This window comes from Azohydromonas lata (genome assembly GCF_034427735.1).
Taxonomy (GTDB): Bacteria; Pseudomonadota; Gammaproteobacteria; order Burkholderiales; family Burkholderiaceae_C; genus Azohydromonas; species Azohydromonas lata.
The window spans coordinates 53,767-95,662 of record NZ_JAXOJX010000026.1; the positions used below are offsets into that span (position 1 = coordinate 53,767).

The window sequence follows — 41,896 nt, forward strand, 5'->3', positions numbered from 1 at the left end:
GTGGCCAAGGAGTTCATTGCCGCCCAGGACGAGGCCGACCCCGGCGTGCTGGTGCTCTCGCGCTTTGCCGGCGCCGCCGAGCAGTTGCGCGACGCGCTGCTCGTCAATCCTTACGACAGCGACGGCACGGCCGACGCCATACAGCACGCCCTGCACATGCCGCTGGAGGAGCGCCAGACGCGCCACCAGCGGCTGCTGGCCAACATCCGCGAGTACGACGTGCACTGGTGGCAGCGCCGCTTCCTGGAATCACTGCAGCAGTAGCGGCAGCACCTATCTGTGCCGGAGTGGTAGCTTGCCTGCGCAAGCCATCAGCACACTGATGCCGCTGCGGCAGCTTTTCAGCCTTCCTTGACGCCCAGCTTGTCCAGCAGGCCGTTGAGCTCGTCCAGCGAGCCGAAGGCGATGGCGATTTCGCCCTTTTCGCCACGCAGCGTCTTGCGGCGGATGCGGATTTCCACCGCGGCGGTGAGCGCATCGGCCAGCAGTTCCTCGATGCGCTGCAGATCGCGCGACTTGTCCTGCGGTGCCTGTGGACCGGGCTTGGGCTTGGCCGGCGCCGATTGGCGGGCGACGAGTTTTTCCGCCTCGCGCACCGAGAGCTTGCGGGCCACGATCTCGTTGGCGTGCAGGATTTGCTGCGCCGCATCCACCGACAGCAGCGCGCGCGCGTGGCCCATGTCCAGGTCGCCGGCCATGAGCATTTGCTGCACCTGCGGGCACAGGTTGAGCAGGCGCAGCAGGTTGCTGGCGGCGCTGCGCGAGCGGCCCACGGCGCGGGCGGCCTGCTCGTGCGTCAGGTTGAACTCGTTGATCAGGCGCTGCAGGCCTTGGGCCTCTTCCAGCGGGTTGAGATCTTCGCGCTGGATGTTTTCGATCAGCGCCATCACGGCGGCCGATTCGTCCGGCACCTCGCGCACCAGCACCGGTACCTCGTCCAGCCCGGCGAGCTTGGCCGCGCGGCTGCGCCGCTCGCCGGCGATGATCTCGTAGCGTCCCTCCTGCGCCGGGCGCACGAGGATGGGCTGCATCACGCCCTGGCTCTTGATGCTTTCGGCCAGCTCGTAAAGCGAGCCTTCGTCCATGCGCGTGCGCGGCTGATAGCGGCCGGGCAGCAGCAGTTCCAGCTTCAGGGCCGATGGAGGCGCTTCAGGCGCTTCCACACGCGGCCCAAGCAAGGCTTCGAGGCCCAGTCCCAGCCCCTTGGGTTTCTTCGTCACCATGGCGTGATTGTCGGCGATAGGCCACCCGCCATCCCCACTTGGCGCAACAGTTCGAGACCTTGTGCCCAGTCGCCCAGGCCGGAGTCGGCATTGATGTGGCCAGCCGCGCCCACCTCCACCAAGCGGGCGCCCCAGTCGTGCGCCATGCCGGCGGCACGCTCAGGCGCGCAATAGGCATCGTTGGAGCTCACGACCGCCACGGCCGCGAAGGGCAGGCGCCAGCGGACGATGGGCCGCCAGGAGTACACGTTGGGCGGCATGTCGTCGCGTTCCACGTCAGGCGGCGCCACCAGCAGCGCGCCGGCGACGCGGTCGGTGTGGCGCGAATGCGCGGCCCAGGCGGCCACCAGTTGGCAGCCCAGGCTGTGTGCGGCCAGCAGCAGCGGGCCCCGGCGGCTCAGCACGGCCTCTTCCAGTTGCGTCATCCAGTCGCCGCGGCGCGGCCACAGCCAGTCGTCCTGCTGCACGCGGGTAAAGCCGTGGCGCTGCTCCCAGCGGCTTTGCCAGTGTTCGGGGCCGGATCCCTGCCAGCCGGGCAGGATCAGCACTTGCAAGTCATCCATGGGGCTTGGCTTATCCTTTTACGTTTGCTCGAAGTGGAGAGGCGAAGATGAAACATACCGTGTTCGTGGATGGGCAAGAGGGCACCACCGGCCTGCGCATCCATGAGTACCTGGCGCAGCGCGACGACGTCGAGTTGCTGCGCATTGATCCCGACAAGCGCAAGGACCCGGCCGAGCGGGCCCGGCTGCTGGATGCGGCCGCGGTGTCCTTCCTGTGCCTGCCGGATGCCGCCTCGCGCGAAGCGGCCTCGCTGGTGCGCAATCCCAAGTCCTGCCTGATCGATGCCAGCACCGCGCACCGCACGGCGCCGGGCTGGGTCTTCGGCCTGCCGGAGCTGGCCAAGGGGCAGCGCGAGCTGATCCGCGAGTCCAAGCGCATCTCCAACCCGGGCTGCCACTCCACGGCCTTCATTTTGCTGCTGCGTCCGCTCATAGACGCCGGCATCGTCGCGCCCACGCTGCCGCTGTCGGCCACCTCGCTGACGGGCTATTCCGGCGGTGGCAAAAGCATGATCGCCGAGTACGAGGCTGGCGGTAATGCAAAACTGGCCTCGCCGCGCCCCTACGGGCTGACGCTGGCGCACAAGCACATTCCGGAGATGACGGCGCACACGGGGCTGCAGACCACGCCGGTATTCATGCCCGTGGTCGGCCCCTTCCTCAAGGGACTGTGCGTGAGCGTGCCGCTGCACCTCTCGCAACTGGCCGCCGGCACCGACGCACAGCGGCTGCATGCGGCCTATGAGGCGCATTACGAGGGTGAGCGCTTCATCAAGGTCCTGCCCCTGGGCGATGCGGCCAACCTCGATGGCGGCTTCTTCGACGTGCAGGCCAACAACGACACCAACCGAGTGGACATCGCCGTCTTCGCCAACGGGCAGCAAGCCATCGTCATGGCGCGCCTGGACAACCTGGGCAAGGGTGCCAGCGGTGCCGCGGTACAGTCCATGAACATTCATTTGGGCCTGGACGAGGGTTTGGGCCTGTAAGCGCTACACCGGCCCTTGCAGGGCCTTCAAGAGCCGCCTGCGGGCGGCTTTTTCATGGGCGCATGGGATCGACAGATTCAGCGCTTGGCGCAGCGCTTGACCAGCTCCTGCGCAAACTCCACGTAGGCCTGTGCCCCCTTGGCAGCCGGGTCGAACACCACGCCCGGCTGGCCGTAGCTGGGCGCCTCGGCCAGACGCACGTTGCGCGGAATGACACTGTCAAAGACCTTGTCACCGAAGTGCACTTTCAACTGCTCGCTGACCTGCTGCTGCAGCGTCATGCGCGGATCGAACATCACCCGCAGCAGGCCGATGATTTGCAGCCGAGGGTTCAGGCTGGCGTGAATCTGCTTGATGGTGTTGACCAGATCCGTCAGCCCTTCCAGCGCGAAATACTCGCATTGCATGGGGACGACCACGCCATGTGCCGCACACATGCCATTGAGCGTGAGCAGGCTCAGCGACGGGGGGCAATCGACCAGCACGAAGTCATAGTCTGCGTCACAGGCCGCCAACGCGCCGCGCAGCCTGTCCTGACGGCGCTCCACCCCGACCAGTTCCACCTCGGCGCCAGAGAGCTCGCGGTTGGCGCCCAACACGTCGTAGCCGGCCTTTTCCGCATGCACGCGCGCCTCGGCCACGGATACGGCTTCCAGCAGCACCTCGTACACGCTGTGCTCCAGGGTGCGCTTGTCCACGCCGGAGCCCATGGTGGCGTTGCCCTGCGGGTCCAGGTCCACCACCAGCACGCGCTGGCCTATGCGCGCCAAGCCGGCGGCGAGGTTGACGGCGGTGGTGGTCTTGCCCACGCCACCCTTCTGGTTTGCGATGCAAAAGATCTTGGCCATGGTCAGGGGTGATTGTTGTGATGGTGGAGTGGAAGCCGGTGCATTGAATCAGCGCACCAGGCGCAAGCCAAAACCCAGCAGCGCCAGGCCGGCCAGGCGCTGCAGCGTGCGTGCCAAGCGGCGATGCGCACGCACGTAGGCAGACAAGGCTTGCGCACCGGCGCAGAGCGTCAGGCACCACAAGGCCGTGATGGACGCAATCAGCAGCGCCATGAAGGCAAACGTCCAGACGCCTTGCTGGCGGCCCGGGTCTATGAACAGCGGGAAAAAGGCCATGTAGAAAACGATGGCTTTGGGGTTGGACAGCGTGATCAGCAGCCCCTGGCGCAGGTAATGGCCCGGCGTCACGCGCACGGGCAAGGCGCCATCACCGTCGCGGGCCAGCAGCATTTTCAAGCCCAGCCAGCCCAGGTAAGCCGCACCGGCGATCTGCAGGCCCTTGAACAACAGCGGATTGGCTGCCAGCAGTGCCGCCACGCCGGCTACCGCCAACCACAGCAACACCTGATCACCCAGGATCAGCCCAAGCGTCGCCGCCGCACCACCGTTGAACCCGCCCTGCCCCGTGCTGCTGAGCAGCATGAAAGTCCCTGGTCCAGGCAAGGCCAGAAACAGGACCACGGCCGCGCAGAAGGCGCCGACGTCTATGCCGAGCATGCTCTCCTCCAAAGGTTCGTGGCCCGCCCGGCCCGTCCGGAACGGAAACCGTGATTGTCCCGTCTCAGCGCCGCGGGCGCATCCAAATCAAGCAACGTTCCGCATCCAAACCTGGAACCTGCAAAGGTTCCACGTGAAACACGTCCACGTCGCCCGGCAACACCGAAATTTCGTCGTCCGGCTGCTTGCCCTTCATGGCCATCCACAGGCCATCCGGCGCCAAGCGGTTCCGGGTCAAGGCCACGAAGTCAGCCAAAGTGGCAAAGGCGCGGCTGGTGATGATGTCGTAGCGACTGGGCAATTGCTCCACCCGGGCATGCTCGGCTCGCAGGTTGCGCAGGCCCAACTCGGCGCCGGCCTGGCGGATGAACGCTGCCTTCTTGCCCACCGTATCCACGCAGCTCACCTGGAGCTGCGGGCACAAGATGGCAATGAGCACACCGGGCAAGCCCCCACCGCTGCCCACATCCAGCAATGTCAACTGCTGCGCCGGCCGTGCGGCCAGTGCCCGCTGCAGCGGCGGCAAAGCCGCGAGGCAGTCGGCCAAATGGTGCGTGAACATCTGGGCCGGGTCGCGCAGCGCGGTGAGGTTGTAGGACTTGTTCCAGCGCTGCAGCAAGGCAAGGTACTCGGCGATCCGGCGCAACTGGGCCTCATCGGCAGGCAAACCCAGTTGTTCCACCAGCGCGGCAATGCGCAGTTCTTCAGCTTGTTCCATGAGTTCAGCCCGTCTGGTCGTTCGTCACGGGCAGGGCCGTCTTGAACTCTTTCCAACTGCCCTTGCGCAGGTGCACCAGCAGCAGCGAAATGGCGGCTGGGGTGATGCCCGAGATGCGCGAAGCTTGGCCCAAGGTCGCCGGACGGTGCTTGGCCAGCTTTTGGCGCACTTCAAAGGACAAGGCCGCGATCTCGGAATAATCCAGATCCTCCGGCAAGGGCAGCTTCTCGTATTGCGCCGCGCGCTGCACTTCTTCCTGCTGCTTGTCGATGTAGCCGGCGTACTTGACGCCAATCTCCACCTGCTCGATGACGGCGTCAGCCAGTTCCTCCCCAAGTTCAGCGCGCAGTGTTTCACGTGAAACAGGCGCCTCCTCGCTGCTGCGTGCCTGCTTCACCAGCGCGTCGGCCGTTGCCACCTTGTCCCAGTCCACACCGGGTCGACGCAGCAAGTCGACAAGGGGGTACTCACGTTCAATCGCCTTGCCCAACAAGGCTTCACCCTGCTCAGCCGCCAGCCAGCGCGGGTGTACCCAGGTCTGGCGCAGGCGCTGTGTTTCACGTGAAACAGCGTCGCGCTTGCGGTTGAAAGCATCCCAACGCTCATCACCCACCAGGCCCAAACGGCGACCTTCCTCGGTGAGACGCAGATCGGCGTTGTCCTCACGCAGTTGCAGGCGGAACTCAGCGCGGCTGGTGAACATGCGGTAAGGCTCGCTCACGCCGCGCGTGATGAGGTCATCCACCAACACGCCAAGATAAGCTTGATCGCGGCCCGGCAGCCAGGGCGCTTTGTCCTGGGACTGCAGCGCAGCATTGAGTCCGGCGAACAAGCCTTGGGCCGCCGCTTCCTCATAGCCGGTAGTGCCGTTGATCTGGCCCGCGAAGAACAGGCCCTTGATGGCGCGGGTTTCGAAGCTGGTCGACAGCTCACGCGGATCGAAGTAGTCGTACTCGATGGCGTAGCCCGGGCGCAGGATATGCGCGTTCTCCAGGCCCGGCATGGAATGCACCGCAGCGAGCTGGATGTCGAAGGGCAACGAGGTCGAGATGCCGTTGGGATAAAACTCGTGCGTGGTCAGCCCTTCCGGCTCCAGAAAAATCTGGTGCGAGTCTTTGTCCGCGAAGCGGTTGATCTTGTCTTCAATGCTCGGACAGTAGCGCGGCCCGACGCCCTCGATCACGCCCGTGAACATTGGGCTGCGGTCAAAACCGCTGCGGATGATGTCGTGCGTGCGCTGGTTGGTATGCGTGATCCAGCAAGGCAATTGCTGGGGGTGCTGCGACGCATGTCCCATGAAGCTGAACACCGGCACCGGGTCCAGGTCGCCGGGCTGCTCGGTGAGCTTGGAAAAATCGATGCTGCGCCCGTCGATGCGCGGCGGCGTGCCGGTCTTCAGCCGCCCCTGCGGCAGCTTCAATTCCTTGAGCCGGGCCGACAGGCTCACCGCCGGCGGGTCGCCCGCGCGGCCGGCGCTGTAGTTCTGCAGGCCGACGTGGATCTTGCCGTCCAGGAAAGTACCGGCCGTCAGCACCACGGTGCGAGCACGGAAGCGCAGGCCGATCTGCGTGACGGCCCCCACCACGCGGTCGCCCTCCACCATCAAGTCGTCCACGGCCTGCTGGAACAGCCACAGGTTGGGCTGGTTCTCCAGGCGGCGGCGGATGGCGGCCTTGTACAGGATGCGATCGGCCTGCGCCCGCGTGGCACGCACGGCCGGACCCTTGCTCGCATTCAAGATGCGGAACTGGATGCCCGCCTCATCGGTCGCCCCGGCCATGGCGCCGCCCAGGGCGTCCACCTCCTTGACCAGATGTCCCTTGCCTATCCCGCCTATGGACGGGTTGCAGCTCATCTGGCCTAGCGTCTCGATGTTGTGGGTCAGCAGCAGCGTGCGGCAGCCCATGCGAGCCGCGGCCAGCGCCGCCTCGGTGCCTGCGTGGCCACCGCCGACGACGATGACCTCAAATTCCTGGGGATGCAGCACGGCGGACACCGTCGCTCCCGCGACGGCCTCATGAAAGTGGCAAACTCTTAATTTTAAGGTTGCGAGGCTGCCTGCCCCGCCGCGGGGGCATGTCCCATGTGCTTATCCCACGCCTTATCGAAAAAATAGTGCCCAACCATGTTCACCACGGGCTCCACCACGGTCACTGCACCCGCCACCGTCATACTGCCCGTCAGGGCGTAGCTGACCCCAAAAGCCGTGCAGACGTGCATCACACCGAAAGCCGCGGTCTTGGCCATGCCGTTCTCCATCCAGTTCACTTGGGTTACGGAGTCCATGGTGGCGATGGGCAAGGTTTTGCGCCATTCAATTGACACCATGATGTCAATAGCTTTTAACTGTCAGGCCGGTGTGGATGCGGAATTGGCCGGCGTGGCCGTATGAGCGCCTGCGGGCTTGCCGAGGGGTTTGGCTGCCGCGGACGCGGCGGTGGTACGGCGGCGTTGGCGGCGGCGCAGCAACAGGCTCAGCACGCCAGCCATGACCAGCACGGCGGCGCTGCCCAGGCCGGCGCGGCGCCGGGCCGTGGCCTGCTCGGCCTGCACGCCACGCAAGGCGCCGGCTTCGTCCACGGCGGCCAGCGCCAGCAGCGGCGTGTTACCCACGCGCTGCCATCCCAGAATACGCCGGCCGTCTTCCGCAGGCCAAGCCTGGCTGAGCACTTCGTCCGTGCGCGGCGCATGCTCGAACAGTGGTCCCACCGGGAAAGGCAGCGGCTCCACCAGCCCGTCGCTGCGCGCCACGGCCACGCCGTCGGTCCGCGCCAGCAGCAGCAGGTCGCCGCGTGACGGTTGCAGGCGCCGCAGCAACCCCGTGAGGTAGTTGGGCGACAAGGTCAGCAGCACCTGAGCCTGGCCCTGACCTGGCAGCGGGCGCACGAAGCTCACCGCGCCGGCCACGGGCTGGCGCGCCGGCGCGCCAACCGACAGCCCGGGCGCGGACGCCGGCAGGCCATCGATCACCACGCGCGCCACGCTGCCGTCCTGCGACTGCAGTTTGCCCTTGCCGTCCAGCACGCCCAACTGCAGTACGGCGCCCGGCGGATAAGGCAGGGGCGGCAACGGCTGCCGATCCCCCCATTGCGCGCCCATGGTGGACAAGACGAAATCCGCCGACTGCACCAGCGTCTCGGCCTGCAGCGCCAGCGTGTCGGCCAGGTGCGCGGCACGCGCCGCCGCGGTATGCAGCGCACGGTCGCGCGCCCGCTCCTGCGTGTGAAGCAGTTGGGTCCAGTACGCGCCGCAGGCCAGCACGGCAGCGGCGGGAATGGACCAGGGGAGCAGGCGACGGGCTCGCATCGGGAGGCGGGGAAGGTGCAGTGCGGCATGGGGGTGCCGCATGGCAGGACGAGAGAAAAGCGAATGCAGCCGCAGTGAGGATGCAGGCATGCTGCCAGCGCAGCATTGACCGAAGCTGACAAGCCGGCCCGGGCCAGGGCCAACACTGACGCGGGACAATCGGGGGTTGGCCCACATGGCGGGCCGCTTTGCCTCAACCCATGGATTGCCGTCCGGGCTGCGGTGCCTGCTGCATCGCGCCTTCCATTTCCAGCCCCATTCCCGGCATGCCGCAGGGCAAGCCGGCCGGCGTGCGCTGTGCGCAACTGCTGCCGGACCTGCGCTGCGCCATCTTTGGCGATCCGCGCCGCCCGCCCGTGTGCGCCTCGCTGAAGCCCTCGCCCGGCATGTGCGCCGGGTCGGCCGAGCAGGCCCTGCACGGCCTGCTGTGGCTGGAGCAGCAGACCGCGCCGTGAGCGCACGCCGCCCTGGAGGCGGCTGTGGCCTCAGCCCTGCAGCAGCCGCTGCAGCTCGCCGCTGGCGAGGAGCTTGTCCAGGTCCTGCGCGCCGCCCACCATCTGGCCGCGGACGAACACCATGGGGAAGGTGGGCCAGCCCGTCCACATCTTGAGCGCGTTGCGCCGGCGCCACTGGCTGAAGTAGCTGCCGTAATCCAGGTCGAAGTGCGCGATGCCGGCGCGGTCCAGCGCACGGCGTGCGCGCTTGGGGAAAGGGTTTTGCGCCATTCCGACCACCACCACGGGGTGCGCAGCCACCGCGCGCAGCACCTCCTGGACGACGTCGGCATGCAACGAGGCCACCTGAGCGCGAATGGCGGGGTGCAGGCGGTCTTCTGAAAGGATGGAACGCGGCATTGGGGCGACTCGAAGCGAAGGGCCGTAACAGCGGCTATCGTAAGCGCCCCCCTCGAACGAAGGAGATTGGATGAAGCTGTACTACAGTCCCGGCGCCTGTTCACTCAGCCCGCACATCGTCCTGCACGAAGCCGGCCTGCCCTGCGAGCTGGTGCTGGCCAGCACCAAGTCGCACAAGCTGCAGGACGGCACCGACTACTACGCCATCAACCCCAAGGGCTCCGTGCCGCTGCTGGAGCTCGACAGCGGCGAGCGCCTCACCGAAGGCCCGGCCATCGTCCAGTACCTGGCCGACCAGGTGCCCGACCGCAAGCTGGCGCCGCCTTTCGGCACCCTGGCCCGCTACCGGCTGATGGAGTGGCTCAACTTCATCACCAGCGAGCTGCACAAGAGCTTCGGCGTCTTCTTCACGCCCGGCATGCCGGACGAAGCCAAGGAGATCCACCGCACCCGGCTGCGCCAGAAGCTGCAATGGGTGGACGGCCAGCTTGCCGGCAAGGCCTATCTCATGGGCGACGACTTCACCGTGGCCGACGCCTACCTGTTCACCGTCACCAATTGGGCCGATTTCACCAAGGTGGAGATAGCAGACCTGACCAACCTGCAGGCCTTCCGCCAGCGCATGCAGGAGCGTCCCAGCGTACAGGCGGCGATGAAGCACGAGGGCTTGATCAAGTAAGCCCGCGCGGGCGGCCCGGCGAGCCCGTGCCGCCCTTGTCCGCTACGCCAGCCGCGCCGCCGCCAGCAGCTCCTGCGTGTAGGGCTGGCGCGGCGCGCTGAAGAGGGACTCCGCCTCGCCCTGCTCCACCATCTCGCCCTGGCGCATCACGACCACGCGGTGCGACATGGCACGCACCACGGCCAAGTCGTGGCTGATGAACACATAGCTCATGCCATAGCGCTGCTGTAGTTGTGCCAGCAACGACAGTACCTGCTGCTGCACCGACACGTCCAGCGCCGAGGTCGGCTCGTCCAGCACCAGCAGCTCCGGCTCCAGCACCACTGCGCGCGCAATGGCGATGCGCTGGCGCTGCCCGCCGCTGAACTCGTGCGGGTAGCGCTGCAGCACGTCGGCCACGCCGTGGCGCTCGCTCAGGCCCACCTCGTCCAGCATTTTCAGCACACGCTCCTCGCGCTGGCCGCGGCTGAGCTGCGGCTGGTGCAGGGCTAAACCTTCGTCCACGATCTGGCCCACGGTCATGCGCGGGCTCAGGGAGCCGAACGGGTCCTGGAAGACCACCTGCATGCGCCGGCGCATGGCGCGGAGTTGATCGCGGCCTGCATCGTCGATGCGCCGCTCGCCCAAGCGCACCTGCCCGCCCGCGATGGGCTGCAGCGCCAGCAGCGCCATGCCCAGCGTCGTCTTGCCGGAGCCGGACTCGCCCACGATACCCAGCGTCTCGCCGCGCCTGAGCTCCAGCGTGGCGGCCTTCACCGCCTCGAAGGGCGGCAGCTTGCGGAACCACGAGCCCTTGCGCGCAAAGTGCACGCGCACGTCCTGCGCCTGCAGCAGCGCGGGCGCGTCCGGCGGCACGGGCATCACCACGCGGCGCGGGCGGCTGCCCAGCAGTTTGCGGGTGTAGGCGTGCTGCGGGTCGGCGAAGACGGCGGCGGTGTCGCCGGACTCCACCAGGCGGCCGCGCTCCATCACGCCCACGCGGTGCGTGAAGCGGCGCACCAGGTTGAGGTCGTGCGTGATGAACAGCAGCGCCATGCCCATCTCGGCCTGCAGCTCGTCCAGCAGGGCCAGGATCTGCGCCTGGATGGTCACGTCCAGCGCCGTGGTGGGCTCGTCGGCGATGAGCAGCTTGGGCTTGCAGGCGAGCGCCATGGCGATCATGGCGCGCTGGCGCTGGCCGCCGGAGAGCTCGTGCGGAAAGGCGTCCACCCGCCGCTGCGGCTCGGGGATGCCGGTGCGCTCCAGCAGCTCTATGGCGCGAGCCCGCGCCGCGTTGGGCCGCAGCGCCTCGTGCAGCTCCAGCACCTCGGCGATCTGGTTGCCCACGCTGTAGAGCGGGTTCAGCGCCGTCATGGGCTCCTGGAAGATCATGCCGATGTCGCGCCCGCGCAAGGCCCGCATGCGCCGCTCGCTCAGGGCCACCAGGTCCTCGCCGCCGAAGCGGATCGCCCCACGGGTCTGCGCCCCGTCCACCAGCCGCAGCACCGACAGCGCGGTGATGGATTTGCCGCTCCCCGACTCCCCCACCAGCGCGAACTTTTCGCGCGGGCGGACCTGGAAGCTCACGTCGTTGACCACCGCGTGGTCGCCGAACCGCACCGTCAGGTGCTGCACGTCCAGCAGGGCTGGCGTTGCCTTCACGTCGTCCATGCTCATGACTTGCGGGTGTCGAAGGCGTCGCGCAGCGCGTCGCCGATGAAGGTCAGCAGCAGCATCGTGATCACGAGCAGTACGAAGGTCGGGACGATGATCCACCAGGCATCCAGGTTGGCCTTGCCCTGGTTGAGCAGCTCACCCAGCGAGGGCACCGTGCGCGGCACGCCCAGGCCCAGGAAGTCCAGCGAGGTCAGCGACAGGATGGCGCCGCTCATGCGGAAGGGCAAAAACGTGATCACCGGCGTGAGCGAGTTGGGCAGCACGTGGCGGAAGATGATCTGCCGGTTCGAGAGGCCCAGCGCCCGCGCCGCCTTCACGTAGTCCAGCGAGCGGTTGCGCAGGAACTCCGCGCGCACGTAGTCCGACAGCCCCATCCAGCCCCACAGCGACAGCAGGATGAGCAGCAGCAGCAGCGAGGGCTCGAAGATGGAGGCGAAGATGATCAACAGGTACAGCTCCGGCACCGCGCCCCAGACCTCTATGACGCGCTGCATGGTGAGGTCGAGCTTGCCGCCGAAGTAGCCCTGCAGCGCGCCGGCCAGCACGCCCAGCACGGTGCCCACGGCAGTGAGCGCCAGGCCGAACCAGATGCTCACCCGGAAGCCGTAAAGCAGCCGCGCCACCATGTCGCGCCCCTGGCTGTCCGTCCCCAGCAGGTTGAGCCCCCCCGGCGGCGCGGGGTCGGGCTCCTTCGAGAAGTAGTCCGTGGACGAGGCCGAGTGCGGGTTGAGCGTGCCCAGCCGCCAGTTGCCGGGCTTGTCGAACTGCGCGGCGATGAAGGGGTCCTTCCAGTCCGTGGGCGTGGCGAAGTCGCCGCCCAACGCGTCTTCCGGCGGATTGCTCACGACGGGGAAGAACCAGCGGCCCTCGTAGCGCGCCACCAGCGGGCGGTCGTTGCTCACGAACTCGGCCAGCGTGGAGAACACCAGCATGGCGATGAACACCCACAGCGACACGTAGCCCAGGCGGTTGCGCTTGAAACGGGCCCAGGCGCGCTGGTTGGGCGAGCGCCGGGCACCGGCCGCGATGGGCGCGAGCACCGCGGCATCGGCCGCCGCGCCCGCGGGCGGCTGGGCCATCAGGTCGACGGGGCGGTCGCTGCCCTGGGCGGCGGCGGGGGTGGCGGGAAGAATGGGTTGGGAGCTCATGCCGCGCGCCTCACTTGCCCACGCTGCCGAACTGCACGCGCGGATCGACCACCACGTACATCAGGTCCGAGACCAGCTTCACCACCAGGCCGATGAGCGTGAAGAGGTAGAGCGAGCCCAGCACCACCGGGTAGTCGCGCCGCACCACGGACTCATAGGCCAGCAGGCCCAGCCCATCCAGCGAGAACAGCGTTTCGATGAGCACCGAGCCCGCGAAGAAGGCGCCGATGAAAGCCGCCGGGAAGCCCGTGACCAGCGGGATGAGCGCGTTGCGGAAGATGTGCTTGTAGAGCACGCGGCGCTGCGACAGGCCCTTGGCCCGCGCCACCAGCACGTACTGCTTGCGCATCTCCTCGACGAAGGTGTTCTTGGTCAGCATGGTCATGACGGCGAAGCTGCCGATCACCAGGCAGATCAGCGGCAGCGTCAGGTGCCAGAAGTAGTCGGCGATGCGCGCCGGCCAGGCGAGTTCCTCCCAGTTGTCCGAGGTCAGCCCGCGCAGCGGGAACACCTCGAAGAAGGTGCCGCCGGCAAACAAGACGATGAGCAACACGCCCAGCACGAAGCCCGGGATCGCGTAGCCCACCAGCACCGCCATGGTGGTCAGCGCATCGAAGCGCGTGCCCTCGCGCACCGCCTTGGCCACGCCCAGCGGGATGGAGATCAGGTAGGAGATGAAGAAGGTCCACAGCCCAAGCGACACGGAGACAGGCAGCTTCTCCTTGATGAGCTGCCACACGTCCTTGTTCTGCAGAAAGCTCTTGCCCAGGTCGAAGCGCGCGAACTGGCCCAGCATCTCGAAGTAGCGCACGTGCGCGGGCTTGTCGAAGCCGTAGAGCTTCTTGAGCTCGGCGAGCTGCTTGGCGTCGCTGTCGCGCCCGGCCTTGTAGACGTCGCTGTCGCCGCCCTTTTGCGTGGCGCGCGCCTCGGCCAGGAGCTGCTCCACCGGCCCGCCGGGGACGAACTGGATGACGGCGAAGGTGATGGTGAGCGCCCCCAGCAGCGTGGGGATCATCAGCAGCAGCCGCTTGAAGATGTAGCCGAGCATTCAGGCCTGCTCCTTGTTCCTGTCCTTGATCCACCAGCACATGACCGGCCAGGCGCTGTTCTCGCCCGCCGTGTCTATGCCGAAGTACAGCGGCTGCTTGGCCGGGATGCCGAAGCGGTTCCAGTACGAGGCCCGCTCGGCCGAGACGTACACGTCCGGCACCTGCCAGTGGTTCCACATCACGATGCGGTCCATGGCCCGGCAGCAGTCGCGCAGCTCGGCCAGGGTCTGCACCTTGGACATGACGGCCAGGATGTGGTCCAGCGCCGGGCTCTTGATGCCGCGGAAGTTGCCGTTGCCCTTCTCGTCCGCCGCCTGCGAGCCGTAGCTGGTGATGTAGCCGGCGGCGTTGGGCAGGGTGAACTTGCCTTCGACGATGGTGATGACGTCGAAGTCGTAGTTCTCCAGCCGGTTGCGGTAGAGCGCGAAGTCCACGTTGCGCTCCTTGAGCGTGATGCCCAGCTTCTCGCAGTTCTTCTGCCAGTCCGAGATGCGCCCGCCCGTCTCGCCCGGGTTGAGGTATTCCAGCTCCAGCGCGCGCCCCTGCGCGTTGCGCAGCAGGCCGTCGCCGTCGAGCTTCCAGCCCGCGTCCTCCAGCAGCGCACGCGCCTTGAGCAGGTTGCGGCGCAAGTCCGCCGCGCCGCCGGCGGTGCTGGGTGGCCGGAAGGCCGGGCCGAACACTTCCGGCGGCAGCGCCTTGCGGTAGGGCTCCAGCAGCTTCAATTCGCCCGCGGAGGGCAGCCCCTCGGCCGCGAACTCCGAGTTGTTGAACACGCTGTAGGCGCGCTTGAGCAGGCCGAAGCGGTTGATGCGCTCGAAGTCGTAGGCCAGGGCGATGGCCTCGCGCACGCGCCGGTCGCTCAGCAGCTCGCGCCGGGTGTTGAACTGGTGGCTTTGCAGGCCCTGGCCGGTGGCGGTCTCGAAGTCGTTCTTGACGATGCGCCCGTCGTCCCACTTCGGCCCCTTGTGCTGGCGCGCCCAGGCGCGCGAGCTGTACTCCTTGTGGATGTCGTACTCGCCGGTCTTGAAGGCCTCGAACGCCACCGAGCCGTCCTTGTACATGCGGTAGACCACGCGGTCGAAGTTGAACCAGCCGCGCCGCGTGGGGTGCTCCTTGGCCCAATAGTCCGGGTTGCGCTTGAACTCGATGCGCCGGCCCATGTCCACGCGGTCGATGACGTAGGCGCCGGTGGTGATGGGGTACTCGCCCACGACCTGATCGAAGGGTTTCACCTTGCCGTCCGCGCCCAAGCCCCACTTGCGCGAGAACACGGGCAGGCCGCCGACGAGGAAGACGGTGTCCAGGCTGCGGTCCTTGATGCCGAAGCGCACCGTGCGCTCGTCCAGCACCGTCACGGGCCCGGCCGGGGCGTAGGTCTGCACCAGTGCGGGCGAGGCCTGCTTGCTGGTCAGGCGCTCGAAGCTGAACTTCACGTCCTCGGCCGTCACGGGGTCGCCGTTCCAGAAGCGCGCGCGCGGGTCGAGCCGGAAGGTGATGCTGGACTTGTCCGGCGCCACGATGAAGCGCTCGGCCAGCAGCCCGTACATGGTCTGCGGCTCGTCGTCCGCGCCGGTGCACAGGCTCTCGAACATGTAGATCGACACCCCCGCCGGCGCGTTGCCGCGCACCGTGAAGGGGTTGAACTTGTCGAAGCTGGTGCGCCGGTCCGGGTTGCGCAGCTTCAGCACACCGCCCTTGGGCGCGTCCGGCCGCACGTACTCGAAGCTGGTGAAGTTTTCCGGGTACTTGGGCTCGCCGAAGGTGGCCAGGGCGTGCACCCAGCGTCCGCCCTCGGCGGCGGCGCCTTCGGCGTCCGGCGGCGCGGCGCCGTTGGCGCCCTGGGCGTTGGAGGGGCTGGACGCCGGCGCGGCGGCGGCGCGGGAGGAGGCCATGGCGGCCAGCGCCGGCCAGGCCGGCCACAGGCTGGAGGACAGCAGCAGCGCCGCGGCGCGGCGCCGGTCACGCCGCGGCGGCGCGGCAGGTTTATCGGGCATCGTTGTCAACGGTCGGACCCGTGGGTCCGGGGGGTTGGATGAGGCGCGCTGATCATGCGCGAAATGGCGCGCCGGCGGCAATGCGCGGACCTGGACCCCTGAAGTGGCCGGGCATGCCGGCTGCAATGGGAACGCCCGCCCGACCGCGCACTCGAAACGTCTTTTGCGCGGGCGCCGCGCCGCCCTGGCTCACTTCAAAAATCCGCCGGAGAACCCCCGTGATGGAACTGCTCACCGACCCTCAAACCTGGATCGCCTTCTTCACGCTCACCGCGCTGGAGCTGGTGCTGGGCATAGACAACATCATCTTCATCTCCATCCTGGTCGATAAGCTGCCCGCCGAGCGGCGCGAGTTCGCCCGGCGCCTGGGCCTGTTCATGGCCATGTTCATGCGCATCGGCCTGCTGCTGCTGCTGTCGTGGATCGTTGGGCTGGTGGAGCCGCTGTTCACGGTGCTCAACCAGGAGATCTCGGGGCGCGACCTCATCCTCATCCTGGGCGGCCTGTTCCTGATCTGGAAGAGCACCGGCGAGATCCACCAGTCCTTTGCCGGCGAGGAGGAGCACGCCTCCAAGGCCGTGGCCGCCAGCTTCGGCGGCGTGATCCTGCAGATCATGGTGATCGACTTGGTGTTCTCGCTGGACTCCATCATCACCGCGGTGGGCATGGTGGACGAGGTGGCGGTGATGATTGCCGCCGTCGTCGCCTCGGTGGGGATGATGATGGTCTTCGCCGGGCCGATCGGCCGCTTCGTGTCGGAGCACCCGACCATCAAGATGCTGGCGCTGTCCTTCCTGGTGGCCGTGGGCGTGGTGCTGCTGGCCGACGGCTTCGGCCACCACGTGCCCAAGGGCTACATCTACTTCGCGATGTTCTTCTCGCTGGTGGTGGAGATGCTCAACATCCGGCTGCGCAAGCGCACCGACCGGCCCGCGGCGCTGCAGCAGGCGCCCCACGCGCACGGCCCGGCCCACCCGCCGCGCTGAGCCCTGCCCTGTGCTGCCAAGGCCGCCTGCGGGCGGCCTTTTCGTTTCATGGAACCCGGCATGCACACGCGTGCAATGCCAAGGCCTTGCGCGGCACCTACAGTGACCCGCATGGACACCAACACCGCCACCCCCGACCTCGTCCGCCACCCGCGCCACGTCGAGCGCGTGCTCGCCGGCACCCCGACCAGCGACGGTGCGGGCGTGAAGCTCACCCGCGTGCTGACGCAGCCGCTGCAGCGCCGGCTGGACCCCTTCCTGATGCTGGACGCCTTCGGCACCGACAACCCCGACGACTACATCGCCGGCTTCCCCGACCACCCGCACCGCGGCTTCGAGACCGTGACCTACATGATTGCCGGGCGCCTGCGCCACCGCGACAGCGCCGGCCACGAGGGCCTGCTGGAAAACGGCGGCGTGCAGTGGATGACGGCCGGCCGCGGCCTGGTGCACAGCGAGCTGCCCGAGCAGCAGGAAGGCCGCATGGAAGGCTTTCAGCTCTGGCTGAACCTGCCGTCGGACCAGAAGCTGTGCGAGCCGGGCTACCGGGACATCGCCTCCGGGCAGATCCCCGAGCTCCAGACGGCCGAGGGCGTGCGCGTGCGCGTCATCGCCGGCGCCAGCCACGGCGTGGCCGGCGCCGTGCAGCGCGAGCGCACCGAGCCGCTGTACCTGGACCTGCACCTGCCCGCGGGCGCCGCCTTCGAGCAGGCCCTGCCGGCCGCGCACAACGCCTTCATCTACGTCTACCGCGGTGCGCTGGACGTGGCGGACACGCCGGTGGCCGTGCAGCGCATGGCCCTCCTGCGCAACGACGCGGGCAGCGACGGCGTGCGGATGCGTGCCGGCGCCGAGGGCGCGCGGGCGCTGCTGATCGCCGGGCAGCCGCTCAACGAGCCCATCGCGCAGTACGGGCCCTTCGTCATGAACAGCAACGAACAGATTTTTCAGGCCGTGGAGGATTTCCGCGCAGGCCGGTTCGTCTAGGGGGAATCCCGAAGTTTTACGGCGCGCGCGGCGGGGGCGTCCCTTAAGCTCGCGCCGCCTTGTATCCCTTCCGCGCGGGCCGCGCGGCTGCCATGACCGAAGTCTCCTGGAACCTGCTGACGCGCCTGGGCGAAGCCCAGATCCTGCTGCCCGCCATGCTGGCCACGCTGCTGTGGCTGTCGCTGCGCTCGCACACGCCGCGCGCGGCGCTGGTGTGGGGCGGCTGCACGGCGGTGTCGGCGCTGGTGACCACGGCCAACAAGGTCGCCTTCTTCGGCTGGGAGATGGGCTATGCGCCGCTGAACTTCACCGGCATCTCCGGCCACTCCATGTTCGCCGCGGCGGTGCTGCCGGTGCTGGTGCGGGTGCTGGTGGCCGACGCCGGGCCGCGCCTGCAGCGCGCGGCCGTGCTGGGCGGCACGGCGCTGGCGGCGCTGATCGCGGTGTCGCGCGTGCAGGTGCTGGCGCACTCGCCCTCGGAGGCGCTGCTGGGCTTCATCCTGGGCCTGGGCACCGCGCTGCTGGCGCTGCGCGGCATGCACGTGCCGCGGGTGCACGCGTCGCGGCTGCTGGTCTACGGGGTGTTGGCGTGGATGACGCTCACCGTCAGCGACGCCCCGCCCTCGCAGACGCACAGCATGGTCATGCGGCTGTCCGTGGCGCTTTCCGGCCGCGACGAGCCCTACACGCGCTGGCAGATGCTGCGCGACTACCGCCACGAGCTGCAGCGCGAGGGCCGGCCGCTGCCGGGCTATTTCACGGGGCCGCTGGTGATGGGGCGCATGCGGGTGGTGGAGTAAGGCAGCCCGGCGCCCAGCCGGCGGCGCCTCACCCCTTCACGCACACCACCTGCCGCAGCGTGTGCACCACTTCCACCAGGCTGTCCTGCGCCGCCATCACCGCCTGGATGTCCTTGTAGGCGTGCGGGATCTCGTCGATCACGTCCTTGTCCTTGCGGCATTCCACGCCCTCGGTGGCGGCGCGCTGGTCGGCCACGGTGAAGCGGCGTTTCGCCTCCGTGCGGCTCATGCTGCGGCCCGCGCCGTGGGAGCAACTGCGGAAGCTCTCGGGGTTGCCTTTGCCGCGGACGATGAAGCTGCGCGCGCCCATGCTGCCCGGGATGATGCCCAGCTCCCCCTCTCGCGCGCTCACCGCGCCCTTGCGCGTGACCCACACGTCCTGGCCGAAGTGCCGCTCGCGCTGCACGTAGTTGTGGTGGCAGTTCACCGCCTCGGTCTGCACGTCGAACGGCTTGCGGATCACCTTGCGCGCCGCGGCCACCACGGCTTTCATCATCAGCTCCCGGTTCGTGGCCGCGAAGCGCTGCGCCCACCCCACCGCGCGCACGTAGTCGCCGAAGTAGCGTGAGCCCTCCTCCAGGTAGGCCAGGTCGCGGTCGGGCAGGTTGGCCTGGTGGCGCAGGGCGTCCTGCTTGGCCAGCTCGATGAAATGCGTGCCTATGGCGTTGCCCACGCCGCGCGAGCCGGAATGCAGCATGAACCACACGGCATCCGCCTCGTCCAGGCAGACCTCTATGAAATGGTTGCCCGTGCCCAGCGTGCCCAGGTGCACGCGCTGGTTGGTCTTCTCCAGCTTGGGGTGGCCGCGGCAGATCTCCTTGAACTCCGGCGCCAGCGCGGCCCAGGCGGCGTCCACGGGCGGCGGCACGTCGCGCCATGCGCCGGGGTCGCGCGCGCCCGGGGCGCGGCCATGCGGCACGGCGTGCTCGATGGCGCTGCGCAGCGGGCCCAGGTGGTCCGGCAGGTCCGCGGCGCTGAGCGTGGTGCGCGCGGCGATCATCCCGCAGCCGATGTCCACGCCCACGGCGGCCGGGATGATGGCCTTCACGGTCGGGATGACCGAGCCCACCGTCGCGCCTATGCCCAGGTGCACGTCCGGCATGGCCGCGACGTGGTGGAAGACGATGGGCAGCTTGGCCGCGTTGGCCAGTTGCTGCCGCGCCGCGTCCTCCACCGGCACGCCGCGCGTCCACATCTTCAGCGGCACGCCGCCTTCGACCGCCTGCTCCTCGTAGTCCTTGTGTGTGGCCTTGGCCATGGCGGCTCCTTTCTCTTCGATGCGTCCCGCGCGGCTCACCCTCTGGCCGCGGGCAGCCGCCGTGCCGCCGGGGCTTGCGCCTTCAGGGCTGCGTCTTGGCCGCCTCGTACTGCGCGTTGATCCTGTCGTGCTTCTCGCGCACGCTCGCCGGCCAGCGCGACTTGATGAAGGAGAGCACGGCGACGATGTCCTCGTCGCTGAGCACGCCCTCGAACGCCGGCATGGCCGTCTTGTAGTCCTTGAGCCCCGCGGCCTTGGCGATGCCCAGCTTGGTGAGCTTGAACAGCTGCTCGTCCGGGTGGTGCCAGGTGTGGCCGCTCTCGTCGTGCGGCGGCGCGGGCATCAGCCCGTTGACGTCCGGCTCGCGCCAGTCGGCCTGGCCCTCCAGGTTGGCGCCGTGGCAGACGGCGCAGCGCACCTGGTAGATGCGCTCGCCCTTGCCCACCAGCAACCGGTCGTCAGGCCGCAGCAGCGGCGCGTGCGGCGGCGGTGCGGGCACGGCATGGCGCTGGAACAGGACAACGGCCACCCCCACGCTGCTCACGGCAGCGGCGGCAAGGACAAGCGAGCGAAATTTCATCGGCACCAAGGCTTCCCGGTCGGTCTCACAGCTCACAGCGTGCCAGCCTCGCGGCACCTCCCCTTGATCCGGGAGCACAGCGGGCGCTGGTCGCGCCGCTGCAGGCGCTGCCCAGGGCGTTGCGGCGTGCAGGGTCTGCAGCCGTGCCAGGACTTGGGACGCGATTGTCCGCTCGGCCACCACAATCCCGCGGCCGCCGGGCGCGGGCGTGGACTTTGCTCGCCCTGGGCGGCTTTTCCCGCCGCACTGCGCCGGCGCACGCACGGCGTGCCCGGCGCCTCACAGAACAAAACCATGCAGCACCAGCACGAGCCGGACATCCTCAGAAACCTGCGCACGGAGCTGGTGGACTGGCGGCCTTGGCTGGACAGGGCCATCGTCCTGGCCGCCGCCGCTGCGGCCGGGCTGCTGGTGGTGGGTTTCACCTTGCTGACCGACCAGGCGCTGCGCCTGTTCGAAAAGCTGTGGCACGCCGCCCCGTGGGCGCTGTTCGTCACCGGCCCGCTGTGCGTGGCCGCCATCGTGTGGGCCACGCGCAAGTGGTTTCCCGGGGCGGCCGGCTCCGGCATCCCTCAGGTCATGGCCGCGCTGGACACGGCCACGCCGCCGCCGCAATACGGCTTGTTCGTGTCGCTCAAGCTGAGCCTGGTGAAAGTGCTGCTGTCCTCGGCCGGGCTGCTGGCGGGGCTGTCCATTGGGCGCGAGGGCCCGTCGGTGCAGGTGGCCGCGGGCGTGATGCTGGCGGCGCGGCGCTGGCTGTCCACGCGCACCGTCATCAACGCGCACGGGCTGCTGGTGGCCGGCGGGGCGGCAGGCATCGCCGCGGCCTTCAACACGCCCTTGGGCGGCGTGCTCTTCGCCATCGAGGAGCTCTCGCGCAACCTCAACCAGCGCAGCAGCGGCCTGCTCATCGCCGCCATCGTCCTGGCCGGCCTGATGGCTGTCTCGGTGTTCGGCAATTTCACCTACTTCGGCATCATCCACGTGCCGCCGCTGGACTGGGACGTGCTCGCGCCAGGCCTGCTGGTCACGCTGCTCGGCGGCCTGTTGGGCGGGCTGTTCGCGCGGCTGCTGATCGCCTCCACCGCCGGCACGGCGGACCGCTTCAGCGCCTGGCGGCGGCAATACCCGATCCGCTTTGCCGCCGGCTGCGCGCTGGCCGTGGCCGCCATAGGCGCGGCCACCGGCGGCGCGACCTTCGGCAGCGGCTACGAGCACACGCGCGCCCTGCTGGAAGGCGGCGAGGGCACGCAGCACCAGCCCGTGATCTTCGTGGTGCTGAAGTTCGCCGCCACCTGGCTCTCGGCTTGGGCGGGCGTGCCGGGAGGCATCTTCGCGCCCTCGCTGTCCATAGGCGCGGGCGTCGGGCACGACGTCGCCTCGCTGATGCAGCAGCCGGCCCTGGCGCCCGCGCTCATCGCCATGGGCATGGCGGCCTTCCTGGCGGCGGTGACGCAGGCGCCCATCACCGCCTTCATCATCGTCATGGAGATGGTGGACGGCCACGCCATGGTGCTCAGCCTCATGGCGGCCTCCATGACCGCCAGCCTGGTGTCGCGCCAGATCAGCCGCCCGCTGTACGAGGCGCTGGCGGAGCTGCAGTTGAAGCGGCTGGAGGTGGTGAACGCGCCGGAGCCAGCAGCGCCGGCAGCGGAATCTTCAAAGAACGCTTGAAAGCGGCCACTTAGATTGCCTTGCCAAAACAGGGCAATCCGCTGCTTCCTACGCCCTCACCCGCAGCAGCCCATAACCCAGCACCATGGCCGCCGCGAGGAACACGCCGGCCGCCGGCACCCACATCAGCAGCCCGCCGAGCTGCTGGTCTTCCAGGCTGCTGCCGTACCAGGGGTAAGGCGCCAGCGTCAGCAGCGCCCCCAGCGCGCCGCTGTGCAGCATGGTGACGAACAGCAGTCCAAGCGCCGCGCCCGGGTTGCGCCGCGCCCCGGCGAACACGGCCCACCACAGCAGCAGCGCCGTGCCGAGGAAACTGAAGTGCTGCAGCGCATGCCAGCCCGGGTGCGTGGCGGCCAGGAGAAACCAGGCCGGCACGTGCCAGCACCACAGCGCCAGCGCGTGCAGCGCGCCCGCGCCGGTTGGGCCGCTCACCAGCGCCCACACCCAACGCCACCACGGCGCGCGCAGCGCACTCCCCACGGCCTGGCGCGCGCCCAACGGCAGCGCCCAGGTCCAGGCCACCAGTGGGCGGCCCAGCACCAGCAGCGGGCCGGCCGCGAGCATCAGCAGCTCGTGCTGCAGCATGTGGGCCGCAAAACGCTCCGCGGCCCAATGGTCCAGCGGACCCACCAGCGCCACGGCCAGCGACAGCCAGCCCAGCGCGAAGTTCACTGCCGTGCGCCGCGGTATGCCGTGCCCCGCCCCCGCGTGCCCCCACAGGCGCAGCAGGCCGAAGGCATAGAGCAAGGCGGACACGCCCAGCAGCGTGACCACCAGCGCCTCCCAGCCCGCGCCGGCAGCCGGGGCGGCCGCGTCCACCACGTGGGCGCTGGCGGCGAACGAGACAAGCGTGAGCAGCGCTGTTGCGGCCCGGGCTACGGCGGCGACGCCAACGTTTGTAGGAGGCCCGCTTGCGGGCCGAACCCTGGCCCGGCTGCAATTCGGCCCGCAAGCGGGCCTCCTACAAGCCATCGTTGTCAGGTTTTCTGCCCGCATCGGTCCTCACACCGTGCACGGCGACAGCACGGCCACCGGCAGCCACAGCGCGGCAATCACCAGGCAGCTCAGCGCCCCAATGGCCAGGGCCAGCCACGTGATGAAGCAGCGGCGCTCCTGCGCGGCATCCGGGTCCGTGCTGGCCGGCGCGTTTGCCGGCTCGCCCGCGCCCGCCCGCCATGAGGCGCGCAGCGCCGCCAGTGTCAGCAGCAGGCACAAGGTGAAACTGACCGCCATGGGCAGGTGCAGCAGCGCGCCGCGCTGCCCGTTGCAGCCCGGCCCAACCAGGGCGTAGGTCAACCCAAGGTCCGCCAGCACCAGCAGCGGCCCGACCAGCAGCACGATCCAGCCCATGCGTCCCCTCCTGCGCTCAACCCAGGCGCGGCACGCCATAGACCACGGCGTACAGCGGCACCCAGCTCCAGACCACGAAGTACCAGTAGAGCGAGTTCTCGCTCACGTCCACGAAGCGCTTGCCCTCCACGTTGCCGGTGTGCATGAGGGCGGCCAGCACCAGCGTGTCCCAGGCGTCGGTGACCAGGTGCAGCGTGTGCAGGCCCATCAGCATCCAGACGATGGAGCCGTAGGCGCTGCCGTCCCAGCGGCAGTTGATCGCCTGGAACTCCAGCACCCGCACGCCCAGCACCGCCAGCTCCGCAAGGCAGGTCAGCACCAGGCCGGCGCGCACGCCGCGCAGGTCCAGCGCCTCGGCCGCGCGCTTGGCGTAGTGCGCGGGCCACAGGCTCAGCAGCAACAGCAGCGTGTTGACCGTGCCCCACAGCAGCGCGGGCGGCTGGTCCTCCATGGGCCAGCGCGAGGCGAAGCTGCGCAGGTAGAAGTAGGCGCCCACGGCCAGCGCGAACACCGTGCCCTCGATGGCCATCAGGCCCAGCGTGCCCCACCACATCAGGCTGCGGTGGCTGAAGCCGAAGCTGGGCAGATGCGACACCTCCAGCGCCGCGCCGTCCACGCGCGCCTGCGCCAGCTCGTTCTGGCGGCCGAGCTTCATGGTTGGCGCTCCAGCGGCAGGTGGCTTGCCGTTTCGCGCCGCTTGGGCCAGAACCACAGCGTCAGCCCTATGGCCGCCGGAACCAGCCCGTACACCGCGCCCCAGGGCGTGAAGATGGACCAGATGAAACACACCGTCACCGCCACCGCGCTCCAGAACGGCCAGGGCGTGGGCGAGGGGAAGAAAGCGCGGTGGTCCGGCGTGGCGTCCAGCACCGTGGTGACGAGCTGCTCGCGGTGGCTCACCGCCAGGCCTGCCACGTGGCTGGGCTGCTGCGGCGGCATCCACAGCGGGTAGGTGCCGTGCACCACCGGCGGCGCGTCGAAGTTGGCGGCCGGCGGCGGGCAGGTGGAGCCCCACTCCAGCGTGCCGGCGCCCCAGGGGTTCACGCCCGCAAGCTCACCGTGCCTGTAGCTGCGCCACAGGTTCACCAGCAGGAGCAGCAGCCCCGCGGCCAGCATGAAGGCGCCCACCGTGGCCAGCAGGTTCAGGCCCTCCCAGCCGCGGTCGGCCGCGTAGGTGTAGACGCGCCGCGGCATGCCCTCCAGGCCCAGCAGGTGCATGGGGAAGAAGGTCACGTTGAAGCCGATGAACAGCAGCGCAAAGCTCCAGCGCGCCTGCGTCTCGTTGAACATCCGCCCCGTGATCAGCGGCCACCAGTACAGGACCGCGCCCAGCAGCGGGAACACCGCGCCGCCCAGCAGCACGTAGTGCAGGTGGGCGACGACGAAGTAGCTGTCGTGCACCTGCAGGTCCAGCGGCACCGAGGCCAGCATCAGCCCCGTGAGGCCGCCCAGCACCAGGATGAAGAAGAAGGCCAGGACGAACAGCAGCGGCGACTTCAGGTGGATGCGCCCGCCCGCCAGCGTCGCGATCCAGCAGAAGATCTGGATGGCCGACGGCACCGCGATGAGGATGCTGGACGCCGTGAAGAAGCTCTTGCCCATCTCCGGCAGGTTGGTCGCGAACATGTGGTGCACCCACAGGCCGAAGGCCAGGAAGGCCGTGGCGATGAGCGCCAGCACCATGGCCGGATAACCAAACACGGGCCGCCGCGCGAAGGTGGCGACGATGGTGCTGATGAAGCCCAGCCCGGGGATGAAGATGAGGTAGACCTCCGGGTGGCCGAAGAACCAGAACAGGTGCTGCCACAGCAGCGGGTCGCCCCCCTCGCCGGGGTTGAAGAAGTGGGTGCCGACGAGGCGGTCGGTGATCAACGCCGTGCTGGCCAGCATCACCGCCGGCATGGCGAACAGCACCATGAAGGCCGTCACCAGCATGCCCCACACGAACAGCGGCATGCGGCTGAGCGTCATGCCCGGCGCGCGCAGCTTGAACACCGTGGTGATGAGGATCACCGCCTCCAGCAGCCCCGAGAGCTCGGTGAAGGTGATCATCTGCGCCCAGAAGTCCACCCGCTTGCCCGGCGAGTAGTCCGGCCCCGACAGCGGCACGTAGGCGAACCAGCCCGCGTCCGCACCGGTGTCGGTGAGGAAGGCGGCCAGCAGCATCAGCCCGCCGAAGAGGTAGACCCAGTAGGCGAAGGCGTTCATGCGCGGAAAGGCGATGGAGCGCGCCCCCACCATCAGCGGCGTGATGTAGACCGACACCGCCTGCATCACCGGCACGGCGAACAGGAACATCATGGTCGTCCCGTGCATGGTGAAGAGCTGGTTGTAGAGGTCCGGGCCCACCAGCGTGTTCTCGGGCCGCGCCAGTTGCAGCCGCATCCACAGCGCCAGCAGCCCGCCCGCGGCGAAGAAGCCGAAGGCCGTGACCAGGAAGCGCCGGCCGATCGCCTTGTGGTTGACGGCGCACATCCAGCCCCAAAGACCCGGCGGGTCGGACCAGGTGGCGTGCAGCAGCGCGGCCTGCCGCGCCGTGGGTGGCACGCTGCCCAGCTCGGCCGGCTCGTGGGCCTCAGAGGCCTGGGCACCCGCCGCGGCAGATGGGGGCAGCACCGCGCTCATTTCAATCCCTCCAGGTAGGCCACCAGCGCCTGCAAATCCTCGCGGGCGAACGGGTGCGCGGGCATGTTGGTGCCGGGCTTGTGAGCCTGCGGATCGGTGATCCAGCTCGCCAGGTGTTCCGGGGTGTTGGGCAGGCGGCCGGCGGCCAAGGTCACGCGGCTGCCCAGGTGCGTGAGCGAGGGCGCCTGGCGCGCGGAGGCCTCGGTGCCCTCAATGGCGTGGCACATGGCGCAGGTGCTGCCCATGAAGACGTCGCGCCCGCGCAGGCGCTGCGCCCCGGTGGGCTCCTGCGCGGGCTGGCGCTGGCTTTCGGCCCAGGCGTCGAAGGCCACCGGGTCCTCGGCCGTCACCTGCAGCGCCATCCAGGCGTGCTGCAGGCCGCAGAACTCGGCGCACTGGCCCCGGTACGTGCCGGGCCGGTCGGCCTGCAGCGTGACGGTGGCGGTGCGGCCGGGAATGAGGTCCTTCTTGCCGCCCAAGTTGGGCAGCCACAGGCTGTGGATCACGTCCGTGCCCTGCAGCGTGAGGATGACGGGCCGGCCCACGGGGATGTGCAGCTCATTGGCGGTGGTGAACACGCGCGAGGGCTGTGCGTCGTCGTAGCGCGCCTCCCACCACCACTGGTGGCCTGTGAGCTCGATGTGCACCGCGCCCTGCAGCGGCAGCCGCGCCAGCGCCCGGTCGGTGAAGACGCTGGCGGTGATGAGCACCAGCAGGCCCACGATGGACAGGCCCAGCGCGAGGCCCACCGCGCGGCGCCGCCCCGGCTCCGGCGGCATGGCGTCGGGCGCGAGCGTGCGCGCATCGGCCTGCGGCGCGCGCCACAGCGCCCACAGCGTGGCCAGGACGACGGCCACCAGCACGGCGCTGCACAGCCAGAAGAAGAGCGTGCCCAGCTCCAGCACGCGCGCGGCCTGCGGGCCGGCAGGGGTCAAGGCGTCTTGCGGCAGGGACATGAGCGTTCACCGCGCCTTGGGCGGCGCCTCCGGTGTGAGCTTCTCGTCATCGCGCCGCTGCTCCGGCAGCGGCCCGCTCAAACCGTCGCTGCGCCCGGGCGCGACGTCGGTGCGCAACTGTCCGCTCATGGAGCGCACGTAGGCGGCGAGCTGCCAGAGCTGTTCGTCGGTCATGCGCCCTTCGAAGGCCGGCATGCCGTTGGGCCGGCCCTGGCGCAGCGTGGCCACGATCTGCGCCGCGCTGCCGCCGTAACGCCAGTGCCCGTCCAGCAGCGGCGGGCCGCTGTCGCCCCCGCCCTGCGCGTGGCAGCCGTTGCAGTTGAACCAGCGGTACCAGCGCTTGCCTTGCGCCACGGCGTAGGCGTTGCCCTCGAAGCCGTCCGGCGCGGCCTGGGCCGCATGGGCATCGGAGGCCGCAGCCGCCGCCTCGTCCGCCTGCACCATGGAGGCCGCCATGGCCGCCGCCGAGGCGGCCGGCGCCGTGGCCGCGGCCAGGTGCGCGGCGGTGGCGGCATCCGTGGGCGCGGGCGCCGTTGGGCCCACGTACAGCCCCACCGTGCGCGGCTCCGGCATGCGCTGCGGCGGCGAAGGCGGCGGCGGGTCGAAGCGGCGGCGCTCGCGCTCGCAGCCGCTGCCCAGCAGCGTGAGCGCGGCCAGCGCCAGGACTTGAAACGTCCGGGACAGCTCTTTCATCGCGACTCTCCTTCCCCCGCAGCCGGCGCCAGCAGCGGCACCCCGTACTGCGCCAGCAGCGCGTCAATGCGCGGCTGCAGCCGGCCCAGGGCGGCATCCAGCGCCGCGCGCAGGGCCGTGTCGCCCGGCCGCACCGCCAGTGCCATGTCGAAGGCGAAGGGCGCCCCGGCCACCTCGCCGCGCACGGGCGTGAGCACCAGCGGCACGCCTGCGCGGCGCGCGAACCAGCCGGCCGGCGGACCCCACAGCACGACGGCGTCGAGGTCGCCATCGGCCAGCGCCCGCACCGCGCGCTGCGCGGAGGGCTCCACCCCCAGGGGCTCGAAGCCGCGCACGTTCTCCACCGCGCCGCGCTGCGCCAGCACCTGCCCCGGCGGCGTGGCCGCGCCGTCGCCGGGCAACTGCACGCCGATGCGCAAGTCCTTCAAGCGCACGTCGTCGAAATCGCGCAGCGGCTGCCCGCCCAAGGGGCGCGACACGAACACGTAGCCGCTGCGGTAGTAGGGCCGCGTCGTCGCCACCCGCTCCAGGCCCACGGGCACGCCCAGCAGCACGTCGCAGTGCCCTTCCCCAAGCGTCTTGCGCGTGAACCCGCGCTGCAGCGGCAGCCAGGCGACTTGCAGCGGGCGGTGCAGTTCCCGCGCCAGCCAGACGGCCAGGCGGTTCTCGTAGCCGCTGCCGTCGCGGTGCGAGTACGGCAGGTTGTCGGGGTCGGCGCACACGCGCAGCGCGGGGGCGGCGGCACCCGCGGCGCTGGCCACGCCAGCCAGGCCCAGCACCAACGCGGCGGCCGGCAGCCGCTTCAGCAGCTTGGGCGCCTCAGCGCGGCAGCGCGAAGACATGGATGGCTCCACCCTTGCGCGTGGCCTGCGGCAGGTCGCGCATGGCGTTCACGAAACCCTTGGCGGCCGTGCTGTCGCGCGGGTCCAGCCCGCCGGAGACGATGGCCCCGGCCCAACCGCCCACGCCGGAGAGCACGGCCACGTACTGGCGCCCGTCCGGCCCTCTGAAGCTCACGGGCTGGCCGATGATTCCCGAGGCCGTCTTGTGCTTCCACAGCTCGCGGCCGTTGCGCGCATCCACCGCCTTGAACCAGCCGTCCATGGTCCCGTAGAAGACCACGTCGCCCGCGGTGGCCAGCGCGCCGCTCCACACGGGGAAGTTCTCCCTGATCACCCACGCCTTCTTGCGCGCCACCGGGTCCCAGGCCGAGAACTCGCCGCGGTGGCCGCCGGGGCCGGGTTTCATGTGCAGGTCCGCGCCCACGTAGGGCGTGCCGGCGATGTAGCTCGTGGTGTAGGTCGTGGCGTCCTGGCAGAGGTTCTGGTGCGGGATGTAGAGCAGCCGCGTGCGCGGCGACCAGGCCGAGGGCTGCCAGTCCTTGGCGCCGGGCGAGGACGGGCAGATGTCGCGCACCGGCTTGCCCGCGCGCGGCGCCTTGGAGGGCTCGTAGCGCAGCCGGCCGCTTGATAAATCCACGCCCAGCGTGGTCGTCACCGCCGCGAAGGGGTCGGCCGACAGCACCTGGCCCGTGGCGCGGTCCAGCACGTAGAGGTAGCCGTTGCGGTCAGGGTGCAGCAGCACGGGGCGGGTGCGGCCGTCCGCCGTCCCGTCCTTCGAGCCAATGGGCAAGTCCACCAGCACGTTCTCGTTGACCCCGTCGTAGTCATGTAAATCGTGCGGGCTCCACTGGTAGAACCAGACGGCCTCGCCCGTGTCCGGCCGCCGCGCGAACACGCCGCTGGTCCAGTGGTTGCTGCCCGGGCGCTGCTCGGGGTTCCACGGCCCGGGGTTGGCGGTGCCGTAGTAGAGGAGGTCCAGCACCGGGTCGTAGGACACCCAGCCCCACACGTTGCCCCCGCCCTGCTTCCAGGCCTGGCCGGGCCAGGTGCTCTCGCCCAGGTTCACGCCGCGGTCCTGCTCATAGAACGGCTTGAAGCTGGGGCCTATGAGCACGTCCTTGTCGGGCCCGGTGCTCCACGCGCGCCAGGCCTCCTTGCCCGTGGCCGCATCCAGCGCCACCAGCCAGCCCCGCACGCCGTATTCGCCGCCGGAGTTGCCGATGAACACCTTGCCGCGAGCCACCAGCGGGGCCATGGTGATGGTCTCGCCGCGGCGTATGTCGGTCAGCTTGGTGCGCCACAGCTCGCGGCCGCTGGCGGCGTCCACGGCGATGGCCTGGCCGTCCAGCGTGTTGAGGAAGACGCGCCCGTCGGCCCAGGCCGCGCCGCGGTTGACCACGTCGCAGCAGGCCACGCCCTGCGCGGCGGCGTCCGGGTGGGGCTTGAAGCGCCACTTGAGCGGGAAGCCAGGCCGGGTGAGGTCCAGCGCCAGCAGCTCATTCGGGTAGGGCGTGGCGATGAACAGGGTGCCGCCCGCGACGATGGGAGCGGCCTCGTGGCCGCGCTGCGCGCCGGTGGCGCGCTCCATCACGGGTTGCAGCCTGGCCACGTTGTCCGGCGTGATGTCGGCCAGCGGGCTGTAGCGGGTGTTGGCCAGGTCGTGCGCGGCCAGCGGCCAGTCGCCATCGGCGTCGTCCCTGGCCGGCGCGGTGGCCGCGGAAGACGGTAAAGAAGGGGCAGTCGCCGCCGCCTGCGGTGCGGGCTGCGCCCACGCCGACGACAGTAGCAGCGCCAAGCCCAGCAGCGCGCCTGCTCTGACCATGTGCCTCCTCGTAAGGGCCCAACTGAAGAGGGCCTTGTTTGGCCAAGGTCGGGCAACCGCTATGCCTCTTTCGCCCCAGGGCGTGTACCGGGGTGCACAGGCTTTGAAGCGGGTTCAAGGAGGTTGGCGCCGGCTGCCAGGCCCGCCTGGGGGCGCTTCAGGGCGGCGGCATGCGCCTCAAGGTGGCAGGAGGGCAGCCCTTGGGCTGCTTCGCATTTCAGCGTTCAGCGTTGGGCGCGGCGTTCGCGCCAGCGCGCCAGGAGCTGGCGCACCAGCGGCGCGGTGCACATGCAGCCGGTGGAGGCTCCGAAGGCCATGGGCCACATGGAGCCCGTGAGGTCCATGCCCCAGGCGCCGGCCACGATGGCGACCTGGCCTATGAAGTAAATCTGCAGCGGCGTGATGTTCATGGCGGCGCGTGGTGAGGCGAAAACTGGAAAAACCCACGCGGGGCGCGGACTTGCCAGCTTCATCGGCCGTGGCGGCGGGGCACTTGAGGCGGGTCAAGCGCGGCGGCATGCACTTCGTCACGCCGGGGCCCGTCCCGTGGCACGGCGGGTTTGGGCGCGTGGCTTGCTGGATAGGCCTCAAGGCGCCGCGATGCGCGCGCCGCCACCGCAACCACAGCAAGGAGTTCTCACCATGGCTGACACCCCGTACGTCACCGGCTTGTTCCGCGACCGCGACAGCGCCGAGCGCGCCTACCAATCGCTGCACGAGCGTGGCTACACCAAGGACGACGTGAACCTGGTGATGTCCGACGAAACGCGCAAGCGCCACTTCGGCAGCGACACCACCGTGGGCACCCAGACCGAGCTGGGCAACAAGGCCGCGGAAGGCGCGGGCATCGGCGGCGCCATCGGCGGCACGGTGGGCGCGATTGCCGCGGCCGTGGCGGCCGTGGGCACCTCGGTGGCCATTCCGGGCCTGGGCATGGTCATCGCGGGCCCGATCGCCGCGGCGCTGGCCGGTGCCGGCGCGGGCGCGGCCAGCGGCGGCCTGATCGGCGCGCTCATCGGCTGGGGCATCCCGGAAGAGCGCGTGAAGCACTACGAGGAAGGCATCAAGCAAGGCGGCATCCTCATGGGCGTCAAGCCCCGCAGCGCCGATGACGCCGCGCACTTCGAAAGCAGCTGGCGCGCGGCCAACGGCGAGCAGGTGTACTACCGCTGAGGCTGAGTGATGGCGGCCCGCATGAAGCGGCCGCCATCGGTTCCCAAGGAAAACGGCGGCTCCATGAGCCGCCGTTTTCTTTTGCCGTGTTCTTTTGCCGTGTCCGGTTGTCGCTACCCCCTCAGCGCCACCGTCACCGCATGAATCAGCAGCCCAATGAGCCCGCCCACCAGCGTGCCGTTGATGCGGACGAACTGCAGGTCGCGGCCGATGTTGCGCTCCAGCTCCGTCGTCAGCTCTTCGGTCGGCCAGGCGTCCACGCGGGCCACGATGTAGCCGCGTATGTCCTCGCGGTAGCGCTCTATCCACGCGGGCGCGGCCTGCATGAGCTGCGCGTTGATCCACTCGCGCATGGCCGCATCCTCCAGCAGCCGCTTGCCCAGGCCCTGCGCGCCCTGCGCCACGCGCTGGCGCAGGCTGGATTCGGAGCGCTGCAGGTCCGCCTGCAACCACTGCAGCAACTGGTCCCACAGGCCGTGCAGGTACTGCGCCAGCGCCGGGTGGCGCAGCCACTCGCTTTGCAGCTCGCGCCCGCGCTCGCGCAGCGCGGGGTCGTCGCGCAGCCGCTCGATGCTGCGGACCATGAAGTCGTCGAAGCGCAGCCGCAGCGGGTGGTCGGGGTCGCTGCCCATGTCGGCCATCAGGTTCCCCAGCGCCGAGATCAGCTTGCGCGTGGCCAGCCGCCCGGCCACGGCGTCCAGCCCAACCAGCTTGAGCACGCGCAGCTCCGAGGCCACCACCTCGGCCATGCGCTCCTGCACGCCCTCGTCCTCCAGCAGCCCGGCAAGCTGCTGCAGCAGCTCGTCCAGCAGCGCCTGGTGGCGGCGGTCGGCCGTGAGCAGCGCCAGCAGCTCGCCGGCCAGGGAGGAGACGTCCACCTTCTCCAGCCGCGCCACCACCGAGCTGCGCAGGAAGTGGCGCACGCGCTCGTCGTCCAGCGTGGAGAGCAGGTAGCGCGCCGCGGCCGAAAGGTGCTGCGCCATCTGCTCGGCGTGGCGCGGCTCGGCCAGCCAGTGCGCCAGCCGCGTGCCCGCGTCGAACTCCTGCAGCTTGGCCAGCACCTGCGGCGTGCCCAGGAAGTTGTTGCAGATGAAGTTGGCCAGGTTGCGGCCTATGCGCGCCTTGTTGGTGGGGATGATGGCCGTGTGCGGAATGCGCAGGCCCAGCGGATGGCGGAACAGCGCCACCACCGCGAACCAGTCCGCCACCGCGCCCACCATGGCCGCCTCGGCGAAGGCCGCCAGGTAATGCCAGCCCGGGTGGCTGCGCCCAAGCATGGTAGCCAGCGCGTAGAGCACGGCCGCAGCGCCGAGCAGCCCCAGGGCGATGCGCTTCATGCGCACCAGCGCGGCCAGGCGCTCGGCCGCGGCGGGGTCGGAGGGGATCGTGGTTTTGTTCACGCGCTCCATCATGCTCGGTACGGGGAAAGCCCGGGGAAGCACCAAACTGCCCGCACCGCACCGCGCTTTTCCGCCCATGCCCCGCGGGCGGCCAGCCTCATGCTTGCGCATCGCCGGACCGCTCCGGCGCCGCGCCACCCGCCGCCTCCGCAGTACCCGTTGTATTCCGCCATGAAGAAGCTCCAGCTCGACGTGACCAGGTCCCTCTACGACACCGACGGCTACCGTCACACGCTGGTGACGGCCACGCCGCTGCAGATCGTGACCATGCTCGAAGGCTTTTATTGGCTGTGGGACCGCGCCACCGGCCGCTGCCTGCTCGAAGGCATGGGGCATGCCCGCCTGTGCAACCACGTGCCCCCGGGCGAGGACGCGCAGGCGCGGCGCAACCCCGTGGCCGAGACGCGCGCCTTCCTGGAGGCGCAATCCGTGATCCGCAGCGCCGCCCTGGGCCCCCGCGACATCGACGACACCCCCGCCGGCCCGCAAGACCTGGCGCACTGACTTTCCCCACCTGGCCCGCGGCGGGTTGACCCCCGCCCTGCCCCGGGCCCGTTCCCTGCTCCAGGCACGCGCATGTCGCGTGCCGCCACCGAGCTGCTGCGCCACCCGGGCCGCTTCCTGGCCGGGTGCCTGCGCGCCTTCCGCAAGAACCAGGGCCTGCTGCTGGCGGGCGCGCTCGCCTACTACGCGCTGCTGTCGCTGGTGCCGCTGCTCATCCTGAGCGTGATCGCGCTGTCGCACCTGGTGGACGCGCGGGAGCTGCTTGCCACCATCTCGCGCTACCTGGCCTGGCTGCTGCCGGGGCAGTCGCAGCCGCTGGTGGCGGAGCTGGACACCTTCCTGGCCAACCGCGACACGGTGAGCGTCTTCCTGATGGCGGCCATGCTGTTCTTCAGCTCGCTGGCCTTCACGGTGCTGGAGAACGCCATGTCGGTGATCTTCTTCCACCGGGTGGCGATACGGCGGCGGCACTTCCTGGTGTCGGCCCTGCTGCCTTACGGCTGCATCCTGGCGCTGGGCTTCGGCTTGCTGCTGATCACGCTGGTGGCCGGCGCCCTGCAGACGCTGGGCTCGGACACGGTGCAGCTTTTCGACCACGACTTTTCATTGGACCGGCTCTCGGCCGTGCTGCTGTACCTGCTGGGCTTTGGCGGTGAGGTGCTGGTGCTCAGCGCCATCTACATGGTCATGCCGGTGGGCCGGCTGAAGTGGCGCCACGCGCTCATAGGCGCCGTGACGGCGGCCGTGTGCTGGGAGGTGAGCCGCCACGTGCTGGTGTGGTACTTCGCCACGCTGTCCAAGGTGAACGTGGTCTACGGGTCGCTGGCCACGGCCATCGTGGTGCTGCTGAGCCTGGAAATCGCCGCCACCGTGCTGCTGTTCGGGGCGCAGGTGATTTCGAGCTACGAGCAACTCCTGCGCGGCGGCTCGGCGGATGCGGGCGGGTGGAAGACGCCGCGGTGAAGGCCGCTGCGCGGCCTGTACGCCTCGCTTGTGCGCCTCAGGCGGCCGGCGCCTCGTCCCCCGGCAGCGCCGGGCATTCCCAGCCCAGCAGCTCCGACAGCCGCTTGATGACCCACACCGCCTCGGCGGCGCTGAAGCCGGCTTCGGGGTCGGCCAGGCCGGCGTGGTAGCGCAGCAGCAAGTCCACCTCGGAGCCGTGGGCGTGGATGCTGCGGCCGCGCGCGTGCTCCTCCAGCTGCTGCGCCAGGTCCTCGCACAGCTCGTAGCGCGCGCGTATGTCGGCCAGCGGGGCCGTGAGGCGCTGGCGGGCGTCGCGGTACAGGTTCAGGAAGGAGTCGGGAAGGTAGATCTGGTTTTCGTCGCTCATGGGAATGCCTTCTTGCGCTGCGCGGACCGCGGCCGTCGGCGGGAAGCCCGCTTGCAGGGGCGGCGCGGCCGGCGCACGGCGCCCTTGTACCCGATGCGTCGGGCCCGCCCGGCGCTGGTGACAATCGGCCCAGCCCTTCCCCGCCGCGGGCGCCCCCGGCGCCGCGGCCACCACACCAACACCGGGAGAGACCCCATGCCCAAGATCCAGCGCCTGCTCCTGCCCCTGCTGCTGACGGCCACTGCTGCCACGGTCCATGCCGAGCCCATCGGCGAGGTGGACACGGTTTTCAAGCTCATCGGCCCGGACCACAAGATCGTGGTCGAGGCCTACGACGACCCCAAGGTGGCGGGCGTGACCTGCTACGTCTCGCGCGCCAAGACCGGCGGCATCAAGGGCGCGCTGGGCGTGGCCGAGGACAAGTCCGACGCCTCCATCGCCTGCCGCCAGGTGGGGCCCATCAGCTTCCCCGGCGGCAAGCCGCTGCCCAAGCAGGAGGAGATGTTCAGCGAGCGCATCTCGCTGGTGTTCAAGCGGCTGCGCGTGGTGCGCATGGTGGACCCCAAGCGCAACGCGCTGGTCTATCTCACCTACTCGGAGCGAGTGATCGAAGGCTCGCCGCAGAACAGCGTCACGGTGGTGGCGGTGGATGGGGGCACGCCGATTCCGGTGAAGTGACCCCCGCCCGCCCTCAATTCACTTCCACCGCCAGCCGGTACGTCCCCGCGTCGCCCGTCGTGCCGCTGATCCAGCGCACGCGCAGGTACACGGCCATGGCGGCGGTGCCGTTGTTGCGCACCGTCACGGTGTCGGTTTGCGAGCCGGTGAGCGTGCTGGCGGCCAGCCGGGCGCCGGAGGCGTCCACGGCGATGAGGTCGTAGTTCGACTCCGCGTTGGGCGTCAGGCGCGCCGTTAGCGCCTGGCCCGCCGCCAGGCTCACGCCGAAGAGGTCCAGGTCGCTTGCGCTGCGCAGCGTGCCGCGCACCAGCGCGGGCAGCGTGGCAAGCCTCTGCGCCTGGGCGATGTTGTCGTTGGGCTCGGTGTCGGCGACGTCGGCCACGTCCGGCACCGAGGCCGTGCCGCCGCCGGCGGCGTCCACCGCCGCATTGGCGTCCAGCAGCCCCGCGCCGCAGCCGCTGCACGCCGCCGGGAAGGGGCGCGCGGCGTTCTTCAATCGCGTCGCCACCTCGTCCGGCGTGAGGCCGGGGTTGCGCGACAGCATGAGCGCCGCCACGCCGGAGACGTGCGGCGCCGCCATGGACGTGCCGCGCAGGCCGCCGTAGCTGTCCGCGCCCGGCGTGGTGGTGCCGGCGTTGAGCGTGGAGAGCACGGGATAGTCGCTGTCCCCGCCCGGCGCGGCCAGCGCCACGCCTGCGCCGTAGTTGGAGTAGGACGCCCGCCCCCCGCTGCGCTTGACCGCCGCCACCGCGACCACGCCGGGGCAGTTGGCGGGCTGCGAATTGGCCACGTCCATCGCGCCGTTGCCCGCGGCCACCACCACCACGGCGCCCAGCGCGCGCGCGCCGGCAATGGCGTTCTGGTAGGTCACGCTGCAGGCGCCCGCGCCGCCCAACGACAGGTTGACCACGCGCGCCGGCGTGGGGTTGTCCGGCTGCCCGGCGACGCTGCCGCCCGCGGCCCAAAACAGCCCGTCGGCGATGTCGGAGGTGTAGCCGCCGCAGCGCCCAAGCACGCGCACCGGCAGCACCTTGGCGCCGAAGGCCACGCCCGCCACGCCCACGCCGTTGTTGGCCACCGCCGCGACGATGCCGGCCACGTGCGTGCCGTGCCAGGTGCTCTTGGTGGCGGTCCAGCCGTAGTAGCAGGCACCGGCGGTGGTCCAGTCGCCGGGGTCGGTGGGGTCGGCGTCGCGGCCGTCGCCGTCGCGGGCGACGGTGTTGTCGGTGATGAAGTCGCGCCCGGGCAGCAGGTTGGCGAGCAGGTCCGGGTGCGGACGCACGCCCGTGTCCACCACCGCCACCACCACGCCCGCGCCGGTGGACTTCTCCCAGGCCGTGGGGGCGCGCAGCCCGGCCGTGGCGTCGTGCAGCGGCCATTGCGCGCTCCAGCGCGCGTCGTCGGGGGTGAACTGGGGCTGCATCAGCGCGTCCGGCTCGGCGTACTCCACGTCGGCGTCGCCGTTGCGCAGGTCGTCGGCCACCTGGCGCAGCTCCGCCCCGCTCATCGGCCGGTCCAGCTTGAAGACGTGCGCGCCGTTGGCCAGGCGCCGCAGGTGCGAGAGCTTCACGCCGTGGCGCTGCGTCATGGCCGAGGCGCGCAGTTGCGACGCGGCCGAGGGCGCGGCGGCGCGCTCGGCGCTGCGGTACTTGACGATGAGGCGGTCGGTGAGCGCCGCGGACGCGGCTGCGGACATGGGGGCGCCGGAAGCGGCCGGCGCGGCATCGCGCTCCAGCGCCGCGGCCGGCGCCGCGTGCAGGCCGGCAAGCGCGGCGGCCAGGGACAGAACGGGGAGCGAAAACTTCTTGGACATGGGCGCCAGGGGGAAGACGAAGGGACGCCGGCGGCAGCGCCGGCACGCTGTGAACCGTCCGCGCGGCTGCGGTGAGCACCTGCCCAACGATGGGGGCGGGCCGCCCGGAGGGCCGGGCGCGGGGGGCGGCATCGTAGGCAGCCAGTGAAGGCCCGCGCCGCCCTCCGGTCAATCGCCGGGCTGGGCACCCCGCAGGCGAATGAGGAAGGGCCAGGTGGGCCAATGGATTGCTGGAGAGGCATCGAGCAAATACCAGAAAATATTGATTGAAATAATCAATTCATTACTCCAGCAAGTGGCACGATGCATTTATACAGTAATTGCCAATTCAATTATAAAAAACCACGCTGCGTATATTCAATAATAAATACAACACATTTCGGCATCACGTCGGCAAAGGCGCCGCGCACCCCGCTTCGTCATTCTCGCGAAGGCGGGAATGACGAAGCAAGTGGCGTAGCGAAAAAGCTGTCGGCCAACGGCAAATACCTGATTGGAAACGACAGCCCAAAATGCCAAGAAATCACCACCGAAAAACAAAAAAGGCGTCCGCTCCCGCGGACGCCCTTCAAAAATAATTGAATCTTCTGTTTCAACCGATTCGAATTCAATTCCCGCTCACCGCCAGGCTGTACGTGCCGCCGCTGCCCGTGAGGCCGCTGGCGCGGCGCACCTGGAGGACGACGGTCAGCTCGGTGCTGCCGGTGTTGGTGTACGTCAACTGGTCCGCCGTCGCGCCGGTCAGGGTGCTGGCGCGCAGCTGCGTGCCGGTGCTGCTGAGCAGGTACAGGTCGTAGTTGGAGCTGGCGTTGGGCGTGAGCGTGGCGGTGACGCTGCCGCCGGCCGGAATCACCACGCGGTAGTGGTCCTTGTCGCTGGCCTTGGCGATGCTGCCGTTCACGCGCACGGGCAGCGTGCCCAGGGACTGCGCGCTGCCCGTCGTGTCGTTGGGCTCCACCTCGGTGAGCGTGGTGACGGTCACGGCGACGGGCGTGCCCGCGGCGTCCACCGCGGCGTTGGCGTCCAGCAGGCCCGTGCCGCAGCCGCTGCAGGTGGCCGGGAAGAGGCGCACGGAGGCCTTCAGCCGCGTCTCCACGTCGTCCGGCGTGAGCTGCGGGTTGCGCGAGAGCATGAGCGCCGCCACGCCGGCCACGTGGGGCGTGGCCATGGAGGTGCCCATGTACGAGGCGTAGCTGTCCGCGCCCGGCACCGTGGTGCCGCTGTTGAGCGTGGACAGGATGCCCGCGCCGCTGTCGCCGCCTGGCGCGGCCAGGTCCACCACGCTGCCGTAGTTGGAGTAGGACGCCTTGCCGCCCGCGCGGCTCACGGCCGCGACCGTGACCACGCCCGCGCAGTTGGCCGGCGCGGTGTTGATGGCGTCGGTGTTGGCATTGCCCGCGGCCACCACCACCACCGTGCCGCGTGCGCGCACCGTGTTGATGGCGTTCTGGTAGGTGGTCGGACAGGCCCCCGTGCCGCCCAGCGACAGGTTGAGCACCCGCACCGGGTTGGGATTCACGGGCGCGCCGTACACGGCGCCGCCCGCGGCCCACACCATGGCGTCGGCGATGTCGGAGGTGTAGCCGCCGCAGCGGCCCAGCGCGCGCACCGGCAGCACCTTGGCGTTGAAGGCCACGCCTGCCACGCCCACGCCGTTGTTGGTCTGCGCGGCGATGGTCCCGGCCACGTGCGTGCCGTGCCAGCTGCTGTTGCTGGCGGCCGAGCCGCTGTAGCACAGGCCGGCGGTGGTCCAGTCGCCGGGGTCGGCGGGGTCGGCGTCGCGGCCGTCGCCGTCGTTGGACACCAGCGTGGCGTCGGCGATGAAGTCATAGCCCGGCAGCAGGTTGGCGGCCAGGTCGGCATGCGGGCGCACGCCGGTGTCGATCACGCCCACCACCACGCCGTCGCCGGTGGACTTGTCCCAGGCCGTCGGCAGGTTCAGCCCGGCGGTGGCTTCGAAGAAGTCCCACTGCGCGCCGTAGCTCGCGTCGTTGGGCGTGAACTGGGGCTGCATGCGCAGGTCCGGCTCGGCGTACTCGACGTCGGCGTCGCCGTTGCGCAGCTCCTGGGCGATCTGGCGCAGCTCGGCCACGGAGACGGCGCGGTCCAGCTTGAAGACATGGGCACCGCCGGCCGTGCGGCGCAGGTAGCCCAGCTTGCGGCCGTGGGTCTGCAGCACGGCATTGGCGCGGTTTTGCGCGGCGGCCGGGGGGGCGGCCGCGTCGACGGCGCTGCTGTACTTGACGATGAGGCGGTCGGTCACGTCAGCCGCGGCGGCGGCGGCAGCGGCAGCCGCGGGGGTGACGCCGGGACGCTGGTGGGCCGCGGCGGGCGCGGCCTGCAGGGTCAGGGCGGCTGCGGCGGCCAGCGCCAGCAGCGGGAACGACGACTTCTTGGACAGCATGGGCAAACATCCCCCGGGTAATTCTTGGCGGGGCACGGCCTCCGGCCTCCCTCGGCGGGGCCGCACCCAGCCCGCTCATCGGCTCGAAACGGGCGCTGTTGAGCCCCGCGGCTTGCGCGACATCAAGAAAAACACCGGAGCGCCGCAAGCGCCGTGTCCCTGCCCCTTCGCCTGCCCTGGCCCCTACACCCGGCCCCTGCGCTCAGCGCGGCACGATGCGCGCGCCGCTGAGCTGCTCCTGCGCCTCCACCAGCGAGGGCACGAACTTGTCGCCATGCCCCAGCGCGCTGGCCAGCGTGAGCGACTGGTGCACCGCCTCGCCCATCACGCTGGGCACGGCCAGCTCCTCGGCCAGGTGGGTGTAGTAGCGCAAGTCCTTGCGCGCGTTGTCCAGGCCGAACCGGATGCCCGCCAGGTCGCCCGTGAGCGACTTGGCCATGGCCTGGAAGAGGCCGGAATTCACCGGGCCGGCCGACAGCAGCTCCACGAGCTTCTTCAGGTCCACCCCCGAGCGCTGGCCGACCGCGAACGCCTCGGCCGTGGCGGTGCAGATGGCCTGACCTATGAAGTTGTTGAGCAGCTTCACCGTGTGCCCGGCGCCGGGCACGCCGACGTGGAACACGTTCTCGGCGAAGCAGCGCAGCACGGGCTCCAGGCGGGCGAACGCGGCCGGCTCGGCGCCGACCATGACGTTGAGCCGCCCGGCCTCGGCCTCCGCCGGCGTGCGCGCCAGCGGCGCGTCTATGAACGCCACGCCGTCCGCGGCGCAGCGCTCGCGCAGTCGGGCCGTGGAGCCGGGCTCGCTGGTGGAGCAGTCCACGATCAGGAGGCCGGGCGCGGCGCCGGCCAGCAGGCCGCCCTCGCCCAGCACCACCGCTTCGACCTGCGGCGATCCGGTGACGCAGACGAAGACGATCTCGCTGCCCTGGGCGACGGCCGCGGCGTTGTCCACCGCGACGGCGCCGGCCTCCAGCAAGTCGGCCACGCGCTCGCGGTTGCGGTGCACGGCCAGGCGCAGCCCGTGGCCGTGCGCGAGCAGGTTTTTGGCCATGCCGTGGCCCATGAGGCCGGAAGCGCCGATGAATCCAATGCGTGCCATGTGTCTTGTCTCCTGCTGCGGGGGGTGATGCTCGTCCGGCGCCAGCCGCCGGCGCGGCGCATGGTAGGCAGCGGGCATGCCCCCGTGGCGCGGACGGCCGCGGCCCGCGGCTATGCTCGCGCCGCCTTCGTCCCACCCGCTGAGAAGTACCGCCGCATGCCCGCCGATCCCGACGTTCCAAGCGCTCCCGCGGACACGCTGCGCGCCCTGGGTGCCCAACTGCTGGTGCGCGGCTGGCTCTCGGCCAACAACGTGGTGTTTGCCGGCGGCGGCGAGACCGGCGCGGCGGTGGTGGACAGCGGCTACGTCACCCACGGCACGCAGACGCTGGCGCTGCTGGAGCACGCGCTGGCCGGGCAGCCGCTCGCGCGCCTCTACAACACCCACCTGCACTCGGACCACTGCGGCGGCAACGCCGCGCTGCTGCGCCGCTGGCCGCAGGCCCGGCTGGCCGTGCCCGCGGGCTACGCGCCGCATGTCCAGCCCTGGGACGCGCAGGGCCTGGGCTTCCACGCCATGGACCAGCAGTTCGAGCCGTTCGAGGTCCACGGCTTCCTGCGGCCCGGCGACACCGTGCGGCTGGGCCGGCGCGACTGGGAGATTCATGCCACCCCCGGCCACGACCCGCACGCCGTGGTGCTGTTCGAGCCTTCGAGCCGCACGCTCATCAGCGGCGACGCGCTGTGGGAGCAGCGGCTGGCGATCATCTTCCCGGAGCTGGTGGGCGAGGCCGGTTTCGACGAGGCGCAGCGGGCGCTGGACCTGATCGAAGGTTTGCGGCCCCGGCTCGTCCTGCCCGGCCATGGCGACGCGTTCACCGGCGTGCCCGCGGCGCTGGCCGCCTCGCGGCGGCGGCTGGAGGCCTTCAGGGCCGCGCCGCTGAAACACCACCAGTACGCCACGCGGGCGCTGGTCACCTACCACCTGCTGGAGCACCGCGCCCAGCCGCGCGAGGCGCTGCAGCGCTGGATCGTGCAAACGCCCGTGCTGCGGCACGCCGTGGACGCGCATGCGGGCAGCCATGCCGGGGACGCCCTGGGCTTCGCCCGCGAGACGGTGGACCGGCTGGTGGCCGACGGCGTGGTGGTGGAGGACAGGGGCTGGGTGCGGATGGCGGGGTAGGCGGACCAGGCGCCTCCTCCTTCGTCATCCCCGCCTTCGCGCACTGCTGTCCGGGGAAAACGTAACGGTGACGGGCACGCTGCTCAATCAAGCACCACGGGTGCTACGGGTGCAAG

At 70.1% G+C, this 41,896-nt stretch carries 42 protein-coding genes (1 of these 42 cut by a window edge); 13 read left to right on the forward strand and 29 right to left on the reverse strand.

Annotated elements, in window-relative coordinates; genetic code table 11:
- On the forward strand, positions 1-264 hold the final stretch of the coding sequence (otsA, locus tag SM757_RS16395; RefSeq protein WP_322466309.1) for an alpha,alpha-trehalose-phosphate synthase (UDP-forming). The gene continues 1,116 nt to the left of window position 1, outside the view; only the last 264 of its 1,380 coding nucleotides appear in the window; the start codon falls outside the window, past its left edge; its stop codon occupies positions 262-264.
- Positions 265-341: 77 nt separating this feature from the next.
- Here the strand turns inward: otsA and SM757_RS16400 are convergent, their stop codons facing one another.
- Both SM757_RS16400 and SM757_RS16405 read right to left on the reverse strand, forming a co-directional pair.
- On the reverse strand, positions 342-1,223 hold the full coding sequence (locus SM757_RS16400; protein ID WP_322466310.1) for a ParB/RepB/Spo0J family partition protein: 882 nt from the start codon (positions 1,221-1,223) through the stop codon (positions 342-344).
- Positions 1,217-1,786: an RBBP9/YdeN family alpha/beta hydrolase gene (locus SM757_RS16405; RefSeq protein ID WP_322466311.1), complete on the reverse strand. Its 570-nt coding sequence runs from the start codon at positions 1,784-1,786 to the stop codon at positions 1,217-1,219. The genes SM757_RS16400 and SM757_RS16405 overlap by 7 nt, the downstream gene beginning before the upstream one ends.
- 47 nt (positions 1,787-1,833) lie before the next feature.
- Between SM757_RS16405 and argC the strand changes: the two genes are divergently transcribed.
- Complete coding sequence (gene argC, locus SM757_RS16410; protein WP_322466312.1) at positions 1,834-2,775, forward strand: N-acetyl-gamma-glutamyl-phosphate reductase; 942 nt, start codon at positions 1,834-1,836, stop codon at positions 2,773-2,775.
- Between the two features lie 77 nt (positions 2,776-2,852).
- On the opposite strand, the gene SM757_RS16415 is transcribed toward argC, so the two are convergent.
- The 6 genes from SM757_RS16415 to SM757_RS16440 all read right to left on the reverse strand — a co-directional run bounded on the left by SM757_RS16415 (position 2,853) and on the right by SM757_RS16440 (position 8,304).
- Positions 2,853-3,623, reverse strand: coding sequence for a ParA family protein (locus SM757_RS16415; protein ID WP_066340812.1), 771 nt, complete (start codon positions 3,621-3,623; stop codon positions 2,853-2,855).
- A 48-nt stretch (positions 3,624-3,671) separates the two neighbouring features.
- Positions 3,672-4,280, reverse strand: a complete 609-nt coding sequence (locus SM757_RS16420; RefSeq protein ID WP_322466313.1) for a LysE family transporter — start codon at positions 4,278-4,280, stop codon at positions 3,672-3,674.
- 64 nt (positions 4,281-4,344) lie between these two features.
- Positions 4,345-4,998: a 16S rRNA (guanine(527)-N(7))-methyltransferase RsmG gene (gene rsmG, locus SM757_RS16425; protein ID WP_322466314.1), complete on the reverse strand. Its 654-nt coding sequence runs from the start codon at positions 4,996-4,998 to the stop codon at positions 4,345-4,347.
- Between the two features lie 4 nt (positions 4,999-5,002).
- Positions 5,003-6,985 (reverse strand): tRNA uridine-5-carboxymethylaminomethyl(34) synthesis enzyme MnmG, encoded by a 1,983-nt coding sequence (mnmG, locus tag SM757_RS16430; protein WP_322466343.1) that lies wholly within the window; start codon positions 6,983-6,985, stop codon positions 5,003-5,005.
- 53 nt (positions 6,986-7,038) lie between these two features.
- The gene (locus tag SM757_RS16435) at positions 7,039-7,326 is read right to left on the reverse strand and encodes a DUF2061 domain-containing protein (RefSeq protein WP_322466315.1); all 288 of its coding nucleotides are present in this window, start codon (positions 7,324-7,326) and stop codon (positions 7,039-7,041) included.
- A 21-nt stretch (positions 7,327-7,347) separates the two neighbouring features.
- Positions 7,348-8,304, reverse strand: coding sequence for a PDC sensor domain-containing protein (locus SM757_RS16440; RefSeq protein ID WP_322466316.1), 957 nt, complete (start codon positions 8,302-8,304; stop codon positions 7,348-7,350).
- 200 nt (positions 8,305-8,504) lie between these two features.
- Here SM757_RS16440 and SM757_RS16445 point away from each other — a divergent pair, with 200 nt between their 5' ends.
- The gene (locus SM757_RS16445; protein WP_322466317.1) at positions 8,505-8,759 is read left to right on the forward strand and encodes a YkgJ family cysteine cluster protein; all 255 of its coding nucleotides are present in this window, start codon (positions 8,505-8,507) and stop codon (positions 8,757-8,759) included.
- A gap of 30 nt (positions 8,760-8,789) precedes the next feature.
- Here SM757_RS16445 and SM757_RS16450 read toward each other — a convergent pair whose 3' ends face one another.
- Complete coding sequence (locus SM757_RS16450) at positions 8,790-9,158, reverse strand: glutaredoxin (protein ID WP_066340822.1); 369 nt, start codon at positions 9,156-9,158, stop codon at positions 8,790-8,792.
- A gap of 70 nt (positions 9,159-9,228) precedes the next feature.
- Between SM757_RS16450 and gstA the strand changes: the two genes are divergently transcribed.
- Positions 9,229-9,837, forward strand: coding sequence for a glutathione transferase GstA (gene gstA, locus SM757_RS16455; RefSeq protein WP_322466318.1), 609 nt, complete (start codon positions 9,229-9,231; stop codon positions 9,835-9,837).
- A 42-nt stretch (positions 9,838-9,879) separates the two neighbouring features.
- Here the strand turns inward: gstA and SM757_RS16460 are convergent, their stop codons facing one another.
- The 4 genes from SM757_RS16460 to SM757_RS16475 all read right to left on the reverse strand — a co-directional run bounded on the left by SM757_RS16460 (position 9,880) and on the right by SM757_RS16475 (position 15,684).
- Positions 9,880-11,493 carry an ABC transporter ATP-binding protein gene (locus SM757_RS16460; RefSeq protein ID WP_322466319.1) on the reverse strand — a complete coding sequence of 538 codons (1,614 nt, stop codon included), beginning with the start codon at positions 11,491-11,493 and terminating at the stop codon, positions 9,880-9,882.
- Complete coding sequence (locus tag SM757_RS16465) at positions 11,490-12,572, reverse strand: ABC transporter permease (RefSeq protein ID WP_322466344.1); 1,083 nt, start codon at positions 12,570-12,572, stop codon at positions 11,490-11,492. Before SM757_RS16465 ends, SM757_RS16460 begins: the two co-directional genes overlap by 4 nt.
- A gap of 79 nt (positions 12,573-12,651) precedes the next feature.
- Entirely contained in the window at positions 12,652-13,689 is a 1,038-nt protein-coding gene (locus tag SM757_RS16470) for a microcin C ABC transporter permease YejB (RefSeq protein WP_322466320.1), read from the reverse strand.
- Entirely contained in the window at positions 13,690-15,684 is a 1,995-nt protein-coding gene (locus tag SM757_RS16475; RefSeq protein WP_322466321.1) for an extracellular solute-binding protein, read from the reverse strand.
- A 218-nt stretch (positions 15,685-15,902) separates the two neighbouring features.
- On the opposite strand from SM757_RS16475, the gene SM757_RS16480 reads away from it, so the two are divergent.
- From SM757_RS16480 to SM757_RS16490, 3 genes are all read left to right on the forward strand, one after another.
- A complete protein-coding gene (locus tag SM757_RS16480) occupies positions 15,903-16,670 on the forward strand; it encodes a TerC family protein (RefSeq protein WP_322466322.1) in 768 nt (255 codons plus the stop codon).
- Between the two features lie 111 nt (positions 16,671-16,781).
- Complete coding sequence (locus tag SM757_RS16485) at positions 16,782-17,657, forward strand: pirin family protein (protein WP_322466323.1); 876 nt, start codon at positions 16,782-16,784, stop codon at positions 17,655-17,657.
- 92 nt (positions 17,658-17,749) lie between these two features.
- Positions 17,750-18,457 carry a phosphatase PAP2 family protein gene (locus tag SM757_RS16490; protein ID WP_322466324.1) on the forward strand — a complete coding sequence of 236 codons (708 nt, stop codon included), beginning with the start codon at positions 17,750-17,752 and terminating at the stop codon, positions 18,455-18,457.
- A 28-nt stretch (positions 18,458-18,485) separates the two neighbouring features.
- On the opposite strand, the gene SM757_RS16495 is transcribed toward SM757_RS16490, so the two are convergent.
- Complete coding sequence (locus SM757_RS16495) at positions 18,486-19,715, reverse strand: RtcB family protein (RefSeq protein ID WP_322466325.1); 1,230 nt, start codon at positions 19,713-19,715, stop codon at positions 18,486-18,488.
- Between the two features lie 82 nt (positions 19,716-19,797).
- Entirely contained in the window at positions 19,798-20,295 is a 498-nt protein-coding gene (locus tag SM757_RS16500; protein ID WP_322466326.1) for a c-type cytochrome, read from the reverse strand.
- A gap of 294 nt (positions 20,296-20,589) precedes the next feature.
- Between SM757_RS16500 and SM757_RS16505 the strand changes: the two genes are divergently transcribed.
- Positions 20,590-21,969 (forward strand): chloride channel protein, encoded by a 1,380-nt coding sequence (locus tag SM757_RS16505; RefSeq protein ID WP_322466327.1) that lies wholly within the window; start codon positions 20,590-20,592, stop codon positions 21,967-21,969.
- Positions 21,970-22,017: 48 nt separating this feature from the next.
- Here SM757_RS16505 and SM757_RS16510 read toward each other — a convergent pair whose 3' ends face one another.
- From SM757_RS16510 to SM757_RS16550, 9 genes are all read right to left on the reverse strand, one after another.
- On the reverse strand, positions 22,018-22,788 hold the full coding sequence (locus SM757_RS16510) for a cytochrome c oxidase assembly protein (RefSeq protein ID WP_322466328.1): 771 nt from the start codon (positions 22,786-22,788) through the stop codon (positions 22,018-22,020).
- A 183-nt stretch (positions 22,789-22,971) separates the two neighbouring features.
- Positions 22,972-23,319 (reverse strand): hypothetical protein, encoded by a 348-nt coding sequence (locus tag SM757_RS16515; RefSeq protein ID WP_322466329.1) that lies wholly within the window; start codon positions 23,317-23,319, stop codon positions 22,972-22,974.
- A gap of 16 nt (positions 23,320-23,335) precedes the next feature.
- On the reverse strand, positions 23,336-23,974 hold the full coding sequence (locus SM757_RS16520) for a cytochrome c oxidase subunit 3 (RefSeq protein ID WP_322466330.1): 639 nt from the start codon (positions 23,972-23,974) through the stop codon (positions 23,336-23,338).
- Positions 23,971-25,944: a cytochrome c oxidase subunit I gene (gene ctaD, locus SM757_RS16525; RefSeq protein WP_322466331.1), complete on the reverse strand. Its 1,974-nt coding sequence runs from the start codon at positions 25,942-25,944 to the stop codon at positions 23,971-23,973. The genes SM757_RS16520 and ctaD overlap by 4 nt, the downstream gene beginning before the upstream one ends.
- Positions 25,941-26,900, reverse strand: a complete 960-nt coding sequence (locus tag SM757_RS16530) for a cytochrome c oxidase subunit II (protein WP_322466332.1) — start codon at positions 26,898-26,900, stop codon at positions 25,941-25,943. The genes ctaD and SM757_RS16530 overlap by 4 nt, the downstream gene beginning before the upstream one ends.
- Positions 26,901-26,906: 6 nt before the next feature.
- Positions 26,907-27,593, reverse strand: a complete 687-nt coding sequence (locus SM757_RS16535) for a c-type cytochrome (RefSeq protein WP_322466333.1) — start codon at positions 27,591-27,593, stop codon at positions 26,907-26,909.
- Positions 27,590-28,435: a quinoprotein dehydrogenase-associated putative ABC transporter substrate-binding protein gene (locus SM757_RS16540; RefSeq protein WP_322466334.1), complete on the reverse strand. Its 846-nt coding sequence runs from the start codon at positions 28,433-28,435 to the stop codon at positions 27,590-27,592. Before SM757_RS16540 ends, SM757_RS16535 begins: the two co-directional genes overlap by 4 nt.
- Positions 28,413-30,257, reverse strand: a complete 1,845-nt coding sequence (locus tag SM757_RS16545) for a methanol/ethanol family PQQ-dependent dehydrogenase (protein WP_322466335.1) — start codon at positions 30,255-30,257, stop codon at positions 28,413-28,415. Before SM757_RS16545 ends, SM757_RS16540 begins: the two co-directional genes overlap by 23 nt.
- Before the next feature lie 224 nt (positions 30,258-30,481).
- Positions 30,482-30,667, reverse strand: a complete 186-nt coding sequence (locus tag SM757_RS16550) for a hypothetical protein (protein ID WP_322466336.1) — start codon at positions 30,665-30,667, stop codon at positions 30,482-30,484.
- A 232-nt stretch (positions 30,668-30,899) separates the two neighbouring features.
- Between SM757_RS16550 and SM757_RS16555 the strand changes: the two genes are divergently transcribed.
- Positions 30,900-31,430, forward strand: a complete 531-nt coding sequence (locus SM757_RS16555) for a hypothetical protein (protein ID WP_322466337.1) — start codon at positions 30,900-30,902, stop codon at positions 31,428-31,430.
- Positions 31,431-31,543: 113 nt separating this feature from the next.
- On the opposite strand, the gene SM757_RS16560 is transcribed toward SM757_RS16555, so the two are convergent.
- The gene (locus SM757_RS16560; RefSeq protein ID WP_322466338.1) at positions 31,544-32,830 is read right to left on the reverse strand and encodes a DUF445 domain-containing protein; all 1,287 of its coding nucleotides are present in this window, start codon (positions 32,828-32,830) and stop codon (positions 31,544-31,546) included.
- 171 nt (positions 32,831-33,001) lie between these two features.
- Here SM757_RS16560 and SM757_RS16565 point away from each other — a divergent pair, with 171 nt between their 5' ends.
- On the forward strand, positions 33,002-33,334 hold the full coding sequence (locus SM757_RS16565; protein ID WP_066342806.1) for a hypothetical protein: 333 nt from the start codon (positions 33,002-33,004) through the stop codon (positions 33,332-33,334).
- Between the two features lie 72 nt (positions 33,335-33,406).
- Complete coding sequence (locus SM757_RS16570) at positions 33,407-34,297, forward strand: YihY/virulence factor BrkB family protein (RefSeq protein WP_066342804.1); 891 nt, start codon at positions 33,407-33,409, stop codon at positions 34,295-34,297.
- Positions 34,298-34,334: 37 nt separating this feature from the next.
- Here SM757_RS16570 and SM757_RS16575 read toward each other — a convergent pair whose 3' ends face one another.
- Positions 34,335-34,664, reverse strand: a complete 330-nt coding sequence (locus SM757_RS16575; RefSeq protein WP_066342801.1) for a hypothetical protein — start codon at positions 34,662-34,664, stop codon at positions 34,335-34,337.
- A gap of 195 nt (positions 34,665-34,859) precedes the next feature.
- On the opposite strand from SM757_RS16575, the gene SM757_RS16580 reads away from it, so the two are divergent.
- Positions 34,860-35,342 (forward strand): CreA family protein, encoded by a 483-nt coding sequence (locus SM757_RS16580; protein WP_322466339.1) that lies wholly within the window; start codon positions 34,860-34,862, stop codon positions 35,340-35,342.
- A gap of 13 nt (positions 35,343-35,355) precedes the next feature.
- Here SM757_RS16580 and SM757_RS16585 read toward each other — a convergent pair whose 3' ends face one another.
- The 3 genes from SM757_RS16585 to SM757_RS16595 form a co-directional block, all read right to left on the reverse strand.
- A complete protein-coding gene (locus SM757_RS16585; protein WP_322466340.1) occupies positions 35,356-37,155 on the reverse strand; it encodes a S8 family peptidase in 1,800 nt (599 codons plus the stop codon).
- A 607-nt stretch (positions 37,156-37,762) separates the two neighbouring features.
- Positions 37,763-39,559: a S8 family peptidase gene (locus tag SM757_RS16590; protein ID WP_407655769.1), complete on the reverse strand. Its 1,797-nt coding sequence runs from the start codon at positions 39,557-39,559 to the stop codon at positions 37,763-37,765.
- Positions 39,560-39,761: 202 nt separating this feature from the next.
- A complete protein-coding gene (locus SM757_RS16595; protein ID WP_322466341.1) occupies positions 39,762-40,658 on the reverse strand; it encodes an NAD(P)-dependent oxidoreductase in 897 nt (298 codons plus the stop codon).
- A gap of 156 nt (positions 40,659-40,814) precedes the next feature.
- Between SM757_RS16595 and SM757_RS16600 the strand changes: the two genes are divergently transcribed.
- On the forward strand, positions 40,815-41,780 hold the full coding sequence (locus SM757_RS16600) for an MBL fold metallo-hydrolase (RefSeq protein WP_322466342.1): 966 nt from the start codon (positions 40,815-40,817) through the stop codon (positions 41,778-41,780).
- The last annotated feature ends 116 nt before the right edge of the window (positions 41,781-41,896 follow it).

Coding starts and splice junctions, on each gene's coding strand:
- SM757_RS16515 (WP_322466329.1), bottom strand. CDS start 23,319: ATGGGCTGGATCGTGCTGCTGGTCGGGCCGCTGCTGGTGCTGGCGGAC.
- SM757_RS16470 (WP_322466320.1), bottom strand. CDS start 13,689: ATGCTCGGCTACATCTTCAAGCGGCTGCTGCTGATGATCCCCACGCTG.
- SM757_RS16535 (WP_322466333.1), bottom strand. CDS start 27,593: ATGAAAGAGCTGTCCCGGACGTTTCAAGTCCTGGCGCTGGCCGCGCTC.
- ctaD (WP_322466331.1), bottom strand. CDS start 25,944: ATGAGCGCGGTGCTGCCCCCATCTGCCGCGGCGGGTGCCCAGGCCTCT.
- SM757_RS16575 (WP_066342801.1), bottom strand. CDS start 34,664: ATGAGCGACGAAAACCAGATCTACCTTCCCGACTCCTTCCTGAACCTG.
- SM757_RS16595 (WP_322466341.1), bottom strand. CDS start 40,658: ATGGCACGCATTGGATTCATCGGCGCTTCCGGCCTCATGGGCCACGGC.
- SM757_RS16460 (WP_322466319.1), bottom strand. CDS start 11,493: ATGAGCATGGACGACGTGAAGGCAACGCCAGCCCTGCTGGACGTGCAG.
- SM757_RS16565 (WP_066342806.1), top strand. CDS start 33,002: ATGAAGAAGCTCCAGCTCGACGTGACCAGGTCCCTCTACGACACCGAC.
- SM757_RS16415 (WP_066340812.1), bottom strand. CDS start 3,623: ATGGCCAAGATCTTTTGCATCGCAAACCAGAAGGGTGGCGTGGGCAAG.
- SM757_RS16545 (WP_322466335.1), bottom strand. CDS start 30,257: ATGGTCAGAGCAGGCGCGCTGCTGGGCTTGGCGCTGCTACTGTCGTCG.
- SM757_RS16445 (WP_322466317.1), top strand. CDS start 8,505: ATGGATTGCCGTCCGGGCTGCGGTGCCTGCTGCATCGCGCCTTCCATT.
- SM757_RS16550 (WP_322466336.1), bottom strand. CDS start 30,667: ATGAACATCACGCCGCTGCAGATTTACTTCATAGGCCAGGTCGCCATC.
- SM757_RS16540 (WP_322466334.1), bottom strand. CDS start 28,435: ATGTCTTCGCGCTGCCGCGCTGAGGCGCCCAAGCTGCTGAAGCGGCTG.
- SM757_RS16530 (WP_322466332.1), bottom strand. CDS start 26,900: ATGTCCCTGCCGCAAGACGCCTTGACCCCTGCCGGCCCGCAGGCCGCG.
- SM757_RS16450 (WP_066340822.1), bottom strand. CDS start 9,158: ATGCCGCGTTCCATCCTTTCAGAAGACCGCCTGCACCCCGCCATTCGC.
- SM757_RS16520 (WP_322466330.1), bottom strand. CDS start 23,974: ATGAAGCTCGGCCGCCAGAACGAGCTGGCGCAGGCGCGCGTGGACGGC.
- SM757_RS16505 (WP_322466327.1), top strand. CDS start 20,590: ATGCAGCACCAGCACGAGCCGGACATCCTCAGAAACCTGCGCACGGAG.
- SM757_RS16465 (WP_322466344.1), bottom strand. CDS start 12,572: ATGGCCCAGCCGCCCGCGGGCGCGGCGGCCGATGCCGCGGTGCTCGCG.
- SM757_RS16420 (WP_322466313.1), bottom strand. CDS start 4,280: ATGCTCGGCATAGACGTCGGCGCCTTCTGCGCGGCCGTGGTCCTGTTT.
- SM757_RS16435 (WP_322466315.1), bottom strand. CDS start 7,326: ATGGTGTCAATTGAATGGCGCAAAACCTTGCCCATCGCCACCATGGAC.
- SM757_RS16485 (WP_322466323.1), top strand. CDS start 16,782: ATGGACACCAACACCGCCACCCCCGACCTCGTCCGCCACCCGCGCCAC.
- SM757_RS16590 (WP_407655769.1), bottom strand. CDS start 39,559: ATGCTGTCCAAGAAGTCGTCGTTCCCGCTGCTGGCGCTGGCCGCCGCA.
- argC (WP_322466312.1), top strand. CDS start 1,834: ATGAAACATACCGTGTTCGTGGATGGGCAAGAGGGCACCACCGGCCTG.
- SM757_RS16555 (WP_322466337.1), top strand. CDS start 30,900: ATGGCTGACACCCCGTACGTCACCGGCTTGTTCCGCGACCGCGACAGC.
- SM757_RS16500 (WP_322466326.1), bottom strand. CDS start 20,295: ATGAAATTTCGCTCGCTTGTCCTTGCCGCCGCTGCCGTGAGCAGCGTG.
- SM757_RS16570 (WP_066342804.1), top strand. CDS start 33,407: ATGTCGCGTGCCGCCACCGAGCTGCTGCGCCACCCGGGCCGCTTCCTG.
- SM757_RS16580 (WP_322466339.1), top strand. CDS start 34,860: ATGCCCAAGATCCAGCGCCTGCTCCTGCCCCTGCTGCTGACGGCCACT.
- SM757_RS16475 (WP_322466321.1), bottom strand. CDS start 15,684: ATGCCCGATAAACCTGCCGCGCCGCCGCGGCGTGACCGGCGCCGCGCC.
- SM757_RS16600 (WP_322466342.1), top strand. CDS start 40,815: ATGCCCGCCGATCCCGACGTTCCAAGCGCTCCCGCGGACACGCTGCGC.
- SM757_RS16585 (WP_322466340.1), bottom strand. CDS start 37,155: ATGTCCAAGAAGTTTTCGCTCCCCGTTCTGTCCCTGGCCGCCGCGCTT.
- SM757_RS16495 (WP_322466325.1), bottom strand. CDS start 19,715: ATGGCCAAGGCCACACACAAGGACTACGAGGAGCAGGCGGTCGAAGGC.
- gstA (WP_322466318.1), top strand. CDS start 9,229: ATGAAGCTGTACTACAGTCCCGGCGCCTGTTCACTCAGCCCGCACATC.
- SM757_RS16490 (WP_322466324.1), top strand. CDS start 17,750: ATGACCGAAGTCTCCTGGAACCTGCTGACGCGCCTGGGCGAAGCCCAG.
- SM757_RS16405 (WP_322466311.1), bottom strand. CDS start 1,786: ATGGATGACTTGCAAGTGCTGATCCTGCCCGGCTGGCAGGGATCCGGC.
- rsmG (WP_322466314.1), bottom strand. CDS start 4,998: ATGGAACAAGCTGAAGAACTGCGCATTGCCGCGCTGGTGGAACAACTG.
- SM757_RS16440 (WP_322466316.1), bottom strand. CDS start 8,304: ATGCGAGCCCGTCGCCTGCTCCCCTGGTCCATTCCCGCCGCTGCCGTG.
- SM757_RS16400 (WP_322466310.1), bottom strand. CDS start 1,223: ATGGTGACGAAGAAACCCAAGGGGCTGGGACTGGGCCTCGAAGCCTTG.